Source organism: Psychrobacter sp. AOP5-GZ1-6, from assembly GCF_052376345.1.
In the GTDB taxonomy this organism is placed as follows: domain Bacteria; phylum Pseudomonadota; class Gammaproteobacteria; order Pseudomonadales; family Moraxellaceae; genus Psychrobacter.
In genome coordinates, this window is the sequence record NZ_JBQSVP010000016.1 from 1 (window position 1) to 43,731 (window position 43,731).

34 protein-coding genes and 3 tRNA genes are annotated in these 43,731 nt (G+C 41.3%); 19 read left to right on the top strand and 18 right to left on the bottom strand.

Going from position 1 to position 43,731, the window contains the following annotated elements:
* Positions 1 to 90: 90 nt before the first annotated feature.
* The 6 genes from ACT3RN_RS03810 to gltX form a co-directional block, all read right to left on the bottom strand.
* The gene (locus ACT3RN_RS03810; protein ID WP_192519321.1) at positions 91 to 744 is read right to left on the bottom strand and encodes a LysE family translocator; all 654 of its coding nucleotides are present in this window, start codon (positions 742 to 744) and stop codon (positions 91 to 93) included.
* 293 nt (positions 745 to 1,037) lie between these two features.
* A tRNA-Glu gene (locus ACT3RN_RS03815) sits at positions 1,038 to 1,113 on the bottom strand.
* Between the two features lie 149 nt (positions 1,114 to 1,262).
* Positions 1,263 to 1,338 (bottom strand) — tRNA-Ala (locus ACT3RN_RS03820).
* Between the two features lie 250 nt (positions 1,339 to 1,588).
* Complete coding sequence (locus ACT3RN_RS03825) at positions 1,589 to 3,568, bottom strand: oleate hydratase (protein ID WP_192992110.1); 1,980 nt, start codon at positions 3,566 to 3,568, stop codon at positions 1,589 to 1,591.
* Between the two features lie 240 nt (positions 3,569 to 3,808).
* Positions 3,809 to 4,174, bottom strand: a complete 366-nt coding sequence (locus ACT3RN_RS03830; protein WP_192519323.1) for a hypothetical protein — start codon at positions 4,172 to 4,174, stop codon at positions 3,809 to 3,811.
* A 143-nt stretch (positions 4,175 to 4,317) separates the two neighbouring features.
* Complete coding sequence (gene gltX / locus ACT3RN_RS03835; protein WP_192519324.1) at positions 4,318 to 5,844, bottom strand: glutamate--tRNA ligase; 1,527 nt, start codon at positions 5,842 to 5,844, stop codon at positions 4,318 to 4,320.
* A 336-nt stretch (positions 5,845 to 6,180) separates the two neighbouring features.
* Between gltX and rsmH the strand changes: the two genes are divergently transcribed.
* The 7 genes from rsmH (at position 6,181) to ACT3RN_RS03870 (ending at position 15,629) form a co-directional block, all read left to right on the top strand.
* A complete protein-coding gene (gene rsmH / locus ACT3RN_RS03840; protein ID WP_192992111.1) occupies positions 6,181 to 7,287 on the top strand; it encodes a 16S rRNA (cytosine(1402)-N(4))-methyltransferase RsmH in 1,107 nt (368 codons plus the stop codon).
* Positions 7,288 to 7,510: 223 nt separating this feature from the next.
* On the top strand, positions 7,511 to 7,996 hold the full coding sequence (gene ftsL, locus ACT3RN_RS03845; protein ID WP_192519326.1) for a cell division protein FtsL: 486 nt from the start codon (positions 7,511 to 7,513) through the stop codon (positions 7,994 to 7,996).
* Positions 7,993 to 10,098, top strand: a complete 2,106-nt coding sequence (locus ACT3RN_RS03850) for a peptidoglycan D,D-transpeptidase FtsI family protein (protein WP_192519327.1) — start codon at positions 7,993 to 7,995, stop codon at positions 10,096 to 10,098. Before ftsL ends, ACT3RN_RS03850 begins: the two co-directional genes overlap by 4 nt.
* Before the next feature lie 83 nt (positions 10,099 to 10,181).
* Positions 10,182 to 11,846 (top strand): UDP-N-acetylmuramoyl-L-alanyl-D-glutamate--2,6-diaminopimelate ligase, encoded by a 1,665-nt coding sequence (locus ACT3RN_RS03855; protein WP_192519328.1) that lies wholly within the window; start codon positions 10,182 to 10,184, stop codon positions 11,844 to 11,846.
* Between the two features lie 97 nt (positions 11,847 to 11,943).
* Entirely contained in the window at positions 11,944 to 13,410 is a 1,467-nt protein-coding gene (locus ACT3RN_RS03860) for a UDP-N-acetylmuramoyl-tripeptide--D-alanyl-D-alanine ligase (RefSeq protein ID WP_192519329.1), read from the top strand.
* Positions 13,411 to 13,413: 3 nt separating this feature from the next.
* A complete protein-coding gene (mraY, locus tag ACT3RN_RS03865; RefSeq protein WP_192519330.1) occupies positions 13,414 to 14,532 on the top strand; it encodes a phospho-N-acetylmuramoyl-pentapeptide-transferase in 1,119 nt (372 codons plus the stop codon).
* A 170-nt stretch (positions 14,533 to 14,702) separates the two neighbouring features.
* Positions 14,703 to 15,629 (top strand): putative RNA methyltransferase, encoded by a 927-nt coding sequence (locus ACT3RN_RS03870; protein ID WP_192519331.1) that lies wholly within the window; start codon positions 14,703 to 14,705, stop codon positions 15,627 to 15,629.
* Positions 15,630 to 15,665: 36 nt separating this feature from the next.
* Here ACT3RN_RS03870 and ACT3RN_RS03875 read toward each other — a convergent pair whose 3' ends face one another.
* The 3 genes from ACT3RN_RS03875 to ACT3RN_RS03885 all read right to left on the bottom strand — a co-directional run bounded on the left by ACT3RN_RS03875 (position 15,666) and on the right by ACT3RN_RS03885 (position 18,635).
* The gene (locus ACT3RN_RS03875) at positions 15,666 to 16,460 is read right to left on the bottom strand and encodes a YdcF family protein (RefSeq protein ID WP_192519332.1); all 795 of its coding nucleotides are present in this window, start codon (positions 16,458 to 16,460) and stop codon (positions 15,666 to 15,668) included.
* A 269-nt stretch (positions 16,461 to 16,729) separates the two neighbouring features.
* Positions 16,730 to 17,272, bottom strand: a complete 543-nt coding sequence (locus tag ACT3RN_RS03880) for a peroxiredoxin-like family protein (RefSeq protein WP_192519333.1) — start codon at positions 17,270 to 17,272, stop codon at positions 16,730 to 16,732.
* A 223-nt stretch (positions 17,273 to 17,495) separates the two neighbouring features.
* Complete coding sequence (locus ACT3RN_RS03885) at positions 17,496 to 18,635, bottom strand: leucine-rich repeat domain-containing protein (protein ID WP_192519334.1); 1,140 nt, start codon at positions 18,633 to 18,635, stop codon at positions 17,496 to 17,498.
* Positions 18,636 to 19,662: 1,027 nt separating this feature from the next.
* Here ACT3RN_RS03885 and ACT3RN_RS03890 point away from each other — a divergent pair.
* The 8 genes from ACT3RN_RS03890 (at position 19,663) to ACT3RN_RS03925 (ending at position 32,304) form a co-directional block, all read left to right on the top strand.
* Positions 19,663 to 19,848 (top strand): hypothetical protein, encoded by a 186-nt coding sequence (locus ACT3RN_RS03890; protein WP_192519335.1) that lies wholly within the window; start codon positions 19,663 to 19,665, stop codon positions 19,846 to 19,848.
* A gap of 40 nt (positions 19,849 to 19,888) precedes the next feature.
* Complete coding sequence (locus ACT3RN_RS03895; RefSeq protein WP_442069469.1) at positions 19,889 to 21,679, top strand: N-6 DNA methylase; 1,791 nt, start codon at positions 19,889 to 19,891, stop codon at positions 21,677 to 21,679.
* Positions 21,680 to 21,815: 136 nt separating this feature from the next.
* Complete coding sequence (locus ACT3RN_RS03900) at positions 21,816 to 23,396, top strand: type I restriction-modification system subunit M (protein WP_442069467.1); 1,581 nt, start codon at positions 21,816 to 21,818, stop codon at positions 23,394 to 23,396.
* Positions 23,393 to 24,628, top strand: coding sequence for a restriction endonuclease subunit S (locus ACT3RN_RS03905; protein ID WP_442069465.1), 1,236 nt, complete (start codon positions 23,393 to 23,395; stop codon positions 24,626 to 24,628). Before ACT3RN_RS03900 ends, ACT3RN_RS03905 begins: the two co-directional genes overlap by 4 nt.
* A 32-nt stretch (positions 24,629 to 24,660) precedes the next feature.
* Positions 24,661 to 27,867 (top strand): type I restriction endonuclease subunit R, encoded by a 3,207-nt coding sequence (locus tag ACT3RN_RS03910; protein ID WP_442069463.1) that lies wholly within the window; start codon positions 24,661 to 24,663, stop codon positions 27,865 to 27,867.
* 135 nt (positions 27,868 to 28,002) lie between these two features.
* Positions 28,003 to 29,256 (top strand): nucleoid-associated protein, encoded by a 1,254-nt coding sequence (locus tag ACT3RN_RS03915; RefSeq protein WP_442069461.1) that lies wholly within the window; start codon positions 28,003 to 28,005, stop codon positions 29,254 to 29,256.
* An 8-nt stretch (positions 29,257 to 29,264) separates the two neighbouring features.
* A complete protein-coding gene (locus ACT3RN_RS03920) occupies positions 29,265 to 30,542 on the top strand; it encodes a hypothetical protein (protein ID WP_442064390.1) in 1,278 nt (425 codons plus the stop codon).
* A 109-nt stretch (positions 30,543 to 30,651) separates the two neighbouring features.
* A complete protein-coding gene (locus tag ACT3RN_RS03925) occupies positions 30,652 to 32,304 on the top strand; it encodes an RNA-binding domain-containing protein (protein ID WP_442069459.1) in 1,653 nt (550 codons plus the stop codon).
* Positions 32,305 to 32,374: 70 nt separating this feature from the next.
* Here the strand turns inward: ACT3RN_RS03925 and ACT3RN_RS03930 are convergent, their stop codons facing one another.
* The 7 genes from ACT3RN_RS03930 to ACT3RN_RS03960 form a co-directional block, all read right to left on the bottom strand.
* Positions 32,375 to 32,836: a hypothetical protein gene (locus ACT3RN_RS03930; RefSeq protein ID WP_442062795.1), complete on the bottom strand. Its 462-nt coding sequence runs from the start codon at positions 32,834 to 32,836 to the stop codon at positions 32,375 to 32,377.
* 134 nt (positions 32,837 to 32,970) lie between these two features.
* Positions 32,971 to 33,231, bottom strand: a complete 261-nt coding sequence (locus ACT3RN_RS03935) for a helix-turn-helix transcriptional regulator (RefSeq protein ID WP_442062793.1) — start codon at positions 33,229 to 33,231, stop codon at positions 32,971 to 32,973.
* Between the two features lie 160 nt (positions 33,232 to 33,391).
* Positions 33,392 to 34,279, bottom strand: a complete 888-nt coding sequence (locus tag ACT3RN_RS03940) for a recombination directionality factor (RefSeq protein ID WP_442062791.1) — start codon at positions 34,277 to 34,279, stop codon at positions 33,392 to 33,394.
* 106 nt (positions 34,280 to 34,385) lie between these two features.
* Positions 34,386 to 35,525, bottom strand: coding sequence for a YqaJ viral recombinase family nuclease (locus tag ACT3RN_RS03945; RefSeq protein ID WP_442062789.1), 1,140 nt, complete (start codon positions 35,523 to 35,525; stop codon positions 34,386 to 34,388).
* Between the two features lie 110 nt (positions 35,526 to 35,635).
* Positions 35,636 to 36,628, bottom strand: a complete 993-nt coding sequence (locus ACT3RN_RS03950) for a DUF932 domain-containing protein (RefSeq protein WP_192992339.1) — start codon at positions 36,626 to 36,628, stop codon at positions 35,636 to 35,638.
* Between the two features lie 35 nt (positions 36,629 to 36,663).
* Positions 36,664 to 36,954: a hypothetical protein gene (locus ACT3RN_RS03955; protein WP_192518649.1), complete on the bottom strand. Its 291-nt coding sequence runs from the start codon at positions 36,952 to 36,954 to the stop codon at positions 36,664 to 36,666.
* Between the two features lie 117 nt (positions 36,955 to 37,071).
* On the bottom strand, positions 37,072 to 37,992 hold the full coding sequence (locus ACT3RN_RS03960; protein WP_442062787.1) for a YagK/YfjJ domain-containing protein: 921 nt from the start codon (positions 37,990 to 37,992) through the stop codon (positions 37,072 to 37,074).
* Between the two features lie 748 nt (positions 37,993 to 38,740).
* Here ACT3RN_RS03960 and ACT3RN_RS03965 point away from each other — a divergent pair.
* Positions 38,741 to 39,838: a hypothetical protein gene (locus ACT3RN_RS03965; protein ID WP_442062785.1), complete on the top strand. Its 1,098-nt coding sequence runs from the start codon at positions 38,741 to 38,743 to the stop codon at positions 39,836 to 39,838.
* Positions 39,839 to 39,880: 42 nt separating this feature from the next.
* On the opposite strand, the gene ACT3RN_RS03970 is transcribed toward ACT3RN_RS03965, so the two are convergent.
* Together ACT3RN_RS03970 and ACT3RN_RS03975 are read right to left on the bottom strand one after the other, a co-directional pair.
* The gene (locus ACT3RN_RS03970; RefSeq protein ID WP_192522964.1) at positions 39,881 to 41,242 is read right to left on the bottom strand and encodes a tyrosine-type recombinase/integrase; all 1,362 of its coding nucleotides are present in this window, start codon (positions 41,240 to 41,242) and stop codon (positions 39,881 to 39,883) included.
* 283 nt (positions 41,243 to 41,525) lie between these two features.
* Positions 41,526 to 41,616: transfer RNA gene (locus ACT3RN_RS03975), tRNA-Ser, on the bottom strand.
* A gap of 178 nt (positions 41,617 to 41,794) precedes the next feature.
* Here ACT3RN_RS03975 and ACT3RN_RS03980 point away from each other — a divergent pair.
* The 3 genes from ACT3RN_RS03980 (at position 41,795) to ACT3RN_RS03990 (ending at position 43,620) form a co-directional block, all read left to right on the top strand.
* Positions 41,795 to 42,643: a DNA/RNA non-specific endonuclease gene (locus ACT3RN_RS03980; protein ID WP_226945098.1), complete on the top strand. Its 849-nt coding sequence runs from the start codon at positions 41,795 to 41,797 to the stop codon at positions 42,641 to 42,643.
* Positions 42,644 to 42,706: 63 nt separating this feature from the next.
* Positions 42,707 to 42,970 carry a hypothetical protein gene (locus ACT3RN_RS03985; protein ID WP_192518645.1) on the top strand — a complete coding sequence of 88 codons (264 nt, stop codon included), beginning with the start codon at positions 42,707 to 42,709 and terminating at the stop codon, positions 42,968 to 42,970.
* Positions 42,971 to 43,236: 266 nt separating this feature from the next.
* Positions 43,237 to 43,620, top strand: a complete 384-nt coding sequence (locus tag ACT3RN_RS03990) for a DUF2147 domain-containing protein (protein ID WP_192518644.1) — start codon at positions 43,237 to 43,239, stop codon at positions 43,618 to 43,620.
* Positions 43,621 to 43,731: the final 111 nt, after the last annotated feature.

Below are 43,731 nucleotides of genomic sequence, written 5' to 3' on the forward strand. Positions count from 1 at the left end.
CTATATAAGAAATAATAGACATAAAAAATCCCAGTCACCGTATGATGACTGGGATTTTTTATGGAAATAACTTTTTCGCTGTTAAGATGCTTAACCCTTCTCGGTCAGCAGTTTAATACCCAAACCAAAAAATATTATGCCGCTAATCTTGTTTAATAAAGTTTCGATAGACGGTTTTTCACGCAGGCTTTTGCTAAAGCGTGACGATAACAGCGACAGACAAGAAAACCAGATAAAACCAGTGATAGCAAAGGTAATGCCCAACATCAAAAATGACAACATGCCATAAGCATAGCTAGAGTCAATAAACTGGGGAAGAAAGGCTAGGAAAAATAGCGCGACCTTCGGATTAAACACGTTGGTTAATACGCCTTGTTTATAAGTTTTCCAGCCTTCTTTATTCTGATTGCTGGCAATACTTTGGTCGCTAGCTAAGCTATTTGCTATCGAGCTTGAGTTTTTGCTTAGCAGCATTTTTAGACCCAAATAGCACAAGTAAGCCGCCCCAATGTATTTAACGATCATAAATGCCATTGGTGAGCTGGCGAGCAATACTGATAATCCTAAGGATGCCAATAGCGTATGTACCAAAATACCTGAGGTAATGCCTAGTACAGAGTGAAACCCAGCGGTCTGTCCTTGTGAGACACTACGAGTAATAATATAGATACTGTCAGTGCCTGGCGTTAGGTTTAATAAAATCGCCGCTAAGATAAACCCTAGATAATTTTCGATACCAAACATTGCAATCACTTCCCTTTAGTCACGCTAAGCCTCATCATTTATCGTATGTGGCTGCACTTTATAAACACGCTTATTAGATCGATAGTAACGAGTATTAGATAAGTTGGCAATAGCGCTATTAGCAGTATGCTAGCAGCTATTAATAATAAGCTAACGACAGCGGAATAGAGGGTGTTAAGAAACCAATAGACATAAAAAATCCCAGTCACCGTATGATGACTGGGATTTTTTATTGTTCGCTTATTAGCCTAACCTGATGCTAAGCAAAAGTGCTAATAAGTGACGCCGAATAGTGGCGTCCCCAGGGGGATTCGAACCCCCGTTACCGCCGTGAAAGGGCGGTGTCCTAGGCCTCTAGACGATGGGGACGCATAGAGTGTCATAACTAAGGGTTACAACGGTACTTCACAATATCAGATGGCTTATTATAAATAAGCATTGCCTAGGTGCTGATATCGTACTTTAGCGAGTATTGATAATGTAGCATCTGTTGATGCTAATCTTTGCTATAAATAGCATGGTGGAGCTAAACGGAGTCGAACCGTTGACCCCTTGCATGCCATGCAAGTGCTCTACCAACTGAGCTATAGCCCCTCGCTAAGAGTGTGCGTATTTTATGTAAGAGCGGCAGCCTTGTCAACTACTATTTTTAAAATAATTGGTTTTTTTCATATAAAGATAATGATTTAACCATTTTTAGGCCATTTATAGTCTAAATTGAGGACAGGCCCTAATCTTATTCTATTGTTTTATGATGAATATAAGCTGATAGTGAGCCAAAAAGAGGCAGAAAAATATCACGGCTATACAAGATAACCGTAATATTAAAACCAGCTTAATAGCGTTATTTGTTCCACAGCCCTTTGATAGCTTCCCACTGTTGAGAGAGTAAATGGTTACTGGGTTTATCGTCTTTATTACTTGTTGAGTCAGATGGCGGCAGGACATGCTCATAGTAAGTGTTTTTGAGGAGATGACGTAATATGCTTTCGCCAATAAAGCCTTTACCATCATTGAGCGTGTTCGCCGCTCTCAGTAAGTGACGGATATCATATTGTGAAGGATCAATATCGGGCACTTGTTTTTTGACATCAAGTAATGAGTAAACAGCAATACGAGCCGTGCGAACAGAGCTTTCGACGGTAAACACCACGTCATTATTGGTTTCGACGAACTGTCCTACCAGTCCTAAATTGGTACAGCCTTTGGGTACAATATCAGGGCGATCGCCTTTGGCTCTAGGCATAAACATTGAGGTAATATAAGGCATATATGCCGTTTTGACGATGGTATTGTCTATGACATTATCGCTCTCACTACTGATTCCCAAATGATAACAAAGCTCGCTTAAAATCTCGCTACCCGTACATTTAGGCATAGGTTTTTTAACATGATTGCCCTCTTTATCCATCAGTAAACTGTATACCCAAAGCACTAAAGTGTCTTTTGGCTGATCAGGGAAATGTGGTTGGCGGTTACAAGTAAAGCTCATGAGCCAGTTTGAATCCGTAAAGGTAATGATGCCACCTGTGGCTGTTTTACCAGAGTAGGGGTCATTAACCGACAAGGTTTTAAGCTTATTCGTCAGCGCTGAAGGCTTGCAGGTCAATGTCGCTGACATCCAAGAAGACTGATCGACATGAGTATTGAATTTTTCAGGATGCCCAAAGACTGTAGATTTTTTTGCTAAGTTATTCCAAAGTTGCCAACCAGATGATTGACCCATGGTGTCTTTATTGAAGTCTAATTTTGGTGAGGTCTCGTTATCGCCATAACGGGTGTCTTCAGTCATGGAGCCTGTGGTAACAATGACAAAATCTTTATCCGTTATTGAGATGTTGGCAGGTTTGCCAGCTGTTTGAGCGATAATCGTGCGAACTTGTTTTTTAGCAGTGTCATCAGCGGTACCATCAACATCAACATCAACATCAATGTCTAAGTCGGTCACTAGCGTGTCGTATTGAAAGTTGACGCCTTTTTCGATCAAGTAGTTACGTAATGGTAGGACGAAACCATCGTACTGGTTGTATTTTGGGAATACCAGCGCAGACATATCATGCAGACCATCTAAGTCCTGCAAAAACCGATGCATGTAAAGCTTTAATTCTAGCAAGCTATGCCAGTTTTCAAAGGCAAACATAGTCCGCCAAAACGTCCAAAAGTTACTATTAAGAAAACGCTCACTAAAGTAATCTTCAACAGTCAGATCATCCAAGGTTTCTTTACGTTTTAGTAGTAGTCGGATGATTGCTAGCTGGTCTGCTTTAGCCAAGCCAAAATAGCTAAAATCTTTTATCTCACCCTGATTATGTAGTAAACGAGCAATAGAATAGTTGGGGTCATCGTCGTTGACAATGCGATACTCATCTAACGTACTGTATGGCTCAGGCATTTCAAGTGCGGGTATGTCTTGAAATAAATCCCAAAAATTCTCGTAAGTAAACTCCATCTCGCGACCACCGCGAACCATATAACCGCTTTCTGCTGTACCTTTGCCGTCTAGCGAACCACCCGCTATGTCTAACTTCTCTAACAAAGTGATGTTTTCTGCAGGAACTTTGCCATCTCTGATACTGTAGTAGGCACTTGCTAGCCCTGCGATACCACTACCCACAATGTATACTTTACTGTCTTGATAGGCGTCAGTCGGTCTGCCGATATTGCGCTGATAGTTACCGATTTTGTCCGCGAAAGGTAGGCTTTGCGAGGGGCTGTTATGAAAATAAGTGCTACTAGCATCAGGCTGATGTGTAAAGCTATTGGTTTTATTATTGTGATTATTAAATGCTAAGTCTTCATTAAGGTTATTTTGGTTATCACTCATTGTTTATCTCCATTATGGATTAAATAAAATGAATTATTACTTGATGACAACTTAATAATACGCCTAATGGCTACCTTCTAACACTACAGTTTTAGACTATAGTATTCACATTTTTTATCAGATTGATTTTATGAGCAATTTTAATGTTTTTGATGTGCGATGCCTGAATATCGCTAGATTTGGTGGCATCGCATTCATCGAATCATATGTATGAGCACTAATTACCGTGATGAGTACTAACTAGCGCGGGTTTTGCTTGAGAGCGATTTCTTTGATGGCTTTGTCGGTAAAAAACTCTTCTTCGCTGCCATCAGAAAATAGGATTACACAGCACTCAGTAGGGACATACTGTCCGCCTTTTTCTCTGACGGTTCTGACACCTTTGAAGCCAGTGATTTCAAACGCATTTAATTTACCTAGGTTATGCTTGGTATAGCCACAGTAAGTGGTGTATATCCATTTTAAATCGTCAAAATCTTGGCCTGTTGTCAGGGTGAGTTTTGCGTCAAAAAGCTCTTTTACGATCGCATCATAGTATTTCTGTGCTTCTTTTAGGGTATTAAAGACATAATCTTTGCTTTCTATCGTGACGGTTTTGGCGGCCATTTTGACTCCAATTAAGAGGTTTAATCGTATGAGAGTAGTGATGTTGATTAAGAATAAAAAAGGGTCAGAACTGGCCTGACCCTTCTAAATATGACAAGTTTAGCTCATTGGTTATTTAGCAGATAAGTCATTCAGCTTTTAAACTATTCAGCAGCCAAAAAATCCGGTAACTCAGCCGCTTGTTTCTCTAGCTTTTTCAGTTTCTTTTTGCCAAGGCCACCTAATACATCAACCGCATGACGCAAGCGAGTCAGCGTCATGTCAGCACCGATAATTGCCATAGAGTTCATGACTGGCGTCGATGAGGTGCTACCAGCGATAGCGATAAAGAACGGCGCCATAAAGTCGCGCATCTTAATATCGAGGTGAGCGGCCAGACCTTTTAGCGTGGCATAGATGTTTTCTTCTGACCACGTTGGTAGCACTTCAAGCTTCCAAAGCGCGAACTGCAGCATCTCGATGATTTGCTCAGGTGTGAGCGTTTTATGCGTAAAGCTCTCAGCAGTGATATCAGGTAGGTTCTGGAAGTAGAAACCACCCCAATTAACTGCATCAGACAGTAACTCAATACGTGGCTGAATCGCTGCTGCGATAGCCGTTAACTTATCGCTGTTGCTGGCCCATTCTAGGATTTTATTTTTTAGTTGCTCAGGCGTGAGTGCACGTAGCCATTCGCTATTTAGCCAGTTGAGCTTTTCGATATCGAAGATAGGACCGCCGAGCGACACACGCTGAATATCAAAGCTGGCAATCATCTCATCTAGAGTGAATTGCTCAGCATCATTAGGCATCGAGTAGCCCATACGGCCGAGGTAGTTGAGCAGCGCTTCAGGCAACACGCCTGCATCACGATAGTAGGTGATAGAGGTTGGGTTTTTACGCTTAGACAGCTTTGATTTGTCAGGGTTACGCAGCAATGGCATATGGCAAAGGGTAGGCATCTCCCAACCAAAATATTCATACAGCAGTTGATGCTTAGGTGCAGAGTTTAGCCATTCTTCGCCGCGCATAACGTGGGTGATTTCCATCAAGTGGTCATCGACGACGTTGGCCAGATGATAAGTAGGCATGCCATCAGTTTTGAGCAGCACTTGCATGTCTACCTGTGCCCAAGGAATCTCAACCGTACCGCGCAGCATGTCATGTACTTGGCAAATGCCTTCGGTTGGTACATGCATACGAATGACGTATGGTTTGCCATCGGCGACCATTTTGTCTGACTCTTCACGTGATAAGTTGGCATAACGGCCATCGTAACGAGGGGTCTCGCCATTGGCCATTTGTGCCGCACGCATCGCATCTAGCTCTTCGCTGGTACAAAAACAGCGGAAGGCATGACCACTATCTAGCAGCTGCTCAGCATGTTTTTTGTAGATATCGCCGCGTTCGCTTTGACGATAAGGGGCATGTGGACCACCGATGTCTGGACCTTCGCTCCAATCGAGGCCTACCCAACGCAGCGCATCCAAAATCATTTGTTCAGATTGCTCGGTTGAGCGCGTTTGGTCAGTGTCTTCGATACGCAAAATAAACTCGCCGCCATTCGCTTTAGCAAAGGCTAAATTAAATAGTGCAATATAAGCTGTGCCTACATGAGGAAAGCCAGTTGGTGAAGGCGCGATACGAGTACGAATAGGGCGCGTTGATGCTTGGGTCGATGGTTGCGTCATAAGAATCTCAGAGTGTGTTTATTGATAAATGTATTGGTTAACGAGTCTAGCAATGAAAGAGGGTAATAAAAAACCGCAATGATAAATATATATGACAAATATGAATGAAATATTTGCAAAAATACAGATGAAACAATAGCTGTCAAAGCCAAAAAATAGCGTAAAATATAGCGCTAGTATAACAGAGAGATGGGATATTTTTAATGAAAAGCCCGTCTAGCGCTTGACTACAGATATATCCTTGCGATAATAATGCTAGGCAAGACATAACTTGTTTATTTTCATCTGATTTTTTACTATTACTGGCCAATATGGTCGCCATCTACTGAGTCGTTTGTGTCACTATTAAATAATAAGCCAGAAAAAAAGCCACTATCTAACGTAAATCATTCTGAAACTGCTGACGATACCCACTCTGATGAATTAAGTTTTGTTCATGATGCCGTACTTTTACCAGAGACAGTCGCGGCAGTGTTGGATGTCAAATCCCTGCCTAAGCAAACAGGCAGCGAGGGTAAAGGCAGTGATGATAAAAGCAATAACGACCAAAATAGCTTGAAGGTAAGCGGTATCTATGTCGACGCCACCTTTGGGCGCGGTGGTCATAGCAGGTTATTATTAAGTCAACTTGCCGATGATGCGCAGCTGATTGTTTTTGATAAAGATCCGACAGCCATTAGCGTGGCTCAAGAACTGGCAAGTACTGATCGCCGCGTAAAAGTGGTTCATGACAGCTTTGCGACACTGACGGACAGCTTAGCTGCGATGGGCATTACTGAGGTGGACGGGCTAATGGCGGATTTGGGTATTTCCTCACCGCAAATCGATGATGGCAGTCGTGGCTTTAGTTTTATGCGTGATGGCGCGGTCGATATGCGCATGGATACCAGTCGTGGACAGTCAGTCGCCCAGTGGCTAGAAACAGTCGATGATGAAACGTTGGCCAATGTGCTTTATGAGTTTGGTGAGGAGCGTCATAGCCGCCGTATCGCCCGTGCCATCAAACAGATGGACAGTTATGAGTCGACGCTTGAGTTGGCAGAGGTTATCAAAGTTGCGCATCCGAACTGGCAGCGTGGCAAACATCCAGCGACCCAAAGTTTTCAGGCCATGCGAATTTTTATTAATAATGAGCTTGGTGATGTTGATGCCTTTTTGGAGCAAAGCATTCCTATTTTAAAGTCAGGCGGACAGCTAGCCGTGATTAGTTTTCATTCGTTAGAAGATCGCCGTATCAAGCAGTTTTTGCAGCGGCATAGTAAAGGTCAGTATCCAGAAGACGAAAACCTACCGATGCCGCCCAATCGCCCGCGTTATTTTAGTAAACCAAAACGCGTCGGTCCAAGCAAAGCAGAAACCAGTCAAAACCCACGCTCGCGTAGTGCGTGGTTGCGACTGGCAACACGTACAGATGTCGATTACCTACCTGTTACTGAGCAATAACTCTTACTTAAGTGATAAGTACTAGGACATGTGTTGTTTCTAGCACGTGACGGGTTGTCTTAATGCTTACGCAGCTGTTAAAAAGCTGTAAACATTATCTGATAGGCTCGGCAATTGCTTTCTTGTTTGTTTACATTTTGATGGTGCTGACGGCTAATGAGTTTTTATCACTCATAGACGATTATCGCTTTTTACATTTTGAAGTTCACTTTTTGAGATCGTCATGGCAATATCTGACAAACCGACAAACCGTCGCGCTGCATCATCTTATAACCCCGATATCGGCGAATTGTTTGTGCGCCGATTTAATGTGGTTAGCATTTATGTGGTGGTGCTCTTGCTGCTAGCAGCGGCGATTATATGGAGCGGTATCAAAACTGCCGAAGGCGTCCAGCAATACCATCAGGATTATAAAACCTTGCAAGACATGAAAAAGCAAGAGCGCAAGCTTCAAGTTGAACACCAACGTTTACTCATTGAGCAACAGACGTTTAGTGCGACCCCGCAAATCGCCAGTCGGGCAGTATCTGAGTTAGGTATGTTTTCACCGACGCTCAAAGACAAACTCATTATTCAACCAGGTGCATCGACTGCGCTAGTGCCAGTTGTTGACGAGCCAGATGTAGATGACGCCACTGATAGTTCAGATGTATATGAATCAGATGCAGATACGTCGCCTAGTTCTGGCTCAGAGGAGGCAGGACAATGAGTGATAAAAAATCCAATGCACCAAAAGGCAAGGGCACTGCGAAAACGCCTAGAAAAAAACCTGCTAGTGGCAAAGTCACCAAACCATTGCGTCCTGCAAGTGCGGCTAAATCTGGGCAAACCAGCAGTAAGGCTGAACGTAAAGGATCTGGCAACCGTAAAGCCAAGTTATTTGATCGTCTAAAAAAGAATGATACAGAAGGTGCTTATACCAGCGTTAAAAACCAAAAAAGCAAAAGAGGGTTTTTGGGCAAGGCGTCAGGGGCTTCTTCGCGTGGTGGCTTCGATCAGGATAAAAACCGTTTTCGTACTATTTGGGCTATTGCACTTATTATATTAGGCTTACTGATCGCACGAGCTTACTATTTACAAGTCGCTAATGCGCAGTTCTATCAAGATAAAGGCGATGAGCTCATTACCAGCACACGCACACAAAAATCCTATCGTGGCATGATTACAGATCGTAATAACTTACCGTTAGCTGTCAGTGCACCACTAGCCACCGTTTCTTTCAGCCCACATGATTATGCTCGCGAATATTATGAGCTCAAGCGTATTATTCTGACCAATCCTGATAGTCCACAACTGATTGCTCGTATGCAAAAGCGCTTAGATGGTATGGATTTAACCAAACTGGCTGCGGCAGCGAATATTTCAGTCAGTAAGCTAGAAAAAGTCACTGCAATCGATGACAGTATAGATGTTACCGATGAAGCAGCGGTTAAGGCTGTACTGCCGTCTGGTCCGGGATCGCATTATCTACCACTATTGAACAAAGTCACGCCTGAGATTGCTCAGAGTGTCAGTTCGCTTGATTTTCCTGGTGTCTATGAAAAAAGCTTCTTTCAGCGTTATTACCCGCAGCCACAACCGAACTCGCAATTGCTTGGATTTATGGGCCAAAACGCCAATGACCCTGATGGTGGCTATGAAGGTCGTGCTGGAATCGAACGTCAGTACGAGAAAGAGCTGGCGGGCGAGGATGGTCAAGTATTGGTACTAAAAGATGCCAAACAGAACAGCCTGAAAGAGATCAAACAAATTGAGCCAGAAGTTCCTGGCAAAGACGTGGCATTGACTATTGATTCGCGTCTTCAGTACTTACTCTATAAAGAACTAGAAAAAGCAGGGCGCTTACAGAGGGCACGTTGGTCGACAGGGATGATCGTCGATGTACAAACGGGTGAGGTACTTGCATTATCGACCTGGCCATCATTTAACTCAAATAATTTGAATGAGATGACCGGTGAAAATCAGCGTAATAGAGCAGTATTGGATGTCTTTGAGCCTGGCTCAGTCATGAAGCCATTTACGGTTGCTGCTGCTTTAGATTCTGGCAAGTATACGTCTACTTCTTTAATTGATACCAATCCTGGATCTATTCGTGTGCGTGGCTATACTATTCGTGACCATAATAACTTAGGCATGATTAATTTGGCTACGTTGTTGCAGAAATCTAGTAACGTCGCTTCTACTAAGATTGCGTTGTCGTTACCAGCTGATGCTATCAGCAATATGCAAAGGCAGTTTGGCTTTGGTGAAAAGACACCACTTCAATTCCCTGGTGAGGGCAAAGGTATGGTTGTCACACCAAAAGAAAAAGAAACGGCAAGGCGTGCAACTGTCAGTTATGGCTATGGTCTACAAGTAACTGTGGCACAGATAGCGCAAGCATACTCAGCATTGGCTGCAGGTGGGGTGATGCATCCTTTGACATTAATCAAAGATGATAAGGCGCAGCCAAGCAAACGTATCATGGAGCATGAACAAGCGATGTCGATTGTTCAAATGCTGGAAAGTGTCACTGAGCAAGGTGGTACGGCAAAAGCCGCCGCTATCGACGGTTATCGTGTCGCGGGTAAAACAGGAACGTCGCGTCGTATCAATCCAGACGGTGGTTACTATAGCGATCAATATCGTAACGTCTTTGCTGGTATAGCACCTGCGTCCAATCCAAGGCTCGTCGGCGTGATGCTGATCGAAGATCCACGTGGTCAGATTTATGCTGGTTTGACAGTCGCTCCAGTCTTTCATAATGTTATGAAAGAGGCACTACGCCTATATAATGTACCATTGGATAAGCCGTTAAAAACTGAAAATTGATGATCTTAGATGTTGGTTCATGAATGTTTTTTAATATTTAACCTTTAACTCTTTAATTTGTTTTAACCGTTTAGGATTTGCCGATGACTATCTTATCGCCCAACAATACGACTGTTACCTTGCAACAGCTGATTCAATCTAGTGACAGTGGCAAACATGGTTTACAACAGTTATCAATGGCGATAGTAGCGGCATCTAAAGCACATATAGCGATTCAAGATACATCTAACCATACGGACATGGCGATCAACACCCCATTTCAGCAGTTTCGTCTAGATAGTCGTCAGTTAGAGACAGGTGATGTATTTGTTTTATTAAAAAGCCAGACTGAAAATGATCAAAAAAGTCGTGATTACCTATATCAAGCCGCTAAAAATGCGGCTTTTATCCTATCAGAAATAGACCCTGTCATATTACTCGCTATGATTGATGACCCTAGCGAGCAGCAGTCATTAGCGGCGTTAAAGTGTCCAGTGCTATATGTCCCGAATATCCGTGATTTTTTAGGTGATTTGATTCAAGCGCGTTTGCAGTATCAGCAACCAGTCGATTTACCCGATGTCGTTGCGGTAACGGGTACCAATGGCAAAACCACGATCAGTCAATTGGTAGCACAATTAACACAGCTGACGGGCATGAGTAGTGCCGTGATGGGGACAGCAGGTAATGGTCGACTTGGTGCGCTGCAACAAGCCAGTCATACCACTGGTGACGCCTTGGCTGTTCAGCAATTTTTATATCAAATGGGTTTAGAGAACGCTGAGATATTGGCCTTGGAAGCCAGCTCGCACGGGTTAGATCAGCAGCGCTTGCAAGGCATGCCCGTGTCTGTGGCGATTTATACCAATTTGAGTCGCGACCATTTAGATTATCATGCTGATATGGCAGAATATGCAGCGGCAAAGGCCAAGCTTTTTGATAGCAAACATTTCCCTGATTTGACCCATGCCATTATTAATATCGATGATGAGTATGTGCAGGTGATGATCGATACAGCAAATGCCAGCGGTCTAACGGTCTGGACTTATAGTTTAGATCCATCAAAAGCAGCAACTTTTGTAGCGACTGAAATCAAACCGAGCTTACAAGGTGTTGAAGTTTGTTTGTGTGCTGATTTTGGTGGTGAACGCCAGAGCCGTACACATATTATCAGTCCATTATTGGGACGTTTTAATGTGGCAAACTTGCTTGCTGCTATTGGTGCTGTGGTTGCTTTAGGAACTGATTTGGATCGTATTGCCACAGTGGTACCGAAGTTGCAAGGTGCGGTGGGTCGTATGCAGCGAGTGCCTTCGAATGATGGCTGTTTTATCGTGGATTATGCGCACACGCCTGACGCGCTCAGCCAAGTACTAGCCAGTTTAAAAACGCATTGCAAAGGCCAGTTGTGGGCCGTGTTTGGCTGTGGTGGCGACCGTGATACAGGCAAGCGCCCATTGATGGCACAAGCAGGACTATCAGGTGCAGACCGTGTCATATTGACAGCGGACAACCCACGTACAGAAGATCCCAGTGCGATTTTGCAAGATATGCAAGCAGGAATGAGTACAGAACAATATCAGCGAACCCATATCGAACCTGCTCGTCAAGCAGCAATTGAATATGCCGTCTGTCATGCAGCGGCTGACGATATCGTCGTTATCGCTGGTAAAGGTCATGAAACCTATCAAGAAATAAACCATATTCGTTATGATTTTGATGACAGTGTTGTATTGCGGCAAACACTAGAGCAAGCCGGACGAGCATAGCAAGTTGGCATATGTCTCAATATTTTTGACGGCCTCATCAGTATCTGAAGATTTGATTTTTATAAAAACTAAGTAGTCATCATATAAGGTAATCACTATGACAGCCGACGACGATAATACCATTCAGGCGCAAGGGCTGTATGTCTGGCAAGTGGATAATCTACTTGCCGCGACAGCATCGCTTGATGGTCATTGGCAGCTATCACCAGAAAAAATAAGCGCAGGGCAGACAGTGCTATCAAAAGATGCGGTCAGTAGTAACCGTATTGCCACTGATACCCGGACGATAAAAGCAGGTGATATATTTTTAGCGCTCAGCGGTGATAACTTTGATGGCCATGATTATATTAATTTGGCTGCATCAAAAGGTGCAGTGGCTGCTATCGTGTCGCGGCCTATCACTATCACTGATCCAAATAATATTCCACAGCTAGTAGTAAGTGACACTCGTCTCGCGTTAGGGCAGTTGGCTGCCTATCGTCGTCAGCAGCATACCGACCTCACTGTGATTGCGATTACAGGATCTAGCGGTAAGACCACCTGCAAGGAGATGCTTGGTAGTATCTTTGGCAGATTGGCACCAACCTTGATTACCCGTGGTAATTTAAACAATGATTTGGGTGTGCCGATGATGCTCCTTGAGTTATCTGATCATCATCGTTATGCCATCTTAGAGTTGGGCGCTAACCATATTGGTGAGATTGCTTATACAACTGAGATTGTTCAGCCTGATGTGGCTTGTATCCTAAATATCGGTACTGCGCATTTGGGTGAGTTTGGTAGCCGTGAAGGTATCTGCCAGACCAAAGCAGAGATTTATAGCACATTAACCGATACTCAGTTTGCTATCGTGCCTGATAAAGATGACTTTGCCAATCAATTGCGCCGTATCGCGGAGACGCATACCTCACATGTGATTGGTTTTGGTAATACGGATGTGAGTGCGAGCCATTTAGATGTCGAGCCCGAACGTAGTGAGTTTAAGCTACATATTGGTAACCAAGTACAGGATATCACTTTGCCGCTAGCAGGAGAGCATAATGTCAATAATGCTTTGGCAGCTGCAGCATGCGCTCATGCCTTAAATATCGCGGTAGACGATATTGTCATTGGGCTTGAAAATGCCCGTCCAGCCAAAGGTCGTTTGAACAGTCAGCTGCTCGGCATGCATCGATTGATTGATGACACTTATAATGCCAACCCGCATTCAGTCCGTGCAGCTGCCAAAGTGTTGGCAGCGCAAACAGGGACGCAAGTCATGGTTTTAGGTGATATTGCTGAATTGGGTGATGCGGCAGTTAGCGAACATCAAAGTTTGGGACGTACGATAGCGACCACGGGTATTGATGCTTTACTGTGTGTGGGTGAGTATGCGCCTTATACTGTAGCAGGTGCAAAAGAGATTTCTGATATCAGTGCCCATGCATTCGCTGATAAAGACAGTTTGTTACAGTATTTACAGCCGTATTTACAAGCGCAACAGGCTCAGCCTTGTACTGTGTTGTTTAAAGGCTCTCGTTCCATGCAGATGGAAACACTTATCAATGCGCTAGTCGAGGAGTAGGCGGTGTTAGTTTGGTTGTTTGGCTGGCTTGGCCAGTATTATACGCCGTTTTCTGCGGTTTCTTCGTTGACGCTACGGGCGTTACTTGCGGTTGTGACCGCGCTTGCCTTTAGTATGATGTTTGGTGGGCCGGTCATTCGGCATCTACGAGCATTGAAATACGGTCAAGCCATTCGTAATGATGGTCCACAATCACATTTGGCCAAAACTGGTACTCCGACCATGGGTGGGGTATTAATTTTGAGCGCGATTGGCGTGTCGACACTGCTATGGGCGCGTTTAAATAACCCCTATGTGTGGATTTTACTCGTGGTCATGGTGATCTTCGGTGCGGTTGGCTGGGCAGATGATTGGCTAAAGATTAAATATAAAGATCCCAAAGGTCTCATCGCGCGCAAAAAATATTTTTGGTTATCGATGGGCGCTCTATTCGTTGGAGGGTCTTTATACTACATAGCCACGCTACAGCCAGATATCAATACCACGCGTGAGATGCAGGATTTGTTGATTCCTATCTTTAAAGATTGGGTGATTCCGTTTTCGGCAGTGCCATTTGGTATTGGCTTTATCATCTTTACTTATTTTGTGATTAATGGCGCATCCAATGCTGTCAACTTGACCGATGGTTTGGATGGTTTGGCTATTTTGCCAGTGGTGTTGGTAGCAGCGGGTTTGGGTGCCATGGCCTATGTTTCAGGTGATGTACGCTTTGCTGATTATTTGCATGTGCCTTATATCGCTTATAACTCTGAAGTGATTATCGTCTGCGGCTCGATGGTTGGGGCAGGGCTGGGTTTCTTATGGTTTAATGCTCATCCGGCGCAAGTGTTTATGGGCGATGTGGGTGCGCTTGCTCTCGGCGCGATGCTGGGTACGATTGCGGTGATGACTCGCCAAGAAATCGCTTTTGCCATTATGGGCGGTCTGTTTGTCGCTGAAGCATTGTCTGTCATGCTACAAGTTGGCTCGTATAAGCTGCGCAAAAAACGCGTCTTTCGTATGGCGCCACTGCATCATCATTTTGAAGAAATTGGCTGGAAAGAAACCCAAGTGGTCACAAGGTTCTGGATTATCGCTATTATCCTCGTGATTTTGGGACTCATGACCTTGAAGCTACGTTAAGACAGTCGTTACGATTGGTAGAAGTTGATATCTTTCATTTAAAAGCCACTTCAAATACATTTGAGGTGGCTTTTTTATGAGCTGCTTTGTCGCATGTCTTATCTTAGGTTTTATTTACTTGGTAAGCCTGAATTTTGGTAAAATGTGCAATATATTGTTATGACTTTGAGATGCTTGTGTCCTTGTTTATTTGTCCGCTTTGCCAGTCACCTTTAACACCTGCTCCTGATACGTGGCGCTGTGATGGTAGCCTAAATCCAAAGCAAACCAATCATCCGTTTGATGTGGCACGTCAGGGTTATGTCAATCTGCTACCAGTCCAACAAAAAAAATCCAAAGCACCGGGAGATAGCCAAGCATCTATTGAAGCGCGCAAGCGGTTTTTAGATGCAGGACATTATCAGCCGTTAAATGACTTGATTTGCCAAAAAATGCTAGCGTTGTTATCGCCAATTGAGCAGGTAAATTGGTTGGATATTGGTTGCGGTGAAGGGTATTACACCCAGTCGATGGCACAACTGGGTTCGGATGTTATGAATACGCTCATCGCAGCAGACATCAGCAAACCTGCCGTGGTGGAGGTTGCTAGGAGCAGTAAAGCTAAAAGCACACTATGGTATCAACAGGATCAAGAGTCAGCTACTCAGTCGACAGCGATTTACCCATTGGTAACCAGTGCTGCGCACTTACCGTTACGCGCGGGTAGTGTGACCGGTATCAGTAGTATTTTTAGTCCCATTTTGCCAGAGGCTTTTGCTGAAGTGTTGGCTGATGATGGCTATTTAATCATTGCCAAGCCTGATGTAGGACATCTGGCGACGATGCGTGATGCCTTATTTGATGATGTTCGTGAGCATGATTCTGATAAATTCTTAATGGAGTTAGCACCGTACTTCACATTGATGGATACTTATCGTATCAATACAGAACTGACGCTATCAGCAGGTGGTTTGGCTGATGTAATGACCATGACACCTTATGCATATCGTGCGCGTAGCGAGAAAAGACAAGCGCTTCTGACAGCAGTGGAAAAAAACGCATTTCATACTGAAGCAAAATTTGTGGTTTATGTTTTGCAAAAGACAGCGAAAAAGTAGCGATGATAAGTCATGGTAGTTTATAGACAGCTAGTATCAATACTCTCCCAATAGCCAACCACTCACAAAGGCAAAATACTCGCGGAACCATGCATTATAGCGAATAGATAAGGGCGTAGGGCTAGCGACGGTGATAGGTTGCTGATAACCTTGATGCTTAGCAATACTCGCTGCGCGAATGGTATGAAAATCACTGGTGACGATCGCGATAGGGTTAGTTATAGAGAGCCCTTTTTCCTCTAGTATTGCTTGGCTATTGGCTAAGTTTTCCTCTGTACTGGTACTTTTACCTTCTTGTGATATGCGTTCAAATTCTATGCCATGGGTCTCATATAAATATGTTGCCATGATATCCGCCTCGCTACGTGTACGCTGAAAACCAACGCCACCGCTGGTGATAACCACTGCATTGGGTTGTGACTTTATTAGTGGTACAGCCGTATCCAATCTTTTGGCGAGGGTTGGTGTGGGTTTGCCTGCGACTGTTCCTGAACCCAATACGATAATGGCTGCAACGCTAGGTGCAGGCTGCTGACTGAGTTTAATCTGCTGTTGTAAGGAGTAGATAAATATTACAAAGCTGATGAGCCAAAGTACGAATATGCCCCACAGTGCATACCATAAACGATTTAACCAAGGGTTTCGGCTAAAAAACCTGCGAATGGCCTGCCAAAATAGTCCATGAGCGACAAATACACTACCCACTAGAAAAGGCACTACCGAGCCAAAGTTAATTTTACCGACAGCCATTAACGCCACGCAATCAATAATAATCACGAGACCAATAATGGTCAAAATGGTACGAGTGGTGATGAGTAGTGTTTTGGACATAGATAAAATACGCTTGTATGTAGATGATCAATATATTGGATAATAGTTTTAAAAGTGCCAAATCTAAGATTATCATAGCCGTACATTATTATAGATGGATAGATTATGAATTTTGTCTATTACAGCTAAATTTTTTAGAACGTCATCAATTAGCGCAAAATCAATTAGCACAAAAAAAGAGCTCACCAGATTGGGAGCTCTTTTTTTGAAAGATATTTATAAACTACTAGGGCGTGTTGAACGTTCAATACGCCCTATTTAAGTAATCTCTAGCGATGCATACCACGAACAGGATAGTTGTTTTCTGGGTTTCTAATAAATGCTAAGCCACCAGCGAGGACTTCTAGGTCTGGACGGGCAAATGGGGCATTTGAGATGTCGAGAATCTGAATATTCCCTTCTGCATTGATAACAAATAGACCTGGTTCAGCGAATGGATGGTCGGTTTCTTTTGCTGAGCGTGGGTCAGAGATGTATAGACCTAGCGTGTGCATCTGTTCAATGGTCAGACCGTACGCGATAGGGAAGTTAATATCTAGCTCTTCTAGGTGTGACTCTAGTTGCTCTTTGCTATCGCCTGAAACAGCGATGATATCAACGCCTACTTTAGCAAATGATTCTTTTATGGATTCAAGCTGAGTGAGGTATTGCGTACATTTTGGGCAATGCTTACCACGATAAACGACAACCAGTTTCCAATCGTGCCCGTTTTCGGGAGTTCCTAATGGTTTGACGTCACCGTTTAGCATGGTTACGTCTATGTCTGGGAATTTTACACCGGCATGGAGTTTTTGAGTATAGTCTGTTGACATCGTTTTTATCCTTATCATTTTTGTTTAAAAAATTTACACATTGAATTTGATTGATCGTTCAAAATGATGAGTATTGATACTACAAATAAATGCTCAATAATGAAGTTGGCTTTTTGTTAGTGAGTGCAAGGTTTTATGACATGCGTTGTTTTTTATCTTTGGTTCATTCCCAAAATTAGGCTGCGCCCTAGACACAGTGACTCACAAAGTCGCGCGCCTTATTTCACAGGCCGTTATCGTCATAAATACACAAATCGCTATTGTGCTTAATACTTTCCGGAAGATTTTTAATATTATTGCCTTTAATATATAGAGTTTTTAACTGGTCTAGATACCCGATACTCTCAGGCAATACGCTCAAATCGTTATCAGAAAGATCCAGTATTTCTAAACGATTAAGCTCTCCAATGCTCGTAGGTAATTCGCTGAGCTTATTGTCGCTAAGCACCAGTTTAGTCAAGTTGCCAAGTTGCCCGATACTTTCAGGTAGCTCATTGAGGTTATTATTATCAAGATTCAGTATCTCTAAACGATGCAGTTGTCCAATACTAGTAGGTAATTCATTAAGGTTATTATCACTGAGAGTCAGCTGAGTTAGGTTATTAAGCTCCCCCAAGCTTTCGGGTAATGTACTGATTTTATTGCCACTAAGCGTCAGTGTCGCTAAGTTTCCAATCTGCCCAATATTCTTAGGTAATGCGTTTAAATTGTTATCAGCAAGAAATAAACAAGTTAAGTTATTAAGCTGCCCAATGCTGTCGGGTAAAGAGGTGAGATTGTTGTCAAAAAGAGAAAGATAAGTCAAGTCCCGAAGTTGTCCGATGCTTTCAGGTAGTTCATTAAGGGTGTTACTACCAAGCGTCAACTGCGTTAAACTTTTGAGTTGCCCAATGCTTTTCGGTAGCACGGTAATATTGTTGCCAGTGAGGCCAAGTGTTTTTAGGTTTTTCAGTTGCCCAATATCAACTGGTAACGCTTCAATACAATTACCATTGAGGCCAAGTTGAAGTAAGTTTTGCAGTTGTACAATGCTCTCAGGTAACGCGTTGAGGTTGTTATAATTTAGATCAAGCCGGTCTAAATTCTTGAGCTGTCCGATACTCTCTGGTAACTTAGTCACGTTTTGAGCTTCTAGAACGATGCTTTTTAATGCTAGCAAAGTTTTTTTATCTTGAGGTATCACGTCATCAGGAATGTCGCAACTATCCGCCCACAACCAAATTTTTCGCATCCAAACATCATCGAGTACTAACTCGCTAGCTTTACGCTCAGTTAGGATTAAGTTGAGCTTATCATAGTGATTACTGGACTCTGCAGGACTTTGAAATTCACTTAAATTTTTCTCAGTATCATTATGAGGCATAAATTTCCTAAACTTTCAAAGAGTGCATTGAGATATTGTTTCAATTAAATCATATTACTTAACCACTATACAGTCTCATGATTTACTTATGCCATTAGATATCCTGAATAAGTATATAAGCATGTTTTTTACTATATAGATGAGTCACGTTGGGCTGAGTTGGGAAAACAGCAGACATAAAAAAAACGCTAGAAGCGTTATTAATAAAGATTTACAAGGATTAGGGTGGGGTAGGACAAGATAGGAAAACTAGGCAGCTGTTATGAAGAGCTAAGATTGGCGGTGAAGGAGGAAGTCAAACTTTATATACAAGTAATTGATTTGATTGTAATTATTTTAGTATAGATACATATTAGACCATCAAATAGACCAACAGCGCTACAGTATTGAAGGCAAGGCAAATAATGGGATTTTTCTCATGATTAATTGTATCAAGATATTTCCAATTAATTATTTAATTTCAAACATATATTATCACCAAAAAACCATTTCTAGTAGATTTTTTTCTATCTCATTGCTTAATACTATTCACTACCGTCTTAAACAACCCAGTAGACCTTATAACAAAAAAAGCCGTGTAATTCTTGCTGTGCATGCAAACAATGATATTTACTTCATATACATATGAAGCGATAGAACTACCGTTATCGACTTAATCTTTCTTCAAATATAGCCTTCCAAGATATAAGCAATATGCTCTGTTACCTAGCTCAATAACTAAATAAAAAATGTAGAAATATTAAATTTGCCAATTGGATTATAAAAATATTATATCAATACTATTTACACCATTAAGTTTCTATGAGACACTACTTGCATCAAATAATGATCGCAAGGAAATTCTGATGAAAGTTTCAACGCATTTAGTATCGAGGATGGGTCAACGGGCTATAGGTAAAGCCGAACTAGATATTGTTATGGCTTTCGGAGAAGTAGACGGGGATAAGGTCATTGTGAACAAACAACGCGCAAAAGAACTACTCGTAGAATTGGAGTTTCTTCTAGCGTGTAAAAGGGAGAGAGTAAGATGAAACTAAGCTGTTATGAGAAAATAAGTTCTGGTGCAGATCTTGATGTCAAAGAGATTCAAACGGCTATTAAGACGCTAAAGAATATTTTGAAAAAAGGTGGGGTAGTCGTTGTTTCTGAAAGCGGTACATTGATTACTACCTATAACTTAGACAGCTATGATCGAAGACTTGCTTTTAAATAGCATGTCTTTCAATACTAAAAATTAAAGGTAATTTCATCTTATGCAAAAATATAAAACTAAAGAGCTGGTCATAAGCTTATATGATCTAATGCATCAGTATGGTATTAGAAAACACAATGAGGTCGCATTAAAGCTAATAACAATCTTAGTGTTATCAAAAGAAGACAAGCTTCCGAAGGGTTTAAAGCTAAGTCAAAGTTTAGCAGAGTATAAAGGCGAGTGGCTAGCGCTTGTGGAGGCTCTTAACGCAAGTGAGGATAGCCAAATACAGCGGGCTTTCTCATACGATAATGCTCTAGAGGATCTGCCATTACCATTTCTTCATAGCGCAATAAATACGTTGTTGAAGTATGAAGACATCACTCTAGAGAGCCCAGCAGTTGATTCAATCAGAACGATTATTTCAAACTTCACTTTATCGACTAGTGAAGGTTTTACAGACTTTAGCGTATATATGCTAGTAAATGCATTATTAGGTGATACAAGTGGTAAGACAACCTATCTAATGTCACCTGCTTCACTTCCTCTAGTTACTATAGTTAGCGAGGAGTCTGAAGGTGTTTATTATGAGACAATCAATCAGTCAGGAATGATAGCAGATGCTTTATCGTTGATGAGCGAAAATAGGTTTGAGATATCATATTCTAATGCATTGGATAAACCTAGTTATACAAAGTCCAAGAACGAATTAAAGACTTTCGATTATGGTGTTAGCTTCTCACCGATGGGCGCAACAGTACCAAAGCATATTTCTGATAATATCGATAGCTATGATCGATTTATCATACCGACTAAGAAGGTTGAATCAGCTAATATTTTGCATTTGCTTAAACAATGTCGTGAAACCGTTGTTGTCTCAGTGACTGAAGGATTCTTGTATTCCACTATGGAAAAAGACTTAAGAGAGCATTTAGTTACTAACGGTATGCTTAAAGCAGTTATATCCCTACCGTCAGGGATCTGGACAGGAACTGCTGTAAAAACATCATTGTTACTCATTGAGCCGAACGGTCATAACCAATCGGTAAGATTTGTAGACGTAACTGGTGAAGAGTTTATTAGAAAGACAACCAAGCGATTACTAAGCTTGAGAAATATAGATATCGCTTTGAAGAACCTAGCATCTGATGAGCAATTAGCTTGCGCAACCACAGTGTCAGCCTTGACTCTCAAAGAGCAAGAATATCGTCTAGATGCTGGGCGTTACCTGTTAGATCCAGAGGAAAAGACGGTCAATAAAATTCTTGAAGAAGCAAAGACAGTCACTCTTGATAGTATTGTCCGTTTTGAGCGTGGCTTATCTGTTAAGCCAGAGGAAGGTGACTATACTGTCTTAGAAGTGGGCGCTAGTGAACTAAACGACATTGGTGATATCTCTACACCAACCAAAGAGGCTTACATATCAGAGTCAGAGCGCACGAAGAGCCAATCAGGTTTTTTACAGCCAAATGATATCATTTTCATTCTAAAAGGTTCTGCTGGTAAGCTTGGTATTGTTCCCGAAGATGTACCAACGACAGATGATGGATGTTGGATGGTGAATCGATCAGCGATAGTGATAAGGCCAATCTCTGATAAAGTGAATCCAAAGGTTTTATATGCTTATCTAAAATCGCATATTGGGCAAACTCAAATTGCTAGCCTAGTTAAAGGGGCTACTATACCCAATATATCATTAAAAGAGCTCAAGCAGATACCTGTTATAGTACCGTCTGATGATGAGCAAGAACAGGCAATTGAGTGTGTAGATAAGAGCCGAGAGACTCAGCAAACCATCCAAAAGCTACTATTAGAACAGCAAGCACGACAAGATCAGCTTTGGAAACTCTAAAATTCAAATCATACTGTCCAAGCTAGTACGATAGAAGGTATGCTGATGTGGTTTTAACTTTCATGATCAGCTTACCTTTTATAGTGCAACATACAAGCAGTAATCATTCAAATATAGATTAGGAAAACAACCGTTCATGGATATTTCAATCAAACAGCTCGAAAGCGACCTATGGAGCGCAGCTGATAATTTGCGTGCGAATTCAACGCTTACTGCCGCTGAATATAAAGACCCTATATTAGGCTTGGTGTTTTTAAGGTTTGTACAGAACCGATATGAAGAAGCTAAGGGTAGTATCGAAGAGTCGTTACCTATTAACCCTCGTACTGGAAAAAAGCGCGAAGTAACCAAAGATGACTTTGTCGCCAAAGGATCTATTCTACTGCCTGAAAAAGCAAAGTATGACTACCTTGCAGCGTTACCTGAAAGTGAGAATATCGCTGAAGCCATCAACAACGCGATGAAGATCATCGAAGTAGAATACCCTTCTTTAGTAGGAATACTACCGAAAAACTATCAAGCATTTGATAGCAAGTTATTGCGTGACCTTGTGCGTGTGTTTAATAAAGACGCAGTAAGAAAAGCCAAAGGCGATGTATTCGGCCGCATTTATGAGTTTTTCTTGATGAAGTTCTCCATGCAAGGCGCGGGCGCACAAGAAGGTGGTGAGTTCTTCACACCGCCATCACTGGTTAATCTAATCGTTAACTTTATACAGCCAGATCATGGTGTCGTTCATGATCCAGCTTGTGGCTCTGGTGGTATGTTCGTACAAACGGCTCATTTCATTCGAGATCATAATCCAGACAAAAGCGTCAATAAAGCCATCACTGTATATGGTACAGAGCTCAAAAATAATAATACTAAGCTTGCTAAGATGAACCTTGCTGTTCATGGTATTGAAGGCGCTATTATTGAGAGTAATAGCTTTTATACCAATCCGCATAACCTCACTGGTAAATGTGACTTTGTGATGGCAAACCCACCATTTAACGTAAGTGGTATCGATGGGAAAAATAAGTTTCTCACAGAAGACGCTCGCTTGCCGTTTGGCGCACCTTTGACCAGAGGCGGTACGATAGGTAATGGTAACTACTTATGGATTCAATACTTCCACAGTTATCTAAATGAGTCAGGTCGGGCAGGCTTTGTCATGGCATCGTCAGCGACTGATGCAGGTCATGCAGAAAAGCTAATACGTCAGCAGCTGATTGAGACGGGCGATGTCGAGTGTATTGTCTCTATTGCCAATAACTTTTTTTATACCCGATCACTACCGTGTCACGTTTGGTTCTTTAATAAAGACAAGAAAGCGGAAAACAAAGACAAAATCTTGATGATCGATGCGCGTAACACTTATCGTAAAGTCAGTAGTACGATTCAAGACTTTAGTGAGGATCAGTTAGAAGGCTTAACTGCGCTAATGAACGCCTTTCGTGGTGATGATCTTGGCATTAGTAAAGACAATGAGTGGTTTGCTGAGCACTTCCCTGATGGCACGTATGCTGATGTCGAAGGGCTATGTAAAGTAGTGGATCTTGATGATTTAAAAGAGCAAGACTATAGCCTAACGCCAGGGCGCTATGTGGGCGTAAATATCGATATTGATATGGATTTTGATTACAAAGGGCGTATGACTGAGATTCGCTCAGAGCTTAGCAGTCTAAATGAAGAAGCAGCTGAGCTTATGAAAAAGATTCAAGGGGTTGAGCTGTGAAAGATGTTTGGGAAAAAGAAACAATAAACGATGTGGCATTAGTGGGTGATGGCGCTCATGCATCAATAAAAAGAGTCGATAAAGGAGTGTTATATTTAACTTCTAAAAATTTTGATTTGAATGGGTTAAAGTTATCAAAAGTTGATTATATATCTAAAGAGGATTATTTAAAGTATTTCAAAGAAGATTCTAAAGCGCTTACAAAACCTAGAAAAGGAGACATACTCTTAAGTATTATCGGTTCAATGGGAGCAGCCCACCTCGTCAATAATGACGATGATTTTGGATTATCTAGTAGTGTCTCAATATTGAGACCAAATACAAATATTATTCCAGCATTCTTACTTTATTGGATAAAAGGACAGTATTTTCAAGAGTCAATTAAAGGGATAAAAAGTGGTGTAGCCCAAAGCTTTCTTAGTTTGGCTATGATAAGAAGCTTGCCTTGTATCATTCCACCACTGCCAACCCAACAAAAAATTGCTAGCATCTTATCAGCCTACGATGACTTAATCGAAAATAATATAAGACGTATCGAGCTATTAGAGGAGCAAGCACAGCTTATTTACGAAGAATGGTTTGTGCGTATGAAGTTTCCCGATCATGAAAACACACAAGTTGACGCAGAGACAGGTTTGCCTGAGGAATGGGAAGATACGAAAATTGGCGAAGTTTTTAAAACATCATCAGGTGGAACACCAAGCAAAACAAAAGAAGTGGAGTATTATGAAAATGGAGATATTCCTTGGGTTCGAACGGGCGAATTAAAGCAGTTCATTTTAATTGAGTCAGAGCGTTATATAACAGAAGTAGGGTTAAAAGAGTCTTCAGCAAAAATGTTTCCTAAAAATACAGTTTTACTAGCGATGTACGGTAACACTATCGGAGAAACGACTTTTGCCGCTAAGTCAGTTTCAACAAACCAAGCTTGCTGTGCATTTCTTGTCGAAGATGACAAAGAGTATTTGTCTTACTTTATTCACCAATATCTACTTTACAATAAAAAATATATTCTGAACTTTAGAATGGGTGCTGCTCAAGAAAATATTAGCCAAAGCATTATTAAAAATATAGAAATTAGAATCCCTTCTACTGACATTTTATTGAAGTTTGAAGAGCTGATTAAGCCTTTATATCTATTGATTGAAAACTTAGCTAAGCAAAACAAGTATTTGAAAGAAGCTAGAGATCTCCTCTTACCACGTCTGATGATGGGTATCATTGAAGTATAAAAATAAAACAGCTATAACTTATAGGGACGGTCATGAGCTACGAGTATTCAGAAGATGGCATGGTTGAAGAAGCGGCCGAAGAAGCGTTAACCGAGCTTGGCTGGAAGGTAGTCACCGCTTGGAAAAACGAAGATTTTGGTAAGGATAGCCTACTAGGGAGAGAAGACAGGTCAGAGGTCGTTCTCACTCGTGAGTTACGCCATGCTTTGGTCACCTTAAACCCTGACTTGCCAGACACTGCTTATGAGCAAGCAATTGAAGTCATCATTCAAAAAACGGCTGATAAAACGCTAGGCAGGATCAATCAAGAAAAGTATAAGCTGCTAAAAGATGGCGTCCCTGTTAAGTTCAATAATAGCGATAATGAGCTTGAAGAGCGTCATCTAAAAGTCTTTGATTATAATGACTATACCAATAATAGCTTTTTGGCAGTCAGGCAATTAGAGGTCGTAAGTGACCTTTATAACCGTCGACCTGATATGGTAGGTTTCGTCAATGGTATTCCATTGGTATTCTTTGAGCTAAAAGCTCATCACAAAGACTTACGTCACGCTTATGATGATAACTTTACTGATTATAAAGATACCATCCCTGCCATCTTCCATTGCAATGGTTTTGTCATACTCAGTAATGGCATAGATACCAAAGTCGGTACGATAACCAGTCCTTATAAGTACTTTCTTGATTGGAAGCGTATCGAAGAAAACGAAGAAGGTATCGTTAGTTTAGATACCATGATTCGTGGTACATGCGATCCCAAGCGCTTGATGGATATTTTTGAGAATTTTTTGTTGTTCGATACCTCATATGGTGAGGTTGTCAAGATAATGGCAAAAAACCATCAATATATCGGTGTTAATAAAGTCATTGATCAAGTGGATGACATTGAAGACTTACAAGGTAAGCTTGGCGTGTTTTGGCACACCCAAGGTAGCGGTAAGTCCTATTCGATGGTTTTTCTATGCGAAAAAATCCATCGCACGATGGGTGGCTCTTATACCTTCCTGTTAGTAGTCGATAGAAGTGAGCTGGAAAGTCAGCTTTATGACACGTTTTCTGGCGTTGGCGTAGTAAACGAAAAGCATCTAATTGCAGGTAACAAATCTGGTATGACGGGGCGTGAGCACTTACGTGAGCTGTTATCAGAAAACCATCGCTATATATTTACCTTGATTCATAAGTTTTCTATAGACCCAAATAAAGAGAGCGAATATCCATTAATCACCAATCGAAAAAATGTCATCGTTATCTCAGATGAAGCTCACCGTACACAAGGCGGTATCTACGCGCGTAACATGCGTTTTTATGGTTTACCCAATGCCTCATACCTAGGCTTTACTGGCACGCCGATTATCAAAGATGAGGAAGAGCTGACCAAAAATATATTTGGTGACTACGTGTCCGTTTATGACTTTAAACGTGCGGTTGAAGATGGGGCGACGTTACCGCTACATTATCTAAATAAGGGCGAGCTACTCGAGATCGATAATCCAGAGCTCGATGAAAAGATGGCTGAAGCTTTAGAGGATGAAAATCTCACCGAAGAGCAAAGACAAAAACTCATCTATAAGTTCAGTAAAAATTATCCCATATTAACTGCACAGTCTCGACTAGAGACCATTGCTAAAGATTTGGTATGGCACTTTAATGAGCGTGGCTATCAAGGTAAAGGCATGCTAGTTGCTCTTGATAAGCCGACTGCGGTGCGTATGTATGATCTGATCAAAAGCTATTGGACTGAATATCTGGTCGAGCTGCAAAAGCGTATCGACGACGCTGAGGATCTGCAAGAAGCTCAAGAGCTGCGCCGCAAATACAAAAGAGTTGCTGAAACTGAGGTTTGTGTTGTAGTCAGTAGTGAGCAAAATGAAGTTGATAAGTTTAAAAAACTGGGACTAGACATCGCGACTCATCGTAAAAAAATGGTAGAGCGTGACCTAGAAAAAGAATTTAAAGATCCTGATAATCCGTTTCGTTTAGCGATTGTTTGTGCCATGTGGATCACAGGATTTGATGCTCAGTCTGTCTCTACCGTATACCTAGACAAGCCAATCAAAGGTCATACTTTGATGCAGACCATAGCACGGGCAAACCGTGTCTATGATGATGAAAAAGAAAATGGCTTAATTGTTGATTATGGTAATGTCTACGAGCAGCTAGAAAAAGCATATTCTGTATATGGTGAAGGTGGGAGTACTGGTGGCGGAGGCAAGGGAGAGGGCACTGGTAGCCCAATAGCAGATCTATCTGAACTAGAAGAAGAGCTCAGAGCTGCTATTGAAGAGACAACAAAGCATCTTTACTCACTAGGCTTTGATCTTGAATCTCTCAAGAATGCTAATCCAATGATGAGAATAAGCAAAATACAAGAAGCTGAAAACTGCGTGTGTTTAAACGAGAACACTCGCGCTACCTTTGAAGTTATGGCGAGAAATGTCTTTAGAAAATATAAAGCTCTTTTTCCTGAACCGCAAGCCAAGGCTCATACCAAAGACCATAACGCAATTGATGCTATTTATAAGCGCCTCAATAAAAGCGTCAAGTCTGCTGATATCACTGAAGTCATGCAAAAGCTACAAGCTTTGGTGAGTGATAGTATCAGTGTCAAACAAAGTGATCATGTAGACGGTGTCTATATTGACCTAAGTAATTTAGATTTTGATAAATTAAAAGACGCATTTGCTAAGTCTGACCAAAAAAATACGATCACCTACACCCTGCAACAAGTTATTGAGAATAAGCTGAAGCAAATGCTGAAGGAAAATCCTTCAAGAGTTGAGTTCTATGAGCGTTATAAAGAAATAATAGACGCTTACAATGCAGGTAAATCTTTAGAGAATACGGTGAAGGTTTTTGATGACCTGAACGATTTTGTTAAAGACTTATCTGCTGAAGAACAGAGAGCTATAAAAGAAAACTTAGGTGATCAGGAAGTATTGGCGATTTTTGATCTACTGACTGAAGGTAAGGAACTGAGCAAAAAAGACGTCAAAGAAGTGAAGAAAGTGGCTAAGAAAACACTAGACGTATTAAAGGCTGAAAAGTTAAATATTGAGCGCTGGCGAGAAAGTCGTGAGGTTATTGCTCAGATTAAGATAGTCATTCATGACAATCTGCTATGGCTACCTCAAGAGTCATATAGTGATGAAGATGTGGATACCAAGGCTGTAGACGTTTATCAGCATATCTTTGCTAGCTATAGAGGCGGTAACGATAGTGTTTATGAGATGAGGGCTTAGATCGAAGTTAGGTTCTATCTCACTATAAATAATGTGACTATGAAAGTTATTTTAACCTCAGTCTGCCTTATGGTTTAAGCAGGCTATGAACTGTAATTGTTTTTAATCTGTACATATTGGCTAATCGGAGTGTAAATGAGTCAACCTAAGGCTGTAGTCCAAGCAAGTATAATCCATCAAATTATAAAAGAGGCTCATCAGAATTCTGTAACGCCTCCATTGATTCGGAGAAATCTTCATGCTGACAGCGTACAAGTGTGCAAATTAATTGAATTTCTTGATAAGCAATTAGAAAAAAATGGGTTAGCCCATTCGCATATTGATGCTTTCGATAGCCCTGACACCTTAGGAGAGGTGCTATCTGACTACCTATGTATAATAGATCTGAAGCTTTTGCATTTTACGAAACCTACTAATGTAGCTTTTTATAATATATTTGCTCGGGAGCTATTAGCATCTGTGCCATCTGAACCTGATGAAGACAGATCAGTATTAAGGCAGGAATCGTTAGCACAAACAAGATATAGACGCATCACTAACCATCTTACTAAAGCCTTGCATTATAATGTATATAAAGAACCTATGACTACTGGTGATCATCTACCAATGATCTTTTATACACTAGATGGTATTGAGTATCTTGATATTGCTCTATTAAGTCTGACAGACGCAATTACTATAAACGAAGAGACAGGAGAAATCATAGATACCAATCATATTGACGCCTCTAATCTGAAAATTGCATGTCGGATCAATATCACAAAGTTTAAAGATCACAAATACAAAAATTTAGAAAGCACCTATCAAGCTGAGAACTATATACAATGGATTCAAAAAGGAACTAGCAGTAAAATTCCTGAATATATTCAAGATTTCTTACCGATAAGGGTTAGACTTGATGATACCGTAGCAACGACTAAACTAATGAAAAGTTTGATTAATTATCTTGATGAAAGCCCATTTGATGAGAAGTCGAAAAAAGAGCTTCAAAGTGAGGTGCTTACATTACTTGGCCATAAAGCCAAAAACAAAGAAAGTGTCAATATTGTTGATGAAATAGACCCAATCCTAGCTACTAAAAGTACATTATCTAACCTGACTATAGCCGTTGAAGATAGCTTTAAAACCTTTAGAGAAAATAACGGTTATGCAGCAACTGATGAAAATAATAGTAATATTTTCGCTCCTGCAACAAAACCACTTCAAAATTATGAAATGTTTTCTCTCGATTTTGGCGAAATTAGTGACGATGGAATTCTCAAAATTAGTGGTAGTCGTAGTTTACTTGGTGAAGAAGTTAAGCTAAAAGAAGGTGATAATGATGAAGCGGTTATCGAAATAAAAGTTAACTCAGAGAACCTACCAGCAGTTAGAAAGCTATTTAAATAGAGGTTCAAATGAACCAGCTACGTGAGCAAGTCTTAACTTTAGTGAAACGAAGTCAGAATGTTAAATTCTCTGGCAAGCGTGTCACTGGTTGTTTTATTTTCGAAAAACAGGAAGATATCACGCTCATTCAAGCATTTGAAGCTGGACACTTTGTCGATATTGCAAAGTTTACTACTAAAGATGATTGTTATGAGATAGATGAAAATATAAGTTATAGTTTAACTATCGTCGATACTGCCGATCAGTATGCTTCATATGAAAGCTATATCGAACATGCCCTTGAAGACGAGAGTTATGACGCTATTTCTGATGAGATAATTGTCTATGAGGATAAGTATGACTTTAGAGATAATAGCGATAATACTTTACTACCTACCTTAGAGTTAATTTTTAAATTTATTAACTGTTTGAAAGAGCAGTATTATTGTAAAGGCAAGCAAATTGTTGTTTTTGCTCAGACTCACTGTGAAATTCCAGTAATGCCTAGAGAAACTAAACGTTACTTAGATATTGCTAGACTTTATCTAAGCTCAGCAAATACTTCTAAACCTAGTAGTTCAGAATCTGGCAATCTGTGTACTATAATTGAAAAATTTACTAGCTGGTTGAACGCAGATATCAATAACGTTGATGATGAGGTCAAAAAGTCACTTCTAGTTCACGAAACTGAAAGAAATACTATTGTTGCAAGTATAGTTATTGATAGTCTAGTCAGTGTAGATAAAGAAAATAGGATTTTTTCGCTACTCCAAAACTTAGAAAGTACGTATCAGTCTGTACTTTCTAAATACGCTCTCTACCTAGATAACTTTAAATTTTCGAAATTTAATGACAAAATAACCGAGCATTCTGAGAAATTTCTTGAAAAAGCTAACGATATAATCACAAACTTACAGACTCAGATTCTAGCTATACCTGTAACCATTGCATTGATTTCAATGGCAAAATTTAGTGCAAAAATCAATAGTCTTGTAATTGGTTCAATCTTCGTATATTCCTTCATGGTGTTGTACGCGACGTTTCAACAGGGCTACAATCTATGGCATTTGAGACGTCAAATTAATAGATTTGTAGCAGATAATAAGATACCTGATGCACTGCTTAATAAATGGGAGTCCGAGATTACCCCTGTTAAAGTCAAAATAATCACACATGCTGGATATTTGCTCTTAGTATGTGCTCTCATTATTTTTGTGATTGTGAACTGCTTGGATTATTTTTATAACTGGGAGATGGTCACACCATTAGAGCAGTTACTATTAAGCACTAATCCTCCATCAAAATAAAATAATCAATAGTATTTAATTTGCTAAAAAATCAAATATATCAATATAGACCCTTAGCGCTTAATGGTATATTGATTGCCACTTTTATTAATTGATTATATTTTCCACTATGCCCAACCACTACCAAAGCCTTGCCCTAAGCCTAACTCAGCAGCCAACCGAACAAGAATGGCTTGAGTTTAAGCATAACTTTCATAGCTCTGATGAGATCGGCAAGCGTATCTCTGCGCTTGCTAATGGCGCGTGCTTGGCTGGTAAGAAATTTGGTTATTTAGTGTTTGGCGTAGAGGACGGCACGCACGATATTGTCGGCACAAGCTTTAGCCCAAGAACAAAAAAAGCCAAAGGTAACGAAGACTTAGAGCATTGGCTGGTAAGCCGTCTAAGCCCTAAGATTCACTTTACCATTCATGAATTACAGATTGATGATAAAGCGGTGGTACTGTTTGAGATTCCAGCAGCTATCGATACGCCTGTCAGCTTTTTGCATGAGCCTTATATTCGTATTGGTAGCGTCACAAAGCTGCTCAAGCATTATCCCGATCAAAGCCGTAAGCTCTGGCAAAATCAAGCCGATGATTGGAGCGCTGAGATTTGTCATGAAGCAACGCTTGAAGACCTTGACCCTAAGGCCATTGCGGTTGCTAGACAAGTTTTTGCGGATAAAAACAAGCGGTTGGCTGAAGATGTTAAAGAATGGGACGACATCACTTTTTTAAATAAAGCCAAAATTACCATTCACGGTCAGATTACTAACACAGCGATTATCTTATTAGGACGTTATGAAGCCACGAGTTTTTTGAGTCCAGCGCAAGCGCATATCACTTGGATTTTAAAGGGTGTTGATGGCATCGAAAAAGACTATGAGCATTTTGAACCCCCGTTTTTGTTAGTCTTAGATGAGGTGTATAACAAAATTCGTAATCTCAATTATCGCTACATGGCATCAGGTACGCTGTTTCCTGAAGAGGTGCAGCAGTACGATCCCTATATCATTCGTGAAGCGTTAAGTAATGCTATTGGTCATCAAGACTACCGCCTAGGTGGACGTATCATAGTAGTTGAAAAAGAGGACTCAACGCTATTGTTTCAAAATAGCGGTGCGTTTATTCCTAAGACCATTGAAAATGTACTACTGCAAGATGCGCCTGAAGCGAGTTACCGCAATCCATTTTTGGTCAATGCCATGGTCAATCTAAATATGATGGACACCATCGGTAGCGGCATCAAAAAAATGTATCAGATTCAGTCTAAGCGCTTTTTCCCATTGCCAGATTATGACTTAACCCGTGAAAGAGTAGGCGTGAAGTTTACAGGTAAAGTGCTTGATCAAGAGTACGCCAAGCAGTTAGCAACCGTCGATAATCTCACACTGCATGACATTATAGCGCTTGATAAAGTTCAAAAAGGGCAGAGCATCACTGAAGAGGAAGCCGACGCGTTACGTAAAAAATCACTGATAGAAGGACGTAAAAACAGCTATATCATCGCCGCTGATGTTGCCAAGCATACTGAGCAGCAGGCGGAGTATATGCAAATGCGCGGCCTAGATGACATGCATTATCAAAGTTTGATTATAGAATACCTCAAAACATTTGAGCGAGGCAGACTAGCTGACTTTGATAAAATGCTGGCTAATAAGCTACCGCAAGTATTGGACGATAAACAGCGTAAGAACAAGGTGCGCAATCTATTGCAGAAAATGCGCCGTGATGGTTCAGTGACATCCGAAAACCAAACATGGTATCTTAAAGATAGCTAAAGGCAGCTAAACGTAGCTAGATGCGGCTAAACGTAGCTAAACCTAGCTACGTTTAGCTACCTAGAGTACTTTAAAAGTAGCCTAGTAGTTGTCTAAGTCTGTCATTTCTCCAGCTTTTAGCTTCTCTGTAAATATATTCACTCATGACATACCTTGCTATATCGTTTATGTAGAAAGATGCGTTTATTTCTGAATATTTGCTATCTGTAACTATTCCATCGGTCTGCATATCATCTAGCTGTTCGTAGATCGCGTCAGTCTGCAACCAAATAGCATTAACTTCATATTTATTTAGCTCTTTGAGCTGTGCTGCTACAAACGTTAAAATCATATCATCGTAGTAACTCCATGAAAAAGACTCAGTAGTTTGACGCTGATAGCAGACATCATCCCATAGACTTTTGAGATAGCCCATATCTAAAGCGGTATCAAAGCTTTGCATCCATCTGATAGTTTGTCTAGTAATCTTCTCTGAGAGGTTTTTAGATAATGCAGCAGCAATATCTGAGGCTATTTCTTTTCTTAAGTCCATAGTGAAAGTCCGTGTCTAATCGCCTTATACTCATAATTACAGCTATATTTTATATTGCATCCTACTAAACTATTAGGTTAAAAAGAAGACAAAAAAAATAAGCCACCCTACGCGGCTTATTTATTCGTCACTGCTCAATGAAATCGAGCAGCTATCTTATCTTCAATCCACTGAGCGACTTCGCTTTCAACCCATGCTACGCGCCCTTTAGATAGCTTAACCTGAATAGGGAAGGTTGGGTCGTAACGATTCGATCTTTTATCGAGCATATCGTAAATCGTTGTGCTGCTAAGCCCTGTGTAGTGTACGACCTGTTTTAGCGGCAGCATTCGTGGTATCTGTGGCATGCTTAGTGTTGATGTGTTTTGCTGAGTGTTTGCGTTTAAATTTTCCATGATTATCTCCTTGTAAGTGAACGAGAGCATCACCTCTCATATACTTACCGAGTCCCATATTTTTTTATGGCATCCCATGCAGTCCGAGCGTTAGCCTTTGATGCAGGTAATAAAAAAAGGAGCTGATTGATCAGCTCCTTTTTTATGCGGCATATTTGCTTTAGCTCACCGCCGTCACACTCTGACGTAGCCCTTGCGCAATACTGCGTGTGTTTGGCTGTGGCTGACTGGCTGTTTGATTGCTGTCATCTTGTGGATAAAACTCTTCCACCACATCAGACATCTCATCGCCATCAACTTCAAAGCACGAATTGGCATAGCCAAGCGTGGCAGCTTGCTCCAACGCTGCTTGATCAAAGCCGTGCTCGCTAAGATCAGTATCAATCGCCTTAGCTTGCTGTACTGCATCTTTGAGTGTCACCCCATCACGCAAGGTTAAATCCACAAAGTAAATCGGCGTACGATAGCTCTGTGTGGTGCTTTTGCCTCTAAGCGTTAATTGCAGGGGTAAGCAGGACAGCTTATTACCTGACACTGCGGCAAAGTAGCTTAATCGTGCCGCAAGGGTGCGAATACTATTAAAGCCTGTGGTACGAAAGATAAACGTGCCTAATTCATCGTCCTCAGACAGATTGACGTACAGTCTGCCATAAGGCTTACAAGCACCGCCTTGTGCTAGCGGACAGCGATCAGGCGAGGGGCAAGGCAGTTGCTCTATGCCATTGTTGGTGCGACGCTGACAGTGTTCGCCATCTCCCACGCATAACGGGCGACCTGTTTGCCGATCGAATAACGTGTACTGAGCTCGTAAATTAAGATCAGGATCATTGAACAGCATACGAACGGGTATTTGTCTGAGCTTACCTTCACTACGTGCGCGGAGCTTTTCATCAAGCGGATGATTGACCCAGCCGTCTTTATTTTGCACTTGGCTGGTAATGGTGAATTGATCGTCTTTGGCAGGTAGGCGTTTGCCATCCTTTTGGATAACGCGTCCAATGCTGATACGACCGAGTACGGGCGGGGTAATCGTTAGACCTTTAATCATGATGATATTCCTTATTTGTTTAATAATTTGAATAAATCGACATAAAAAAGCCCACCTGTGATAGGTGGGCTTTATGCGTTTGGTTAATGAGATTAGCTGTCTTGGTTTAATTATCGTTTAAGATGACGAAGCGACGACTGCCTTGACGGGTTTTACTAAATTTATCCATCAGCTCAGGATGGGCTTTAGTGACGGCTTTACTGTCTAAGCTCACGCTGTCCTTCGAGCGCTTCCACGAGATTGCGCCTTTGTCAAAGACCGCTACTTCATTATCTTTGATTAAGCTTTGCAGTTGATGTTTGATCTGGTCATGCTGCTTTTGTAGCTCACTCATTGAATCACGGTGATTAAGTAACTTAGTGAATAGCTTATTAGCCCCAGCGTCTTCGCTGAAATCGATTTTACTGGTAGGCTCAGGCTTAGGGTAAAGCTGCTTTAAGGCGCGCGCCGCTGACTCTGAGTGATCGGGCGTTGGTGGTGTGTCGGTTTCGACGTATTGCCAAAACAGACGCTCATGCTCCATGATAGACGCAATCAAACGTTCATCGCGCTTAACCTTGTAGATCTTCGCCTCGTGTCCGCAAAGCAATACACAGATATGTGCGGCTTGTTTGCCTGTAACCGCTAGTTGATGCTGTACTTGGCAAGTCACATATAACGGTACGCCATGTTTCCACAGCTTAGCGCCGTGCTCTCCTGCAGTTTTGCATTCCAGTATCTGTACTTCATCGCTACCAGTGATTGCATAATCCAAGTTCGCTAACATAAAATGCTGCTCAGGATCAGGGTGCTGCAAGATGGCGTTGACGCGCCTGACTTTATTACCCGTGTGCTCTTGGTAGTATTTAGCCACCATAGGCTCTAAGGTGTTGCCCCAATACAACGGTGAATACCCTTCGATGCTCTCATCAAGGTTTGATTCCATACGTCCTGTCTTAATCATCCACAGCTCAAGCATTGATAAATACGGATGAATACCACACGCAGCAGCAGCGTCACTACTACCAATACCTTGCTTGCGCACTTCAAGCCATTTGTCATGGCTGAGATGTTTGGTGCTGATTAAGCGTTTTGCTGTGGTTTTGACTGTTTTATCCTTTTGAGCTGTATCGTTGTCAAGATTGGGTTTAGCTGTCTTTGTGTTTACCTGAGCAGCAGGTGTAGCAGGCTTAACGTCTTTGGCTCTAACCGTTAAGCGCTTACGACGTCTCGTTTGAGCGGTGTTATTTAAAGCGATGGTTTCCATGATAGCTTCCTTATAAATAAGTTAGTGAATGTGATCGGTTGAATAATCGGCATAAAAAAACCACGCCCTAAGACGTGGTTATTGTTGGTGTAATAAAATAACTGAGACCGCTAAGCGATTAAAGCTCGCGCATCCTGTAAGCCTTTCTCCTTCAGCTTAGCCCCAGCACCGAACCATGCTGAGTTAAGTCGATTGTCTGTATTCATTGCTCGGCGTTCATGATCGACGTACTCAGTGATACTACAGAGCAAGCCATAAGCGGTATCTTTGGCCGCATCGAGATCCGCCCCGCGTCCTTGACCATTAAACATCTGCATCACCTTATTCATTGCGCGAGCATTGGGCACAGCGTCTTTTTCTTTCTTAGCGCTGTTAAATAGGATGATGTCATTGTCCTGATCGTTAAACACACGGCTTAGATAGTTAGCCGCTTCTGCTTGAGTCACACGGCGCTCAGACAGTTGCTTCATCTCATAGATGTGCTCATCCCACTGCTTAACCGACACGCCTAATTGCTGCTTGACCTTGTCGGCATCAAAAGAGGTGCTATGCGGTACTTTAACCACACCGCCACTACCATCAGCAAGGCTGACCGCTAAGGTGTTATTACACACCACACGGATATTGGTAAACTGTGCTGTGGTAGCCAGCGTACCATCACAAGCGGTTGCCAGCAGTAGATAGCCGTTACTGACATCTCCGCCCCTAAGACTGGCTGACTGGCCTGTACGTGCCAATGCCCATAGCTTACGCCCACCCTTTAACACACCTGCGGTCTCAAGCTCAAAGTGGGAGTGTTCCGTTAGCTCACGATAAAATTCAAGTATTTCTTCAGGCTGAACCTCTTGGTAGCGCTGACTGACCACTGATAATGGATCAAGCGTGTCGGATCGGTACAAGACCTTTTGATCGGCGAAGGGCAAGATGAGATTGTGCCCTCGATCGTTTTCAGCCATAAAGCTGACATCGGATGATTCAATACGCCAATCCATTCCTGCCTCACGTGCCCAAACCTCTAACGGCTGCTTGGGAGATAGCTCATTCCCTAAGCCGTGCCAAGGGGTTTCGCCAACGTATGCCATGCTTTCTACTAAATGTGCCATGATGATTTTCCTTTTGTATTATGATTAAATTGAGTTCAAGTGAATGAGTGAAAGGTGGTGAAGACATGCGAGCAGTCATCACAGCGATATTGTTTATTGACCAGTATTGGCAGCGCTTGATGAGACTGAGTGATCTCAATAAGCGCTGCTACCGTTGTTCCTGCAACCACACCTATAGCAGGATGTACTTTAAGTGCTTTGCAAAGACTAACACCAAGGCTGACTAATACCGCAGGGGATAACAGCTGATCAATAAGATTGATTTGACTACCATCAGTCATCTCGTAGACCAAAGATGACTCACAGCTAGGACACAGGGTTTTCATATATACTCCTAAATTTTGCGCATAAAAAAGGCCTGCTAAAAAGCAGACCTTGATGAAGGAATAAGGTACACACAAACAGGCTGTACTCAATCTCATGGTAATAGTATATATCTGAGATTATTTTGATATGGGTGGTAGTCCTCGGCGGTCGGATGTGTGGTATTGACCATGTCCAAAGGTGTTCATGTTTGGAAGCCATACTTTTAATTTTTGGTCATACTTGCTTGGTTGCGTCAGGTAACACGACGTTCTAAGAGCGTTGTTAACTTCCTGTTCGTTATCCTGATGAATCATGCCGATACCTAATTTACCGTTTCGCTCATACCCCTGCTTAGTCTTTTTATTGTGGTAGTTATAATAGGTGCCAGACCCCTGAGTGACCTGCTTCCATTTTTCACCGACTTCTTTTGCGATATACCAACCATTTTGTCTATCATTACCGTCGTATATCAGCAATAAATGGCAATGTAATCCGCCCTCGATGCCACCATGCTCTAAAGCCCAAGCGTAGCCCTGCAAATCTTCAAAGCACGTTTCCTCATTACCGATAAGATCTCGGAATTTGCTCATGTGATGATAAAAATCTTCAATGCTAACAAGGTGGCTTGTTTCTTTGGCGTACTTTAGGTCGATACGTACAAAGAGCAGTCTTTTGTAATGATTAATCAGATGGCGTACATATTTTTCGAGAGTCCTCTTATTTTTAGACTCCTGATAACTAAACACACTACGTTCACGCTTAATATCTTTTTTATAGTATGACAGTGTTTTAATAAGACGCTGTGTTTTATCGTAATCCCAAATGACATCTTCTGGATATTGATCACCAACGATATATTGCGTACTGCGAAAGAAAGCTTCAATGGGCATCGAGTAAATCAATCCATTGTCACTCTCATAGTAATACATGAACGGATGATACAAATCGTTCAGCTCATATATTATCAGGTCAAATCTCAATTCATTAGAAATGATATCGATTACCAGTTGGTGAACTTTAGTTAATAAGTTACTTTGATTGAGGTTGGTGTTTTCCATGGTATTTCTCCTATGTGGTTTATCTTGCACATAGTAGAGCTACATCATATTTTTTTATTCTGACTACTGGTGGTTTAGTGAGGAGATAGTCAGCGTGGTAACGCTGCGCTATATAATAATATCAATAACCGGTTAGTGGCACTTACCAATACTGCGGAGATATCGGCAATACATTATCCTCAATTGTAGGGATCTTGGTTCATATTGATGTTTTTTGAGTAAATGGAGTTAGCTGATAGAGAAAAGTTAATACACTGTTTGGTGAATAGCAGCATTAATTTGATGCGAGGGTCTAGGTGAGTTGATCATGATTTATTTCTCCAGTATAGGTTCATATACATGAGGAGAGTCATAATATTTTAGGGCGCTATTATTAAGGGTTAATTCATAATCGTTTATCAAGAAACATGATTGTTATTCGTATCACATACTCATAGTGGTCAGCCGATAAAAAACAATAATATATAATAAGCTGTTAAGAAGGCTCATTTTAATGCCCATAACCTAGGGGGTATGGAAACTAAAAATACCGCTAGACTCGGTTATATTAAGAGGATAGAGTTACGGTTTTGGGTTAATAGAACTATATTAATAAGCTTACATTGCATAAATTAGCTCTATGGGCTTATTTATCAACTGCTGACGTAATTTGTTGCTATAAAAATACTAGAAAATAGCCAGTGATAAACTACAAATTTGTGTTAAATTTACTAAGATATATCTATAAGTTTATAAGGAAAAAACTATAATGAATCGACGCATAGATACCTTTTATGAAGTGCTAGATGTTTCTTTACCAGTGTTCGATGACTATGATCGAAGCAATTTTGATGACGCCTCGATGCGCTACGCAAACTCTAAGACTTTAAGGTTTGTAACAGATGAGTTTATTCAAGCATGTAGAAGAGATCGCACAAATATAGAAAGGTTTTTTGAAGCTTTAAGACAGATGAATACTGAAGATGCTAGAGCATTGTTGTACAGCAAAAACCTGATGGATGGCCGTGGTGTCGATAATATAGGTCTTGACGATGATGACTATAAAAATAGTTTAGTGTCATACTTCCAAGATCATCCTGAACCCTTAATTGAATTTAACCATATAATCGAATACAAGATAAATAACCTCTTGCCCGAGTCATATTTAGACTGGTTCAAGGACAATTTGCGTTATTCACTGTTTTTAGCTTATCTAATAGAAAAAGGTATCTGCTATAGTGCATATCAAGGTAAAGACGAGCTGATCGACGCAGTAACATATGTTTTACGCTATCAAACTAATGAATTTATAGAGTTATGGGAAAAAAGCTTACCAAGTTACGAGCATCAGGCTGATTCATTTGGCGATTTCCAAGTAAAAAATGTACTTAAGGCTAAAGCCGTATATTTCAAAAATCAGCTGGATTTGACAAGAGATGCTAAATGGATAGACGCTACCAATACGGAGCAGATAGAGTGGATATACGAATATCTACGTGCCAAAAACCCTCAACAAATTATTCTGGATAGGGTCTTTATTCCAAAGAATATTGAAGAGAAATACAAGCTTATTCTTGCAAGTCTGGATGTTTTGTCCAATGTTGAAAATGCTGATATAGGGACTAAAAAGAACAAAGGCTTCTCTGAACGAAGCTACACGCTATATAGCATGAAAAAAGCATGGGACGGACAAAAGCATTATAGTAAAAAGAAGCAGGTAGAGAATGGTAGCATTAAGATATATAAGAAAAATCAAGATAAGTTAAAAGCGATAATGAAGCAGAAGGGTTCTACTGCAAATCAGGTTATCAATGATTCGATAGAGCAGATGTATGAGCGTCTCATTGTAGAAAAGACAGATGCTTAGAGGGTTACTCTAAGGCAACCCTCAATTTAAGTTAGCGCTAGCTTATCTATCGGATAGCAAGGATTGTAAGTCTTTGCTAGTAACTCCCTTATCTTTCAAAGCCTGTATCAGAGTTTCGCTATCTACTTCTAACAGTGATGCTTGTTTATTCTCGCTTATTGACTGCTCAATCTGCTGCCGCGCTGTTTGAAAGTCTACAACTTCGCCTTTGTCTCTTAGTAAGTCTAAAAAGTCAGCCCAAACCTGCATGATCTTACGGCGCTCTTCTAAATGCTGAGCATGGTTATAAACCGCGCGTATGTTACTTTTTTTGTCATGTGCCATCTGTTTTTCAATCGCGTCGCCCATGTAGCCAAGCTCGTTAAGATTGGTTGAGGCGATGTGACGAAAGCCGTGACCTGTCTGCTTACCAGCATAGCCTAGAATATCTAGCGCGTTATTAATAAACTCCTCACTATACGGCTGATGCATACCCGTATGATAGAACACATATTCATATTGTCCTGTGATGGGTTTCATCTCCTCTAGTACTGCTAGCATCTGATCTGACAACGGTACAACGTGCTTACGTGCAATTTTAAGGTTATCGATATCAACACGCCATAAACGGTTGGCAAAGTCGATATGCGCCCATTTCATCATACGTAGTTCAATGGTGCGGCAAAATGAGTACGCTAAAAACTTCATACCTAAGCGGGTTTGGTCATGACCATGATAATTCTCAATAGCTTGGAGTAGGGCAGGCAGCTCATGGATATCTACATGCTTCATGTGCTGACTTTTGGCTTTAGGATAGAGTGCTTTTAGATCATCGATTGGATTTTGCTCAATGATGCGTTCGCGTTTGGCACGTCTTAAGACATTAGCCACCAGATCGATAGTGCGTCTGGTTACCTCGCGTGGCGGCTCACCGTCTTTGTTCACACGCTTTTCGATCTCATCTGCCATTGATCGACAATCCTCAAAGCTTACATCTTTTAGTGCAATGCCTTCAAAGTGGGGCAACACGTCTTTATGCATACGGTTATAGTCTTGCTGATAGGTACGTGGCTTGACGTTACGCTGACGTTCAGCGAGCCAGTCTAACGCATAATCATTGAATTTTTGTGCATGAACATTATTGAGCCTATCTTGACGCTTTTTATTTTTTGGATCGATACCATCTGCTAGTAGCGCTTTAATCTCAGTATTGGCTTGTCTGGCTTCAGCGAGTGACATGATGGGGTAAGTGCCAAGTGTGAGGCGTGTCTGCTTACCATCAAAGCGATAAGCGCTTATCCATGTTTTTGTGCTTGTGCTACGGACTAAAAGCTGTAGCCCATACTGATCACTATATTTGTCAGGACGTGAAGGCGTACATTTTTCACTTGGTTTGAGCTTGCGGATTTTGCTATCGCTTAACATGTTGGTCTACTCCTTATGCTTCCAAGCCTTGTAATTCAAGCGTTACAAATATAACGTTGGTCTAAAGCTGAATTATAAAGCCTAAATGTTGGTCTTTTTGAGGTCTAATGAAATCATAGACCAACAGATAGACCAACACAAGCCACGGGATAGGTGGGTTATATTCGGATAGATTGGGAAAACACTAGACATAAAAAAAACGCTAGACGCGTTATTTATAAAGGGTTACAGAGGTATATGGGAGTATTTAGGACAAGGTGGGAAAAGGAGTGCTTTATAAGATTGGCGGTGAAGGAGGGATTCGAACCCTCGATACGCTATGAACGTATACACACTTTCCAGGCGTGCGGTTTCAGCCACTCACCCACTTCACCGTTTTTTTGACTGGCTAAGTATAGCGGATACCATTTAAAATGTCACCACTTACGCCTTATCTTTCTTTATTTGCAGACCCCTGCTAGGATAGCGTACCCGTAATAACAAGCACAGATGGTTGAAAGTTGAATGAGAATTTCTGGTAGGCTTAAATATAATTTTAAAAACAGCGTTATCATGGCCGTGATGATGGCTGCTGTTAGTATAGCTTCAGCACATGCTGATGATTTTACTCAGTGTAGTGAGTCTTTTTATGGTGGTGTTTATCCCGAATTTACCAACGATAAACTCAGTAGTAAGACACAAGAGCTATGCATGGACGGCTTTGCAGTTATGTATTCAGGTGTATCACGTACGCCACTGTGGTCGGCAGAGCATTTAGACCGCAAGCGACTACAGCAAGCCGGAGAGATTGATCGCGAAGACAGCTTTCATGAAGAAAGTAAGTTACCAGACTCAGCGCGTGCTTCATTATCAGATTACTCAGGTTCTGGCTATGATCGTGGACATTTGGCACCCAATGCCGACATGGCCAATCGCAGTCAGCAATATGACAGCTTTAGTTTGGCCAATATTGCACCGCAGTCACCGCGCAACAACCGTTATATCTGGCGTAATATCGAATCAGCGACCCGCTATATGACTCAGCAATATGGCGAAATATATACAGTGACCGGCGTTGCTTTCACTGACAAAAAAACCAAGCAGCTCGCTGATCGCGTGCTTGTACCCAGTCATTTTTTTAAGGCCGTCTATATTCCAGCGACCAATCAAGCAGGGGTGTACTACGCACCAAATGATGAATCCGAGCGGATAGAGATCATTAGTGTCCATGATTTAGCCAGTGAAATAGGAATTGATGTCTTACCCGTGCTTGACTCGCAAACTAAAGCACAAGCTTTTGATTTACCATTAAAAGCTGGTGATAGCTCGGACCTCCCTGCTGCTGAGCCAGAAGAAGAGCCTACTTGGATGCTATTTATTTGGGAGATTATTAAATGGCTTCTGGTACAACTACAAGCGTAGAGCGCCTCAATGAAGGGATGTCATACTGAAAAATAAAATGTTATTAATAGGAGCGGCGACCACATGATTGAACCATTTGCCAACAATCACCAAAGTATGCAAATTGGCGACCTTGTCATAGAAAATCAGAAAGACAAAATCACCATTTACGGTGATATCGATGTGACTTTAGATGACACTGGATATCAACAAGCGAAGCAATTACACGAGCTGACAGCTAGAATGATGCAAGCCTTTGATAAGCATAAGCTTTATAGTAACGAGGAAGACAAGTCAAAAGAAAAGGATGACCAATCAGATAAGGATATAGACAATCCTTTTTTATAACTATTTGATATAGTTTTGTTTTTATAGGAATTATAAACTATAAAAAACTACTAGGCAAAATACAAAAATTGCTTATAATGAGGCAAGGCAGCGCTTATTTTTGCTAAAAGCTGTTTAGTACATATAACTTAATAAGTAATAGCGGCTGTTTGTTTTCAATTAATCTCAGAGCGCAAAGCTTGTAATAAAAGATTCTAGCAAAGGATAGGCGTAGAATAGCAGGAACATAATGTTTCGAGCAATCATTGTATGAAGGGAGTCAATCTATGAAATTATTTACAAAAACCACATTAGCCGTTGCAGGTATTAGTTTAGCCAGTATGGCATTTGCCGCTGATCCGCTAGCCAATACGACATGGCAGACATTTGATGAAGGCAAGCCAAAAGGCACCGTAAAAATTACTGAATCAAATGGAGTACTAACTGGTACACTGATCGCGACCAATTCATCGACAGGCAAAAAATACGTTGGTACGAGAGTGATTAAAGGGTTGAAGGCTGATGGCGGTGGTAAATATAGTGGTGGTACAATCACTGATCCTGAGAAAGGGAAAGACTATCGTATGACTGCAAGTTTAAAGGGTAGTACTCTAAGTCTAAAAGGTTATCTTGGTCCGTTTTCACGCAGTCAAACATGGAAAAAGAAATAGTACAAACTCTTTATTGATATGAGATTTTACTGATATAGATATAAAAAAATCCCGCAACACCTTTTGGTGATGCGGGATTTTTATGGTATAGATTTTAAGATAAGCTTAAAG

What these genes read in the sequence shown, in the direction of transcription:
- ACT3RN_RS03830 (WP_192519323.1), bottom strand. Translation starts at nt 4,174, where the DNA reads ATGGCCGCCAAAACCGTCACGATAGAAAGCAAAGATTATGTCTTTAAT.
- ACT3RN_RS03970 (WP_192522964.1), bottom strand. Translation starts at nt 41,242, where the DNA reads ATGTTAAGCGATAGCAAAATCCGCAAGCTCAAACCAAGTGAAAAATGT.
- ACT3RN_RS03950 (WP_192992339.1), bottom strand. Translation starts at nt 36,628, where the DNA reads ATGGCACATTTAGTAGAAAGCATGGCATACGTTGGCGAAACCCCTTGG.
- ACT3RN_RS03875 (WP_192519332.1), bottom strand. Translation starts at nt 16,460, where the DNA reads ATGTCCAAAACACTACTCATCACCACTCGTACCATTTTGACCATTATT.
- ACT3RN_RS03870 (WP_192519331.1), top strand. Translation starts at nt 14,703, where the DNA reads ATGCTTGTGTCCTTGTTTATTTGTCCGCTTTGCCAGTCACCTTTAACA.
- ACT3RN_RS03850 (WP_192519327.1), top strand. Translation starts at nt 7,993, where the DNA reads ATGAGTGATAAAAAATCCAATGCACCAAAAGGCAAGGGCACTGCGAAA.
- ACT3RN_RS03885 (WP_192519334.1), bottom strand. Translation starts at nt 18,635, where the DNA reads ATGCCTCATAATGATACTGAGAAAAATTTAAGTGAATTTCAAAGTCCT.
- ACT3RN_RS03880 (WP_192519333.1), bottom strand. Translation starts at nt 17,272, where the DNA reads ATGTCAACAGACTATACTCAAAAACTCCATGCCGGTGTAAAATTCCCA.
- ACT3RN_RS03935 (WP_442062793.1), bottom strand. Translation starts at nt 33,231, where the DNA reads ATGGAAAATTTAAACGCAAACACTCAGCAAAACACATCAACACTAAGC.
- ACT3RN_RS03915 (WP_442069461.1), top strand. Translation starts at nt 28,003, where the DNA reads ATGAGTCAACCTAAGGCTGTAGTCCAAGCAAGTATAATCCATCAAATT.
- ACT3RN_RS03940 (WP_442062791.1), bottom strand. Translation starts at nt 34,279, where the DNA reads ATGATTAAAGGTCTAACGATTACCCCGCCCGTACTCGGTCGTATCAGC.
- ACT3RN_RS03890 (WP_192519335.1), top strand. Translation starts at nt 19,663, where the DNA reads ATGAAACTAAGCTGTTATGAGAAAATAAGTTCTGGTGCAGATCTTGAT.
- ACT3RN_RS03825 (WP_192992110.1), bottom strand. Translation starts at nt 3,568, where the DNA reads ATGAGTGATAACCAAAATAACCTTAATGAAGACTTAGCATTTAATAAT.
- ACT3RN_RS03945 (WP_442062789.1), bottom strand. Translation starts at nt 35,525, where the DNA reads ATGGAAACCATCGCTTTAAATAACACCGCTCAAACGAGACGTCGTAAG.
- ACT3RN_RS03955 (WP_192518649.1), bottom strand. Translation starts at nt 36,954, where the DNA reads ATGAAAACCCTGTGTCCTAGCTGTGAGTCATCTTTGGTCTACGAGATG.
- ACT3RN_RS03855 (WP_192519328.1), top strand. Translation starts at nt 10,182, where the DNA reads ATGACTATCTTATCGCCCAACAATACGACTGTTACCTTGCAACAGCTG.
- ACT3RN_RS03810 (WP_192519321.1), bottom strand. Translation starts at nt 744, where the DNA reads ATGTTTGGTATCGAAAATTATCTAGGGTTTATCTTAGCGGCGATTTTA.
- ACT3RN_RS03925 (WP_442069459.1), top strand. Translation starts at nt 30,652, where the DNA reads ATGCCCAACCACTACCAAAGCCTTGCCCTAAGCCTAACTCAGCAGCCA.
- ACT3RN_RS03920 (WP_442064390.1), top strand. Translation starts at nt 29,265, where the DNA reads ATGAACCAGCTACGTGAGCAAGTCTTAACTTTAGTGAAACGAAGTCAG.
- ACT3RN_RS03980 (WP_226945098.1), top strand. Translation starts at nt 41,795, where the DNA reads ATGGCCGTGATGATGGCTGCTGTTAGTATAGCTTCAGCACATGCTGAT.
- ACT3RN_RS03930 (WP_442062795.1), bottom strand. Translation starts at nt 32,836, where the DNA reads ATGGACTTAAGAAAAGAAATAGCCTCAGATATTGCTGCTGCATTATCT.
- gltX (WP_192519324.1), bottom strand. Translation starts at nt 5,844, where the DNA reads ATGACGCAACCATCGACCCAAGCATCAACGCGCCCTATTCGTACTCGT.
- ACT3RN_RS03895 (WP_442069469.1), top strand. Translation starts at nt 19,889, where the DNA reads ATGCAAAAATATAAAACTAAAGAGCTGGTCATAAGCTTATATGATCTA.
- ACT3RN_RS03900 (WP_442069467.1), top strand. Translation starts at nt 21,816, where the DNA reads ATGGATATTTCAATCAAACAGCTCGAAAGCGACCTATGGAGCGCAGCT.
- ACT3RN_RS03965 (WP_442062785.1), top strand. Translation starts at nt 38,741, where the DNA reads ATGAATCGACGCATAGATACCTTTTATGAAGTGCTAGATGTTTCTTTA.
- ACT3RN_RS03860 (WP_192519329.1), top strand. Translation starts at nt 11,944, where the DNA reads ATGACAGCCGACGACGATAATACCATTCAGGCGCAAGGGCTGTATGTC.
- ACT3RN_RS03990 (WP_192518644.1), top strand. Translation starts at nt 43,237, where the DNA reads ATGAAATTATTTACAAAAACCACATTAGCCGTTGCAGGTATTAGTTTA.
- ftsL (WP_192519326.1), top strand. Translation starts at nt 7,511, where the DNA reads ATGGCAATATCTGACAAACCGACAAACCGTCGCGCTGCATCATCTTAT.
- ACT3RN_RS03985 (WP_192518645.1), top strand. Translation starts at nt 42,707, where the DNA reads ATGATTGAACCATTTGCCAACAATCACCAAAGTATGCAAATTGGCGAC.
- ACT3RN_RS03910 (WP_442069463.1), top strand. Translation starts at nt 24,661, where the DNA reads ATGAGCTACGAGTATTCAGAAGATGGCATGGTTGAAGAAGCGGCCGAA.
- ACT3RN_RS03960 (WP_442062787.1), bottom strand. Translation starts at nt 37,992, where the DNA reads ATGGAAAACACCAACCTCAATCAAAGTAACTTATTAACTAAAGTTCAC.